We start from the raw sequence: 55,738 nt of genomic DNA, 5'->3' as shown, positions 1-55,738 counted from the left end.
CTACCCGCGCGACGCTTATTTCGGCGCCTTGCCGGCGAAAATGCCGCCGACCTTGGTGCTGCAGGGAACGCTGGACCCGAAGACGCCGTACGCGGGCGCGCAGGCGCAAGTGCAGGCTTTGACGCAGAGCAAGGCCGGCAAGGTGGCCCTGTCCACCGTGCGGAACGCCCCGCATTTCATTTTATGGACGGCGCCCGCCTGCTTTGAACAGGCCAGCACCCGCTTTATTGCCGGCAAGCCGGCGCAGGATTGCACGCTGTAGTTTTCCCACTATATAGAAGAGGACGATATGCGCATCACAGGCCTGGCATTGCTGCTCTTAACTTGTTTCAACACGGCGCAAGCGGCTCCCGTACCTGCGTGTGCCTCGCCCACGCAGGCCGTGCGCGAACAAGGCTATGTGCCCATCAACGGCATCGCGCAATGGATCACGGTCACGGGCGCCGCCTGCGGCAATCCCGTGATCCTGTTCATCCATGGCGGCCCCGGCAACGCGCTGAGTCCGTATGCGGATGCCATCTACGCCGGTTGGGAACGCCACTACACCCTGGTGCAATGGGACCAGCGCGGCGCCGGCATGACGTATGCAAAACAGCAGCCGACGGAAGACATGACCTTGACGGTGGAACAGATGCGCGACGACGGCATCGCCGTGGCGCGCTATATCGAACAGCATCTGGGCCAGCAGAAAGTCATTTTGATGGGCAGTTCCTGGGGATCGATACTGGGCGTGCACATGGCCAAGGCACGCCCCGACCTGTTCCACGCGTATATCGGCACGGCACAGGTGGTCAATGCGCGCGACAATGAGACCGGCATGTACCGGGAAGTGATGGCGCTGGCGCAAGCGGCTGGCGATACCGCCACGGTGGACAAGCTGACGGCGCTCGGTGCGCCGCCATGGACGGATCCGCGCAACTTCGGCATCTTGCGCCGCTTCGACCGCAAATATGAAGGATTGGCAACGGATCCGCCACCGAAACACTGGTGGCAGCCGGCGCCGTTCTACGCCACGCCGCAAGCGCTGGCGGATGCCGAGGCGGCCGATGACTACTCGTACATCCAGTTCATCGGCCTGCGCGGCGACGGCATGTTCGCCAAGGTCGACCTGCCCGCGCTGGGCACGCGCTTTGACTTGCCCGTGTTTTTCATCATGGGCGAAGCGGACTTGCTGACCTCGCCCGTCATCGCGCGCACCTACTTTGACAGCATCACGGCGCCGGCCAAAGGTTTTACCGTGGTGAAACGGGCCGGGCACGACCCCAACCAGGCCGTGCACGACGCCCAATGGACGGTCTTGCGCGACAAGGTGGCGCCGTTGCTGCAGCGTTGAACCATTAAACTGCGCGGCGCGCCCGCAGATGCAGGTGGCGGATGGTGGCTGCGGCCGCCATCAGGATGGCGGAAGCCGTTGCCAGCACGACAATAAACGCCTTATCGAAGGCCGAGCGGGCCAGTTCCGACACTTGCAAGCCCAGTTCGGCCGGCAATTGCTCGGCGGCCAGCAGCGCCGCATCAAGGGTGTCGTGGGCGTTCGGCAAGATGCCAGCGCTTTCCGGAATCACCAGGGTGGCGCTGTAGACGGCCGACATAATCGTGCCCAGCACCGTCACGCCGATCACGGCGCCCAGTTCATACGACACTTCCTCGATCGACGCGGCCATGCCGGCTTGCTGGGGAGCCACGTTCAGCATCACGGCGCTCGACGCGGCCGTCATGACGGCACCCAGGCCCAGGCCGAGGATCACCAGGCTGGCCACTTGCGCCGAGACGGCGGCGTCATGCAGCACCAGATACGCTGCCATGCCGATGCCGGACAACAACAGCGAACCCCACAACACCTTGGCCTTGTCGGCGCGCGGCAGCATGAAACCCGTCAGCGGCCCCGCAAACACGGACGCCAGCGGCAGCGGCAACAACAACAGACCCGCTTCCAGCGGCGATAACTCACGCACCAGCTGCATGTGCTGGCTCAGCGCCAGTTCCATGCCGATCAGGGCGGCGGACGCCACCATGGCGGCGGCCACGGCACTGGAAAACGGCAGTTCGCGGAACAGGGCGAAGTCGATCAGCGGCTTGGCTTGCCGCTTCTGGCGGCGCACGAATTTGAGCATGAAGAAGGCGCCCACGGCGAAAGCAAAGGCGGCCAGCGCATACGACGGCTGCGACTTGCCCAGTTCCTTGATCGCATACACGCCACCAAGCAGGCCCATCATGATTTGCAGCGAGCCCTTCAAGTCCCACGGTTTGTCACGGTTACCGGCCCGTTTCGGCAGGACAACGGCGGCCAGCACCAGGGTCAGCAGCACGATGGGCACGTTGATCAGGAAGACGGAACCCCACCAGTAATGTTCCATCAGGAAACCACCGAGCACGGGGCCAAACGCGGCGCCGCCGGAGGCAATCGCCGCCCACACGCCGATGGCGAACGAGCGCTCACGGTTATCCGTAAAGGTCAAGCGGATGATGGACAAGGTGGCGGGCATCATCAAGGCGGCGCCGATGGCCAGCAGCACGCGGGCAAAGATCAGCCATTCCGGCGCGGGCGAAAACGCGGCGCACAGCGAAGCGATGCCGAACACGGCCAGACCGGCAAGGAAAACGGGTTTGTGGCTCAAGCGGTCACCGAGGGTGCCGAGGCCGGGCAGCAGACCGGAGACAACCAGCGCGTACACGTTGATGATCCACAGTTTTTGCGAGGAAGTGGCCTGCAAGTCGCGCGTCAGCGCGGGCAAGGCGGTGTAGAGCACGGTCATGTCGACCACGATGAGGAACAAGGCGCTGGAGACGATGGCCAGCGTCAGCCATTTTTTCATTGGATGCATAAACAACTCTTGGATTTAGTGTAACTTTTAACAACTATCTGTTTGGATAAAGCGGGTGCTGCGCAAATATTTACGTTCCAGGCTGCCACGGGCCTGGGCTTGTCGGGGGCGGCGGGCGTCAGCCACGGTCGCCATCCTTGTCATCCACGGCGGAGGTCATCGCGTCGAGTTCGCGCAGCATGACGACGGACACTTGCTTGAAACCGCGTCCCTGGAAGAAGGTCTGCGCCGTCAGGTTGTGCGCGCCGCATTCGAGGAACAAACGGGCGATGCCGTGGTTGCGCAACTCGCTTGCCACCCACTCCACCAGCTGGCTGCCGATGCCGCTGCCGCGCACGGAAGGCAGCAAGACCAGGTCGTCCAGCGCGGCGAACGATTTCGAAGCGCGCTGGCGCGTGTCGATGGAGACCAAGGCCATGCCGACGATGGTCTCGCCCGACGTGGCAACGGCGAGCAGGGTCGAATCGCCATGCGCCCAGTCATGCGACAGGGCAGCGCGGATTTCGCCACGGATGACCTCAGGCAAGTCCGCGCGCCAGTTGCCCGGTGCATCGGCGCGCTCGCCCTGCAGCTCCGAATGGGAGATATAGTCGGCGCTGACGTTGTCGAGGTAGAGCTTGCAGAGCGTATCTTCGGCGGTGGCGTCGTGGCACCAGCTGAAGCTGATGGCGGGTGAATTGGCCTGGGCGTTTTTCATGGCGGATCTCGTGTTATTGACAATGAAAGGCATTTTATGTCGCCCCTGAATGGCATTCAAGTTAAAATCCATCTGCAAAACAGATAGGTGGATGCCATGCAATGGACTTTGGAACAAATGCGCTACTTTGAAGCGGCCGTCGCGGCAGGCTCTTTCTCGGGCGCGGCGCGCCGGCTGGGCCGCGCGCAATCGGTGGTCAGCACCTCGATCGGGCTGCTGGAAGCGGAATTCGGCGTGGAGCTGTTCGACCGCTCGCGCCGCAGCGCCGTACTGACGGAAGCGGGCAAGGTGATGCACCTGGAAGCGTGCGAACTGCTGCGCCAGGCCGAGCGATTGCAGCTGCGCGCCCAACTGCTGAGCGAGGCGCCCGAAGCCCAGTTGACCCTGGCGCTGGACGAAGCCCTGCCCTACCTGGCCATCGGCACCCTGGTCAAGGAACTGGCGGCGCGCTACCCGGCGCTGGAACTGGTGATGCTCAACGCCACGGCGTCCGAGGTGGCGCAATACGTGGAGCAGCAGCAAGCCGACGTGGCCTTCCACTTCGACCGCGGCCAGATTTCTCCCGTGCTGGAACAGCAGCACATCGGCAGTGTGGCGCAAGGCGTGTTCGTGGCCAAAGGCCACCCCATGGCCCACGGCCAGGAAGTCAGCCGCAACGAGCTGACCCGCTACCGCCAGCTGATCATGGATTCTGAGCTCAACCGCGAACACGCGTTCAGCCCCGCCGTCTGGTTTTCCGACAGTTTCTACAGCATCGCGGAAATGGTCGCGGACGAGCTGGGCTGGGCAATTCTGCCCCTGAACATCGCCAATTACGACAATTACAAGGGGTATCTGCAGGAAGTGCCCTGCCCTGCGCTGGCCTTGTCGCGGCTGCCGGTGCGGCGCTTGTCGATTCACGGCAAAAAACTCAGCGAGACGAGTTTGTGGCTGACGACCAGGTTGGCGGAGTTGTTGCTCGATGGGCCAAGGGGGTGAGACGACTGGACACCCATGATCTAGAATGGCACGCTCTGTACATTCAAGGGAAACAGCATGAATTTCGATTGGCACGGTAGCGTCATTACCCGGCAAACAAGCGTCGACGCCCACTATAAAAACACGCAAAACGTCAGGCGCTTCCTGTTGGATCAGTGCGGCCCCGGATTCAGACTGGACCGTGATCTCATGGCCTGGATACGCGATGGCGCCGCCAAAACCATGGGCGATGTGGCCGATGAATGGATGCGTCGGCATACTCAAGCCGGCGATGCATAAATAAATATTGATAAGTACTGAAAGCTTTACATGATTCAATCAGCTGTCCTCAACAACTGGCTCGCCATGGCAAAAGACGATGCCGTGGAAATTGATCCCGACGACATCAACCACGAAGCCCGAACCAATATGTGGAGCTTTTCGCCCACGGACGAGGAAACGCCGCAGATCCATGCGGCCGATATCGTCGAGTTCATTGGTGAGGTGATCGCGGCGCGCAGTAGCGCACTCGCTGGCGAAGACATGCTGTTCTATTGCTGGCACGATGCGCAATGCCGGCAGTTGCGCTACAGCCTGGTGTCGCGCTCGCATGGCCGCTTGCCGTTTCGTTGCGAGTTGCGCGAAACGCAGGATTTGGCGCTGATCGCCGAGCGCGTGGTGAACGGGGACTGGCGCAACGAACATTATATGCAGTCACCATCGGAGAATGACGATGAGCAGGAGGCAGCGCCATTCGTCCTGCCCGTGTTCGTGGTGCCTGTGCCGTAGGAATCAGCACGCCAGAAAGCGCGCAGGCCGGCAAGCCTCCAGGGCTGACACGGGCTTGTCAGTGACGATTTCCTCGCTGGCCAGCTGCCCCACGATGGCTGCCAGCACGACACCCGGATGCATGGCGCACACGTACGCGCCTTCGACCTGGGGCAAGTAGCCGACGATGGGCACGCCATCGGCCGGCATGGGACGCAGGCCGATGCCGGCGAATTCTGGCGCGATGGCCTCGGCTCCTTCCAGTTCATTGCGGATCGCGCTGGCCGTGCGCTGCACCATGGCGGCGGGCTGGTTTTCCGGCGCGTCGTCGAGGTAATCTTCCGCCGCCAGCATGGTGCCGTCCTCGCCTTGCCGCACTTCCATTGCATGGCTGGAAATAATGCCGTGCACCAGGCCCGGCGGCGCCTGGTAGCGCATGAAAATGGCGGGCGAGGCGTGGATGGGCAGGCTGGCGCCCAGCATCGCCGCCAGCGCAGCAGTTCCCGTGCCTGCCGCCAGCACGACCACGTCCGCTTCCATGAGGCCAGCGGCCGTTTTCACGCCCGTCACCCGCGCGTCCTGGACCACAAAACCCAGCACAGGCGTATGCGTGCGGATGGTCGCGCCCAGCACCCGGGCCGCTGCCAGCAAGGCGTGTGTGGCGGCAACGGCGTCGAGCGCGCCCTGTTCCGGCTCAAAGATCGCCTGTTCCGGCGGCTGCCGCAGACGCGGTTCAAGCTCGGTGATGCGCGCGCGGTCTATCAATAGGGACTCGGGCGACACCCGTCCATCCTGCGTGCCATACGACAAGGCTCCATGCCAGCGTACCGTCAAGCCGGGCACCTGCGTTTCCAGCCGGCGCCAGGCCGCGATGGCGCCGCCGCGCAGGGCCGCAATGGGGTCAATCCCGGCACAGGACGTATTAATCCAGGCAAACGACGTACCCGTCACGCCGCAAGCGATGCCGCCCGCCTCGACCACGGTGACTTTTTTACCCTTGCTGGCCAAGTGATATGCGAGCGAGGCGCCCACGATGCCGGCGCCGATGACGATGATGTGCTGGGGCTTTTCGCGATTCATATCTGTCAATTTTGTTTATTTATCACAGGGCATAGTCTACCCCAGCCGCCCGCAAATCCAGCACATAGGCATGGCCATCGACAACCTTGCCTGCCACGATGGCAATATCGGGCACGGCCGTTCCCTGCACGAAACCGCAGCGTTCCAGCACGCGGATCGAGGCCGCATTGCCGTCGATAGCGTAGGCGCACAGACTGGCCAGCCGCCACTCGTCTTGCGCCAGGGCGATCAGGTGGTGCAGCGCGGCCGTGGCCAGGCCCTTGCCCGCTTGTTGTTCTCCGATGCGGTAGCCGACTTCGGCCATTTGCGCTTGCCGGTCAATGTCCTTGAGGTTGGCGCGGCCGATCAATTGCCCGTGTTCGTCGACGATGACGCAGGGGTGCATGCGGCCCTGTGCGTGCTCGTCCAGGAATTGCGCGACGTGCGCCTGGATGCCGTCAGCGCTGTAAAAAGTATCGGGACGCCGGTCGATATGGCGCTCGAACCAGGCCCGGTTGGCGACTTCGAAGGCCAGCAAGGGCGCGGCATCGTCCGGACGCAGGGTGCGAATCGTGTGTGTACTCATGGGGACTCCTGCAAAGGCATGAGTCTAGTGACGCGCTGCCCGGCCCGTCAATCTTGATTCTACGAATCAATATACAGATACAATCGCCGCCATGAAAAACGACTTATCCGCCCTTGACGCGGCGCGCCTCCTGGGCGTCAGCCTGCCCACCCTGTATTCCTACGTGAGCCGGGGCTTGCTGGCTTCCGTCAGCAAGGGAGATTCGCGCCGCAAGCGCTATCCGCAGGAAGAGGTATTGCGCCTGGCAGCGCGCAAAAATGACGCCAAGCGCGGCGGCCAGACGGCCGTGGCCGCCATGCACTGGGGCTTGCCCGTGCTCGAGACGCGGATTTCCCACATTCTCGATGGCCGGCTGCTGTACCGGGGCTGCGATGCGACGGCGCTGGCCGAGTCCGCGACGCTGGAGACGGCCGCCGGCCTGCTGTGGGACGACAACGCGACAGACTATTTCCAGCAAGATGCTCCTGCCCTGCAACAAGGACTGGCCAGCGCGCCAGATGCGCCGCCGCTGTCGCGCGCCATGCTGGCCATGGCCATGCTGTCGTCCCTGCCTGCGCCTGCTGACATGCTGCAGTCCGGCCCAGCCTTGATGCGCCTGCTGGCCGCCTCCCTGCTGCAGACGGCGCCATCCGCCTTACCGCTGCACCAGCAACTGGCCCAGGCGTGGCAGGCGGACCCGGACCAGACTGAATTGCTGCGCGCCGCCCTCGTGCTGCTGGCCGACCATGAATTGAATGCGTCGACCTTTGCCGTGCGCTGCGTCGCCTCGACGGGCGCCAGCCTGCCGGCCGCACTGGGGGCCGGATTGGCGGCCTTGTCCGGAGACAGACACGGCGGCGGCAGCGCGGCGGCCAGGTGCATGTTGACGCAGGTGCTGGCCGCGCCAGACGCCAGGGATAGCATCGACGCCTTTTACAAGAGCATTACGCCGGAATTCGCCGGCTTTGGCCACCCGCTGTATCCGCTGGGCGACCCGCGCGCCGCGTATCTGCTGGACCGTCTGTCGGCGCTGTCGCAAGCGTATCCGCAGTTGCGCGCCATCCTGGCGGCGTGCGCGGTGGCGGGCGAACTGCTCGATGCGCGTCCGAACGCTGATCTGGCACTGGCGGCCATGGAGCTGGCGTTCGGCTGGCCCGAGGGCGCAGCATTGAGCGTGTTTGCCCTGGCCCGCTCGGCCGGCTGGATCGCGCATGCCGCCGAGCAGGCCGCCAGCGCGGCGCTGATACGGCCACGCGCACGCTACATCGGGCGCCACCAGCGCGACTAGCAATTGACGCTTGATTTATTACGCATACGTAGTAGTATACTTCGTATGCGTACCAATAATTCTCCTACTTCAGAGGTCCCCGATGCCGCAGCCTGCCCGTTGGGCGAACGTTCGCCGCGCCTGTTCAATCTGCTTAACCTGGCGCGGCAGAACCTGTTTCGTTCGGCAGACGCCGTCTTCACCAGCGAACTGGGGTTTTCCGGCACGCAAGTCGTCGCCCTGTTCGCACTGAAGGGCGAAGAAGGCTGTCAATTGAAGGATCTGGGGCGGGCGCTGCAACTGAAGAACTCGGCCGTCACGGGCTTGGTCGCGCGCATGAAAGAAAACGGCCTGATCGTGCGCGGCCAGTCGGCGCTCGATGCGCGCGCCGGCACCCTGCACATGTCGCCCAGGGGTGGCGAGGTGCTGGCCGCCGCCCTGCCCCTGCTCGACAGCCTGAATGAACAACTGAAAGCGGGTTTCAGCGAGGAAGAGCTGGCCGTCGTCGCTCGCTTCCTGCTGCACGCCTCGCGCCTGCGTTTTGCGCAGGACGTCTGACCCACCCCCACACCACCACCACAGGAGTTACCCATGCATCCCAACGACATGACCGGCTTGCAACTGATGCAAGCTTTCGCGCAAGGCCTGTTTCCACGGCCCGGCATTTCCAAGACCATGCCCATGGATGCGCACACGGTCGAGCATGGCCGCGTCGTCTTCACGGCCACGGCGAATGAAACGCACACCAATCCCATGGGTGGCGTGCATGGCGGATTCGCCGCCACCGTGCTCGACACGGTCACGGGCTGCGCCACGCACACGGTCTTGCCAGCCGGCGAAAGCTACGGCACGACGGACCTGAACATCAAGATGTGCCGTCCCCTGCCCTTCAACGTGACGGTCTACGCCGAAGGCAAAGTCATCAATGCGGGACGTAACCTGGTCATTTCCGAAGGTACTATCCGCGACGAAGCCGGTAAAGTGTACGCGCATGCGACGGCCACCTGCATGATCATCCGCCCGCGGGAGCAGGCGGCCGCATGATACGGCCCGGCAGCATCGCGGAAGCCTGGCGTGTGCTGCAGGCTTGCCATGGGAGCAACAACGCCATACACTGAGCCATTCTGCCCGAGGTCAAACGATGGTTAAAAAGATTGCTGTCCTCGGCTTACTGGTTGGCATCGCCTTCGATATGCTGCCTCATGCGTTTGAGGTCGTTGCCAAGACCAATATTTGCCGCGAATCATGCTCCAACTTGCTGAAGGTCGTGTCGATCGTCATCTACGCGACCTTGCCCATAGCTTGGAGCGCGCTCCTGGGGATAGTGATTGGAAAGCATCACGCAACGCGGATAGTGTGTATCAGCGTGCTATTCTCGCTGTTTATCATGGCAGTCTTGACCTGGTTTCTCTACAAGCAGCAACATCCCTGATTTTCAAGCGCAATGCTTTTTTGGGGCGGCCTCAGTCCGCCGGTTTCTTCTTCGCCTTCAATAAACTGCCGGCCGCATCCTTCTCGAAGCGGCCCTGAAAGGATGTGCGCTGCGGCCAGCCCCTAGGCTGTAAGCTGGGAATGCGGATGAGGATGGCTTTTTGTATCGCTGGCTGGGCGGTGTGCTTCCCGCGCACCGCAAGACGGGGTTGGCGCAGCGTCTGCTGCCCCAAAATGCCTCACAAAGCTGCATGCATATCTCCTGCTTGCCGAAGATGCAACAATGCCATACACTCAACCATGCTGGATCCTTGAGTCGACAGCATGAGATGCTACATCGCAGGCGCCCATGCTAACTCGTCGTTTTGCAATGTCTAACAGGTTGGGCCTAAAAATATGAAACTACCCGTTCAGCTTGAAAAACTGCATCAAGTCGCTGATGCTGCCGCAATTAAGTTTGAAACTTCCGCCGATATGGTCTTCGAGCCTTGTGGCCTTATCCTGGAAATGCCTCAAATAGAAGAGCAATACTGGTGCACCCCTACCAACGTCGTTCCCTTTGCAAGCACAGGCGGGGACGGTGTCCATTACAGTTATCTCAAAGATTTTGTATCCACTAACGGAACTTTGCCGATCATAATGACTCTGCCATCCGCAGACGAAAACAACGTAGTGATCGCCGAGTCCTTTGAGGAATTCTTTAATTTGGGCTACTACGTCGGTTGGTACTCGCTCGAGCAGCTGGTATATCAAGAGGAGCAGGCAATCGACTACTTTATAAAACCCGATGAGGAACACCGGGATTATGCAGAGTCTCGCCTGGAATACCTGCGGGAGGCTTTGCAGATGCGTCCTGTTCCGCCGCAGATGGCGCGGCTCGCCAAGCTGCGCGAGCAATATTTCGATCTTTTGCTCATCCCGGAATTGCCGGAATAAACCCAGTCACCCATTCAACCGGACGCCCTCAGCCCGCCGCCTTCTTCTTCGCCTTCAATAAACTACAGCCTTTTGCGGCTTGCCAAATAAGCCCGAGGACGTCACCGGCAAGGAGTGGAAATCCAAGGTCAAGGCGCGCACCGCTATCATCATGTTGCATGCTGACTGGACTCGCGATGGGGAAGCACCCGACAGCGCAAGCGGAGGCTATATTGATTTTTGGAATGGCAAGCGAATGACGGTCTCTGGCGCTGAAGGTTTCATCGCGATGGTGGGCAGAAGAATTGGCGTATCAAGTGCTCATATTCCCGGCACCTCGATTGGTTACTCGGACTTGAGCAACGCAAGCCTCATCCTGTTTTGGGAGGTCAAGTGAAACGTATCGGCTTATCAGTAGGGTTTCTTATTGCTGGACTGCTAACAAGCTGGGCTGCAACGGTCGCTGGCAGTCACCTGCCGTTCTGGTTTCATGTCAAGCTGTTGCGCCACGACTCCAGCGCTTGCTACGAAATAGGGCCGTGTTCGGTATCCTGGTGGGTCACTGCCGCGCTTGTCGCCTATCTTCTTGGCCCATCGTTCATTTTTATGGTGACGGGATGGCTTAGCGCAAAGCCCGGCGTGACCACATCTAAAAAACTGAGCAGACTCTTGTTGCTGGCAGTCTTTACGTTTGTACTGTATTTGCTGGGGTATGTCATCAGTTGAATGTGGGATAACAATCGGTCAACTGGCGCTCCGCTGCACGGTGTCGTCGGGCGCCTCAGGCCGCCGCCTTCTTCTTCGCCTTCAACAAACTCCCGGCCGCATTTTCCTCGAAGCGTCCTGCCTCTTCTATATAGCCATGCACGGTGCCGTCATGGCGCCAGCCGCCCTGGCGCTTGATGGCCTGGAAATCGGCGCCGGCCCGGTGGGCGCTGGTGGCCATGCCGCGGCGCAGGCTGTGGCTCGATAGTTCCGGCACGTAATCGAGCTCCGCCAGCCTGGCGCAGCCCTCCAGTATCGTGTTGATGCTGCTCGCGTGCAATCCCTTCGCGCCCACGTGCCCCCACTGGTTCACCGTGCGCAATAGCGGGCCCGTGCGGATGTGCGCCGCGGCCAGCCAGGCGCGCAAGGCCGTGGCCGGACAGCAGACGCCGTCGCCGAACGGGATCGCCTTGACGATGCCCTCCCCCAGTTGATCCGTTTTCGAGCGGGGCAAGGTGATGACCATGCCCTGCGGCTCCCAGCTCACGTCTTCCAGCATCAATCCCACCAGTTCGCTGCGGCGAAAACCGCCAAAAAAGCCCAGCTGCAGCAAGGCGCTGTCGCGCAAGGCCTTGACCTTGCCCAGCGCGGCCAGTCTGGACACGATCGTTTCCATATCTTCCAATGGCAAGGCCTTGGCCTTTTTCTTTGGCTTGCCGTGCAGGCGGGCGATGCCGGCCAGGGTTTTGCGCACGGTGGGCGTGGACGCGGGGTCGGCAAAACCCTGGTACACATGCCATTGCGACAGGGCCGTCAGGCGCAGGGCCAGCGTGCGCGCGTTCAGGCTGTCCGCATACGCCATCAGGTAACGGATGACGGTGGACTCATCTGCAGGCAGCGCCCCGCCCCAGGACTGGAAGTGGCGGATGGCGGAACGGTAGGTGCGGCGCGTGTTGTCCGAGGTGGCGGCGGCGAGAAATGCCTGGTGGCGCGCGGCCAGCTCGGCATCGATCAGGGCGCCGTGTAATGGCGCGCTGGCGATGGCGGTGTTTTTGGCCACGGCGGCACGGCGTTTCGAGAGGGGCAAATCAGGCATGGCGGCGGCGAAATCGCGGTTTTGTACTGGGAGACACACAGAATAGCATGCCAAACACCCCTATAACACGCGATAAGCAATCTTATCGGGACTTATCTTTTTCAAAGAAAGCAAAAATTTATATCGTAATAGTATGCGATATTACGTATCATGTAATACGTTACTAAATTTCGCTCATAGGTGGTTTTATGGCCCGCACCGGCATTCTGTACTCTGATGTTATGAAAGCAGCCCAAATCGTCGCTGCCGATGGGCGCAATCCCACGGTCGACAGCGTGCGCGAAGCGCTGGGCAGCACGGGTAGCAAGAGCACCATCGCTCCCCTGCTCAAGCGCTGGAAGGAAGAGTTCCAGGGCGCGGGCGCCGTCAAAACGGAAGCGGGCTTGCCGGCAGAGCTGATGGAAGCGATGCGCGGCGTCTATGAAAAACAGCAGCGCGACGTGGCGCAGCAGCTGGAAACGGGCATGCAGCAGAATCGCGCCGAGCTCGATGCGGTGCTGGACAAGCTGAAAAAGACGGAAATGGAACGATTGAAACTGACGGAGGCGCGCGCCGCCCTCACCCAGGAATTGCGCGCCACGCAGCACGCACTGGCGCAACTGAAGGAAGAACACCATTTTCGCGCCGTCACCCTGGCCACCTTGCACAGCGATAACGCGGGCCTGACGCAGCGCCTGGCCGACCGGGGCGAGGACATCGCCGCCCTCAACCGCCAGCTGGCGCAGGTGCGTTCGCAGTTCGACCATTATCAGGAAGCGGCCGCCACCCAGCGCAGCGAGGAACGGGCCCAGGCACAGCAGCGGGAAAGCAGGCTGGAGCAGGAAAACGCCCAGCTGCAGCAGCGCTTGCAGGGCCAGCAAGCCACCCTGGTGCAGCAAGACATGCGGCTGGCGCAGCTGCAGGTCGACCACGCGCGCCTGGCTGACGAAGCGTCCGCCGAGCGGGCAGCGCTGGCCACCGTGCGTCCCGAGCGCGACCAGTTCGAATTTCAATACCTGCAGGCGGCCGCGTCCGCCGACGCCCTGCTGGCCAAGCTCGATACGGCCCTGCTGGCGCTGAACGACGCCAAGGTGGCGCTGGCCGCGCAAGACCGCCAGCTCGACATGCTGGCGGAAAATGGGCAACTATCGCAGCAGAAAATGGAAGCATGGGCGCAGGAGCGCGACGGCTTGTTGCGCGACAATGCCGGCATGGCGGCGCGCCTGGCGCTGCACGACAGCGCGGCATCGACGCCCGCTACGATAAGCTCGAGGACGCCCTCAAGGCAGCCCTGACGCACTCTTTACCGTCGGTAGCGCACCCGTACCCACGCGCCGATGGCGTCCACGCCGCTGTCCGCCGCGTCTTCGACCCAGCCCGCGCGCGCATAAAAGCGCCGCGCCCCCGTATTGGCCAGCTGCGTCTTGAGGCTCAGGCGGGGACCGAAACGGGCCACGACGGCCGCCAGCAGGTGCGCGCCGATGCCCAGGCCGCTATACGCCGGGTGCACGTACAAATGGTGCAGGAAGTACTCCGGGGCGTCGCCCGTGTACACGGCGGCAAAGCCGGTGACGCTGCCATCGGATTCGGCAACGAGGATGGCTTCGCCCTGCGTCGCTGCCGTGAAAACGGCGCTGCCGGCGACCGGGCCGAAGGCGTCGCGCCCGGCCAGGGCCAGGATGGCGGTGCAGGACTGCGTGTCCCCGCTGGCGAAAGGTCGAATCAGGCACATGGCTGGCGCGTTATCCATTCCTTACAGGCGGCGGTTCAGCACGCTGTCGATATCATGGGTTTTCAGCTCCACCTGGAGCACGCCATCTTGCAGCCAGTAGCCGTCGGCTCCCTGTTGCAGCGCCTCCATGTCGAGCGTGCCCAGGCTTGGCGCGATGGCGCCAGCGAGCAAGGCCGCAGCGTCATCCCATGCCCTATAAAACAGTTTCAGATACCAGCCGTCGTCGTGGGCAAAGGCGAGGAAGCGACTGCGCAAGGCTTGCAGCGGCGCGAGCGCGCCATGGTGGCCGAGCATCGCGGCCACGTTCGCATCCGGGGAAGCGGGCGGTGCACCCTGCCAATCGGCCCAGGCATGGCTGCCCCAGGCATGGATATCTTCGTGCGCCAGGGCTGGCAATTGCTGCCGCATCAAGGTCTGCCAGGCGGCAGGCTTTTTGAGCGTGCCGGCACTGCCCCTGCGCAGCACGATGCCATCCGCCTTGCCGAGTGCAACAATACAATCCTTGAATTCAATGCCGGAAGCGACCAGCATGCGCTCGGCCGGGTCGTGCCAGATATACAGATAATGTCTCAAGTAGTGGTCCGTTGTGGTGTCGTCGACGTGTTCAGGGCCACGGCGGCGCGTATCAGCGCGTGCACGCTGGCCAGGATTTTGCCGCGCCAGTGCGCCAGCGAGGCGACTTTCGCATCGAGCTGGCTGGCGGCGGAGGCGGCATTCTCCGCCACATCTTCGGGCGGCGTGCGCGGTTCGTTCATGGCTGGCATCTCCTTCACTGCGCGCGCGCCTTACTGCGCTGGGTTGGCCATGCAGGGAACCAGCGCGGCAAGGAACTGGTCGCGCAAAGCCTGGTACTGCGCATCCGTCGCGAATTCCCGCTTGTCTGCCGGCTGATTGAGCAGGTAGGCGGTGGCGACCGTCCCGCTGGCGGCATGCAGCAAGGTGTATAAACTAATCACGCCGGACGATTGCGTGACATACGGGTTATTCAATCCTAGCACTTCCACGCCCTGGCGCGTGTCCGTTTCCAGCGGCACCAGCTGTGGCGGCTTGCTGTTGGCGGACATCTGCTGCATTTGCGCCAGGATCGTGTCACGGTCGGCGGCAAACCTGCCTTCAGCGCTGCGTTCGATCTTCAGGTTCACGAAGGGCAAACTGCTCTTGTGGAACAGCATCAGCCGATAGCCGTCGGCCACCGATACCTGCCCCTCTCCCGTTGCCAGCTTGACGCTGCGCGTCGTCACGTGTGCGGGCAGGCGGTCCTGCTGCCTGAACTGGAACTCGCTGCGATTGATGCATTGGGCCAAGGGCCCCAAGGGATCGGCCGTGCGGTCTTGCGCGTGGGCGGCCAGTGAGGCAAGCAGCATGGGAATGACAAGCAATTGGCGGTGGTTCATGAAAGGCATCAGTCATCGGGTTGGCGAGCAGGGAGAATAAGCGCCAGTATTACTAAAAGGCAAATGTTTAGTTGTCATCCTCTAAATATGGGTGGAACAGCGTCTTAATATGAAATTCACCCGGCCCACGTAGCATTCAGATTGGCAAGGCTCTCATTGTGCAGCGCCTGCCATTTTCCGGCTGAACCATGACTGACATCGCTTTATCCCTGCGCCACGGCGCCGCCCTACCCCACCGTGCCAGCGGACACCGGCTGAAAGCGGCGCTGGGCGCCCTCTTCTTTCCACGCCAGCGCACGCGCTGGCAAGCCTTCCTGGGCAGCATGCCAGGCCTGAATTCGCTGGCGCAGCTGCATCCTTGTTTGCGCTTCAAGATCTACCGCCCGTACGCCTCGCGCCAACTCGGTTGCACGGATCGCCTGGCCTTGCTGGAAGGGCATTACCGTTTCCTGTGGCAAGCGGGCGCGCGCACCCTGGTCGAGCGGGCCGCGCGCCAAGCGGTGGTGCTGGCCGCGTTTGACGGCAAGGATGGGGCGCTGTACCGCTTGCAGCTGACGGCCATCCACGACAGCTACCGCGAAGGCGAACTGTGCCTGCGCCTGACGCGCGACGGCCAGCCATTCTACCTGGCCAGTTTTTTATTCCTGCCGCGCGCCGATGGCGTCTCGCTGCAGCTGGGCGCGCTGCAAGGCTTGCGCTCGGAAGCGGGCAAGCTGGCCGTCAAGGAAGCCACGCGGGCGCTGCACGGTTGCCGCCCGAAAAACCTGATGGTGACGGCCTTGCGCGATTTCGGCGATTTTTTTGCCTGCAATAACCTGTTCTTGATCAGCAATGACAACCGCATCGCCCTGAATGCGCGGCGCCGCCGCCATATCGCGGCCGATTACGACCATGTGTGGCAGGAATTGCACGCCTTGCGCATGCGCGATGGCAATTATCACTTGCCCTGCGCGGCTTACCGGGCGCCGGAGCTGGCCGCCGTGCCGTCGAAGAAACGCGCCGATGCGCGTCGGCGCGGCGAATTGCTGCAATGCATGTCCGCCGACATGCGCGCGCAGCTGGCGGGTTTGCTGGACGCGCCCATGGCTGAAAAATGCGCAAGCGCAAGCCTTGGCATACTGACAAAAATGCCATAAACCTCAGGAAGCCTTCATGTTGGGGCCGTATCCTGCACCGGGCATGCCAGCCACCTTCTCCAAGGGCCGGCGCGCATTCGATCCACCCTGGACAAGGTTTCCCCATGACACCCACTTTCGCCCTCCTCCCCCTTTGCCTCGCTGGCACCGCTGCACTGGCCGCCCCCGTGCTGGACGACGCCGTTCGCCAGCGCGCGGAAGAACTGACGCGCACGGGCATGCACGCGAGCATCGTCATCGCCGTGATCGACGGCAAGGACAGCGCCGTCTACGGCTTTGGCAGCGTACACGCCGGCAAGCACATCAAACCGGGCGCCGACACCGTCTACCAGATCGGTTCCGTCACCAAGACCATGACGGCCTTGCTGCTGGCCGACGCCGTCGCCGAAAACAAGGTCAAACTCGACGAGCCGGTGGCCACTTTATTGCCAGGCTATACCGTGCCCGCCTTCGACGGCAAGAAGATCAGCCTGCTCGACCTGGCCACGCATTATTCCTCGCTGCCGCGCCTGCCCGACAACTTCGCGCCCAAGGATACGGCCAACCCGTATGCGGACTACACGGAAGCGAAACAGCGGCAATTTCTCGCCGCCTACCACCTGCCGCATGCGCCTGGCACGGCATTTGACTACTCGAACATCGGCTACGCCGTGCTGGGCACGGCCCTGGCCGCACAAGCGGGTAGCAGCTATGAAGCGCTGCTGCAAAAGCGCATCGCCGTGCCGCTCGGCATGCGTTCCACTTCGAACCAGCCCACGCACGGCATGCTGGCGCGCCTGGCGCCCGGCCATTTGCTGTCGGGCGAGCCGACACCGGCCTGGGATTTGAACGTGGTGGCGCCGGCCGGCGGCGTGTATTCGAGCGCGCGCGACATGATCGCCTACCTGCAAGCGTATATGTTCAAGCCGCTGCGCCCGTATGCGCTGGCCATCCTGCCGCAGCGCCCGCTGGCGGCCGACGGCGACACGAAAATCGGCCTGTCCTGGCTGCTGGAGCAGAAACAGGGCCACAGCTACGCCTGGCACAGCGGCCAGACGGGCGGCTACGCCAGTTATGCGGCGTTCACAACGGACGGCAAGCGGGGCGTGATGGTGCTGACGAACACGGCGCGCGACGTCGACGCCTTGGGCCTGTCCACCCTGCTGCCCGGCACACCGCTGCCGCCGCTGAAGAAGCCGCAAGCGGCCATCGCGCTGCCGCGCGCCGCGCTGGCCGAGTACGTGGGCGAGTATCCATTGGACAAGGATTTCACGTTGACGGTAACCCTGGGCAAGAATGGCCTGGAAGCGGCCGGCACGGGCATGGGATCGGCGCCCTTGTTTGCCAGCGCGAAAGATCAATTCTTCTTCCGCGCCATCGATGCGGACCTGGCGTTTACGCGCGATGCCGCGGGCAAGATCGCCAGCGCCGTGCTCAAGCAAGGCGGGCAGGACGTCGTCTTGCCGCGCAAGCCGTAAAAATCACGCTGCCGGGTCTTGCATGAATTGCTCGACCCGGGCGACAAATTCCGCCTTGCTGCGCGTGCGAAACTCGCCCAGGAAGGCGTCGCTGCCCTGGACGATTTTTCCGTGGCGGTCATATGCCACCTTGCCCATCTCCAGCACGAATTCGCCCTGCGGATCGTCTTCCGGCTCGAAATGCGAATTGAAGCAGTAACCGGTGTCGCGGCAGCTGCCCCACAACAGCAATGCGCTGCTGAACCATTCCATGGTCTCGGGGCCAGTTTCTACCTCGAACAGGGTGTTGACGGTGATGTGCCAGCCGCCCGGTACGCGCAGCGGCTGCAAGGGATAGGGAAAGCGTGGCTGTTTCATGTGGACGATGGCGCGCGGCGCGCCCGGTAAAAGGTGAGGAATTCCGCGGCCGGCAGCGCTTTCGCGAACAGCCATCCCTGGCCGAATTCGACCTTGCGCTCCAGCAGATAGTCGGCTTGCTGCTGCGTTTCGATGCCTTCGGCCACGATCAGCATGTTCAAGGTGCGGGCCATGGCGATGATGTGCGGCGTGACGCTGCTGGTGGCCGCGTCCGTGCCGATGGTGTCGACGAAGGACTTGTCGATTTTCAGGGCGTCAAGCGGCAGGTTTTGCAGGCTCGACAGGCTGGAATAACCGGTGCCGAAGTCGTCGATGGCCACGGCATGGCCGCGCGCCCTGGCCTTTTCGATGGTGGCGCGGGCCGCTTCCACGTTGATGAAGCCCCGTTCCGTCGCTTCCAGCCAGATCTGCTGCGCCTCGATGCCCGTGCCGTCCAGCGCGCGTTCCAGCACGTCGAGCACCCGGCCCGTTTCGATATCGCTGGCGCACAGGTTGATGGCGATGTGCAGTTCGCGGTCGGCCAGCAGCGCGGCGCGCATGTCGGCAATGACGCAATCGATGACCTGGTCCGTGATCGGCAGTATCAGGTCGGCCTCCTCGGCCACCGGGATGAACAGATCGGGGCGTATCATGCTGCCGTCGGGGCGGCGCCAGCGTATCAGCGCCTCGGCGCCCACGCACACGCCCGTGTCGAGCGCGATGATGGGCTGATAGTGGACAAAGAATTCACGTCGCTCGACCGCCGTTTCCAGCTCGCCGCGCAGCGACAGCCGGCGGCGCGACAGCCACACGACGATGCCGACGATGAAGGCGGCCATCAACAGGCCCAGCGGCAAGAGCAGCAGCTGTTCGCGGCGCAGCCTCTCGCTGAGCTTGCTGCGCGGCTCGATCATGACGGCCGTCAAGCCATCGCGGTACAGCATCGCATGGATGCTGTCGTCGTGCGCCAGCTCGCCCTTCGCCCCCGTGCCAGCGAGCAGCGTATTGACCAGTGCCGGGTCCGGATGGTGCAAGGTGTCGAGCACGCCGCCCTTGCCGATGGCCACGGCCATCTGGATATCGTTGTCGACGATGACGTCGGAAAAGCGCACGGGATCGATCAGCACCTTATGGGCGCGGTAGGACAGCCCCACCATGCGCTTGCCGCCGCTGACGACGGGGCGCAGGTTGAAATCGAGGCCCATGCCATTGTCCAGCGTGAAGTCAGCGGGCGTGATGGCGATGCGCTCGTCCTCGATGCCGTTCGACGTGCATTTGAGCAAGCCGTTTTCCACATAACCGATATCGTCGATGCTGCGCGTGGTAATGGTGATGCGGCGCAATTGCTGGATATGCGCTTCCGAACACGGCGCCAGGTCCAGCGCATCGGCGCTGCGCAGGGCCATGCTGGCCGAGGCGATGGAACGGTGGGCGCGCTCGAGCGCGTAGCCGGCGAGCAGGCGCAGGCGTTCCTGCTCGCCCTGCTCGGCGCGCACGGACGACAGATAGAAGGCCAGGCTCAGGGGGGCGGCCACGCCGATGACTGCCACCAGTACACTGGTAATGATGATCCGTTTTCTGCGCATGTGATTACCTGCGGTAGTTATATGATTGCCATGTATTGCTCGTTGGCATCATATTACAAGCAGAGGCCGCGCACGCGGAACTTACTGAACAGTTACACTTTTTCCTGCGGCCGCGCCAGCACGAACACCAGCGCCGCCACCACGGCCGCCAGTCCGCCCGCCAGGTAGAGCACGCTGGCAAAGCCATCGATAAAAGCGTGGCGCGCCGCTTCCTGCGCCACGGCCTGCATCGCGGGCGGCAACTGACCGAAGGCCTCGGCCGCGTTGCCAGCGACGATGCGTCCTATCATTTCAGGCGACGCTTTCAAGCCGTGCAGCCACGCCAGCTCGTTGAACGAAGCGGCCGTGCGCATGGCCAGCACGGCGCCCAGCGCGCCCACGGCCAGCACGATGCCGACAAAGCGCGTCGTCGTGCTGATGCCGGAACCCATGCCCGTGCGTTCTCTGGGGATGCAGGCGAGGATGGCCTTCTGGGTCGTGCCGTTGAGCAATCCTGCTCCCGCGCCCGTGACCACCATGCCGGCCGCCACCCAGCCATATTGCAAACTGGAGGCGGCCAGGGCCGTGGCCACGTTGCCCACGGCGACGATCAGCAAGCCCGTCACCAGAATGCCGCGATCATCGAGAACCCGCATGGCGCGCGGCGCCAGACGCGACAGCGCCACCATGGCGACGGCAAACGGCAGCATGGCGCAGCCGGCCAGCACGGCGGAAAAGCCGAAGGCGTTCTGCAAATACAGGGGCAAAAAGGTCATCATCACTTGCGCGGCGATGGCGTAGCCGAACATGCCCAGCACGGCGCCGACGAACACGCGCCGGGCGAACAGCGACAAATCGACCATGGGCGCGCGCTGGCGCCGTTCCACGACGATGAACACGGCCAGCAGCGCCGCGCCCGTGGCGAAGCGCAGCATGGTGGCGCGGCTGGACCAGCCCGCCACGCTGGCGTCGATCAAGCCCCAAATGATGGCGAACAGGCCGGCGGAGAATAATGCCGCGCCGAATGGATCAAAACTGGCGTTGGAGGCATCCTTCGACTCGTCCACGTGTTTGCTTACCAACCACATCAGGATGGCGACGACGGGCAGGTTCAGATAGAAAATCCAGCGCCAGTTGATGGCGCTCGTGATCAGGCCGCCCAGCAGGGGCGCCACCGTCATGGCCACGCCCATGGCTGCGCCCCACACGGACCAGGCGCGCGCCCGCTCCTTTTCCGCGTGAAACGTGTGGCCAATGACGGCCAGCGCGGATGTGAGCAGCAGCGCCGCGCCGAGTCCCTTGATGGCGCGCGCCACGTTGAGCACGAACGGCGTCCACGCCAGGCCGCACAACAGGGACGCCAGCGCGAACACGGAGAGGCCGAACAGCATGACCCGGCGCCGCCCCAGGCGGTCGGCGATGCTGCCGGCGGGCAGCAAAAATGAGGCGAACGCCAGCATGTAGGCGCTGACCACCCATTCCACATCGACAAAGCTGGCGTTGAGCGAGCGGGCGATCGACGGCAAGGAGACGGCCACGACGTTGGTGTCGAGCATGATCAGAGCGCACACGCCCGAGCACGTGTATAAGGTCCAGTTGGTATTTTTCATGCCTGTATTTTAAGCAGGCTTGCATTACTTCCTGTTATAAGACAGCTGCCTTATAATTTACTGATGGTGAATACAGATAAAGACATGGAACTGCGGCATTTCCGCTGTGTGCTGGCCGTGGCGCACAGCCTGCATTTTGCGCGCGCGGCCGCCGAGCTGGGCATCTCTCCGCCCGCGCTGACCAAGCAGGTGCAGGAAACGGAGCTGCTGCTGGGCACGCGGCTGTTTCAGCGCAGCAAGCGCGCCGTGTCCCTGACGGCCGCCGGAGAATTGTTCGTCATCGAAGCCACGCGCGCGCTGGGGCAACTGGCGCAGGCGCAGGAAGTGGCGCGGCGGGCGGGACGGGGCGAACTGGGACGGCTGGAAATCGGTTACGTGGCCTCGGCCGCGTATTCCGGCGTGCTGCAAGACCAGTTCGCCCGCTTTCGCGCCAGCCATCCGGGCATCCACATCGGCGCGCGCGAAACCGCGATGGATACCCTGCCCGGCTTGCTGGACCAGGGCCGGGTCGACCTGGCCTTCGTGCGCCCGCCGCTGCACTTGCCGGAAGGCATCGACAGCGTGGTCTTGCTGCGCGACCGTTTCGTGCTGGCCGTGCAGGCGGACAGCCCGTTGGCCTTGCTTGATGTGGCGGCGCCGGCCGCGCTGGCGCAGCAGGCGTTTATCGTGCCGGAACAGGAATTGGGCACATTGGAAGTGAGCCGGCGCGGCGGCTTTGCGGCGCAGGTGGTATCGCGCCCGGGCAGCCTGGTGGCCGTGCTGACGGAAGTGTCGCTGGGCGTCGGCTGCGCCATCGTGCCCCATTCCGTGATGGCCAGCGTGCAATTGCCTGGCGTGTGCTTTCGCGAACTGGCAGGGCCGCAGATCAGCTCGGAAATCGCCGTGGCCTTCCGCCGCCACGAACAGGCGCCCGCCGCGCGCGCCTTCATTGCCCAGCTGCGCGCGGCGGCACTGGCTTAATCTCGGTTCTTCAATACCGCCACGGCGTAGGTGCAGGCGGAGGCCGTTTCATTGCTGAACACGCAGTCGGCGGGCGGCCCCAACTCCAGGCAGTCGCCCTCGTCCAGTACGTGGCGGGTCTCCCCTTCGATAAACACGAGGCTGCCGCTGAGCGACCAGATGAGTTGCCGCCGCGACACATAGGCGGCGGCCGGCATGGCCACCACGGCGCCGGGCGGCAAGGTAATATGCACGAGGTCGAGCGGCATGTCGGACGCGGGCGACACGTGCCGCCGCACATAGCCGCTCTGCGGGTCGACCCACACGGGCTGTTCAAGCTTGCGCAGCAAGCGTCCCTCGCGCATTTCCGCGCGGGCGATCAGCTCGGACATACTCAGGTCGAAGGCGCCCGAGAGCCGCGCCAGCAAAGTGGCCGTAGGGCTGCAATCGCCCCGCTCCACCTTGTGCACCATGGCGCGCGATACGCCCGAGCGGGCCGCCAGGTCCGTGAGCGACCAGCCCAGGTTTTCCCGCTCGTGACGCACCCGGGCGCCGATGCGCTGGTTCAATTCGTCTGGTTTAGTGGACATGTATCAGCTTCCATTCGGATTTTATTGGACAAGGCGTGAGCGGCAATCTATGATTTGTCCATTATAGTAGACGCCTTGCGAGGAAATCAACATGCAGATACGCGATGCCCATGCGGGCGACATCGAAGCCATACTGGCCATCTACAACGATGCCGTCAGCCATACCCTGGCCATCTGGAATGAACGGACGGTCGATGCGGCCAACCGCGCCGCCTGGCTGGCCGACCGCCAGCGGGCCGGTTATCCGGTGCTCGTTGCCATCGATGCGGAGGGAAAGGTCGCTGGCTACGCCTCGTTTGGCGACTGGCGCCCGTTCGAGGGTTTTCGGCATACGGTCGAGCATTCCGTGTACGTGCGCGCCGACAGTCGCGGCGCCGGCGTCGGCAAGACCTTGATGGTGGAATTGATCGCGCGGGCGCGCGGCTTGGGCAAGCACGTGATGGTGGCGGGCATCGAGGCGGGCAATGCCGGCTCGATCGCCCTGCACAAGCAGCTGGGCTTCGAGGAAGTGGCATTGATGCGCCAGGTGGGCACCAAGTTCGGCGCCTGGCTGGACCTGGCGTTCTTGCAGCTGCAGCTCGATACGCGCAGCGATCCGGACGGCATTGCGCCGCCCGGCTAAGCAAGCATCAGGGATCGATCTCCGGTGGCGGACGGCGCAGCGCCATATGTTCCCACACGGCCACCAATACCAGCACGCAGCTGGTGATGCAGGCCAGGGTCAGGGGCGCATACAGCCTTCCATACGCCATCGGGATCAGCGCCAGGATGATCAAAATGCCCAGCAAATGCGACAGCGGCGGCGCGGCGCGCTCGCTGCTGACCCATTTGAACAGGGCATTGCCCAGCAGATACAGGATCGGGCCACCCAGCAAGGCGCTGATGCCGGCAAAACTCGCCTCGTCCGGATGCACGAGGGCCAGTTCATCGGCCACGGCGGAAACGATCACGCCGCCGACGATCAGCACGTGGATATACGTGTAGGCCTTGCGGGCGATGCGGCCCGGGTCCTTCGAGTGGGCGATGCGGTGGTGGCCCGCCTCGGCGCCCGTGTCGAAATAGATCCACCACATGGCGATGCTGCCGACCAGGGCTGACAAAAAGCCCAGCCAGTTGGCGGCAGTCCATTCCAGGCCCGCGAAGGTAGCGCCCGTCACCAGCAGGGATTCACCGAGGGCGATGATGACGAACAGGCCGCAGCGCTCGGCCATGTGGCTGCCGTCGACGTCCCAGTCGGCCGTCGTCGAGCGGCCCAGGCCCGGCAGGCCGAACTGCATCCAGGGGCCGGCCAGGTCGATCGCCAGTGCCAGCATCCACCAGAAGATGCGCTGCTCGGGCGACGCGAGGCCGCCGGCAATCCAGAAGACGCCGGACAGCACGGCCCACAGGGCGATGCGCTGGAAATTGCGGCGGCGCGACAGCGCTTCATGGCGCACGGCCCACCAGGCAAACAGGGGCCGGCCCACCTGCATGGCGACGTAGGCGCCGGCAAAAGCCAGGCCCCGCGTGCCGAACGCTTCGGGGATCGAGGCCGACATGATCAGGCCGCCCAGCATCAGCGCAAACAGGCTGATGCGCACGGGAATGCGTTCGGGGTCGAGCCAGTTGGTGATCCACGACGTGAAAATCCATACCCACCAGACGGCCATCAGCAGCAGCCCCGTCTGCAGCCAGCCCATGGCGCTCAGGTGGGCCAGCAAGCCGTGCGACAGTTGCGTGACGGCAAACACGAACACGAGATCGAAAAACAGCTCGATCATGCCCACCTTGCCGCTGTCCTGCCCGCCGCGCGTGCGCAACAGCGATTTTGTCAATTCCATAGCTACTCTTTCATTCAAGCTTGATTAAAACGGTTGATCCTGGACTTTATGGCTTTACGGGTGTCAACAAGGGCAAGCCGGCGAAGTGCGCGGCCAGGTTATCGACCACCAGTTGCCCCATCGCATGGCGCGTTTCCACGGTCAGGCTGCCCACGTGCGGCGTCAGCACGACGTTGGGCAAGGCGCGCAAGGCGTTTGGTACGCGCGGTTCGTCCGCGAATACGTCGAGACCTGCCGCGCCCAGGTGGCCATCCTGCAAGGCGGCGATCAGGGCCACTTCGTCGATGAGGGCGCCACGGGCGATATTGATCAGGGTACCTTGCGGCCCCAGCGCATCGAGTATGGTGCGGTCGACGATCTTGCGCGTGGCCGGCGTGCCCGGCGCGCAGATGATCAGGTAGTCGCTTTCCTGCGCCAGGGCCAGCAACGATTCGGCGCGCGGCACGCTGGTGCCGGCAATGGCGCGCGGCTGGAAGTAGCGCACGTGGATGCCGAAGGCGGCCAGGCGCAGCGCGATGGCTTGCCCGATCTGGCCGAAGCCGAAGATGCCGGCCGTCTTGCCGCGCAGGCTGGACGCAGGGGCGATGGCCTCGCGGCGTTCCCATGCGCCATCGCGCACGAAACGGTCGAGCGCCACGATGTGCCGCGCGCTGGCCAGCAGCAAGGCCAGCGCCACGTCGGCCACGTCATCCGTCAGCACGTTCGGCGTAGTGGTGACGGCGATGCCCCGTTCGCGCGCCACGTCGAGCGCCACGCCGTCGAGGCCCACGCCATTGACGGCGATGATTTCCAGATTCGGCAGCAAGGCCATGTCGGTCGCGTTCAAACCCAGCGCGCCCGTCGTCACGACGGCGCGGATGGCCGGCGAGCGCTGGGCCAGCCAGGCGTGGCGCTCGTCCGCCGGCACCTGCCAGGCGTGGTGGCAGGTATATTGCTGGTCCAGCTGCGCGTTGACGGCAGCCGAAGGGCTGGGAGCGAGGATGAGGAGTTCGGGGAGCATGGGCGTCCTGGGTCGTGTCACATGAATTGCAGACGCAACTTAGCATATTTGAGACCCTGCCGGGGGTGGCATACCCTATTACCGCCCCTAAAACCCTGCACGCCGTGCGGTCTTTGCCCGGCATGGATCACGCTTGCATCATGCGTAGGTCGGCTTAGCCCAACGGGCGTAAGCCGACAAGCGCCGCCACGCAACCTGTCAGATTACGCTGCGCTAATCTGACCTACACATCTGAAACGTAGGGCGGCGCGACGAAGATAGTCAGGTCGGCTCAACCGGGGCAAGGCACGCGTTTCACCTTGCCGCCCGTCCTGGCCGGATCGGCGCCGGAGCCGGGATTATCGGCCATGCCATAGCAGGTGGCGCCGCCGGCGCTGACAACGCGCGTGGCGGGGCGGCCATCGGCCATCAGGTATTCCTCCACGCGGATGACGGGGCCGCCGCGCCAGGCGGAGGCGACCAGTTTCTGGAAAGTGCTTTCGCCCTTCAGGTCGGCGGAGGTCAGCCACGGCTTGTCTTGCTTCAGCTCGCCGCGCAGAGCCTTGTCGGCGGCGCCCGCAGCCAGCCGGGCGCGCGTGCGCAAGTCTGAAGTGGAAGGCGCGGCGGGAAGCTCTTCGGCCGGTACGGTGATGGCCTCCCCTATGACGGGAGGTGGTTCGAGGATGGCGGACGGCGCGGCGGGCGCCGCACTGGCCCGCGCGCGCGGCAAGGGAGCCGGCATGGGCATGGGCAAGGCCATCGGCGGCGTCTGCGCCATTGGCCGGGACGGCAGCAAGGTCATGAACGCTACTTCCGTGTATTGCTTGAGTTGCCGCGCCGGCAGGAGCAGGAAATACAGGCCCAGCACGTGCATGGCCAGGATCAGCGCGACGGCCGCACCTTTCAGGCTCAGGCCCTCCCGCATGCGCATGGAAGCGGACTGTAGATGGCGGTGCAATGGCATGCGGTTTCCTGTGGGCGCGCGGCGCGGTGACCCATTTTAGCGAAACTTGAATATGCGCATTAATAAATCCACAAGGTATCGTCTGGCGCGCCTTTTTCCGCCAGATTCCGGCACCCTGGCGTACGCGGTGTTGTACGAATGGCGACTTTTTTTGATCGCTTTGTCACACTTTCTCACGCGCTGCGCCACGCTGGAATATAATGATAATCATTCTCATTAATATCCAGATAACTCCATGCGCGCCTTCCACCTCGTCCCTACCCCGTTCGCCCTGGCCGCTTTCCTGCTGGCCAGCGCCGCCGCCCACGCGCAAACCACGTCCACCGCACCGGCCGGCGATGCGCAAAGCATGCCGACCGTGGTCGTCAACGCGTCGGCCGATGCGTCGGCGGAAGGTTTGTCGAAGGCGTATGCGGGCGGCCAGGTGGCGCGCGGCGGGCGTCTGGGTTTGCTGGGCAATGTGGACATGATGGACTCGCCATTCGGCAGCACCAGTTACACGCAGCAATTCATCGCCGACCAGCAAGCGCGCAGCGTGGGCGACCTGCTGCAGAGCGATCCGGCCGTGCGCATGTCGCGCGGCTATGGCAATTTCCAGGAAGTGTATGTGATCCGCGGTTTCGCCCTCGATTCCGATGATGTGGCCTACAACGGCCTGTACGGCGTGCTGCCCCGTCAATATGTATCGCCGGAATTGCTTGAGCGCGTGGAAGTGTTCCGTGGCGCCAGCGCCTTCCTCAACGGCGCGGCGCCCGGCGGCAGCGGCATCGGCGGCGCCATCAACCTGATGCCCAAGCGCGCCGGCAACACGCCGCTGACGGAATTGACCGTGGGCGTGGAATCGGGCGGACACGCCTATGCGGCCATCGACGTGGCGCGCCGCTTTGGCGAAAACAAGGAATTCGGCGTGCGCGTCAACGCCGCCAAGCGCCAGGGCGAGACCGGCATCAAGCGCGAAGACCACGACGTGGGCATGTTCTCGGTGGGCCTCGACTATCGCGGCCGCAACTACCGTCTGTCGGCCGATGCCGGCTACCAGAATTTCGATCTGACGGCGCCGCGCCCCTCCGTCTCCATTGGCGGCGTGGCCGTGCTGCCATCCGCTCCCGATGCGTCGAAGAACTTTGCCCAGCCATGGAGCTATTCGAAGGAACACGATGTGTTCGGCACGGCGCGCGCCGAGGTGGACCTGGCCAAGGATGTAGTGGCCTGGGCCGCATTTGCCTCCCGTTCGACCAAGGAAGCCAATAGCCTGGCCGAGCCGTCGTTGACCTCGAGCAATGGCGACGCCACAGTGTCGCGCTTCGACAATGCCCGCAAACAGGAGATCCGCACGGGCGAACTGGGCATTCGCGGCAAGCTCGTGACCGGCGCCGTCAAGCACACCCTGGTGGCCAGCTGGTCCGGGCACTGGAATGAAGCGAAGAACGCCTATGCCATCGGCGACAAGTTTGCCACCAATATTTATGCGCCGGTCAGCGTGGCCCCGCCGCCAACGCCCTACCCGGGCGGCATCATGAGCGACCCGCGCATCACTCAGAAAACCATCCTCAACAGCTATGCCCTGGCTGACACCATGGCCTTCCTGGACGACAAGCTGCTGCTGACCGTGGGCTTGCGCCGCCAGCAGATCAAGGATGCCGGCTACGACTACAACACTTCGGTGCTGCAAGGAAAGGCCTATGACGAGAGCGCCACGACGCCCGTGGCTGGCATCGTCTTCAAGGCCAGCAAGGATGTGTCGCTGTACGCCAACTACATCGAGGCGCTGGTCAAAGGTCCGACGGCCACTGGAACGTATGTGGAAAACGGCCAGCAACTCAATGTCGACAACATGGGCGACGTGTTTACGCCGTACAAATCGAAGCAAAAGGAAATCGGCGTCAAATATGACGGCGGCAAGCTGGGCATGAGCGCCGCACTGTTCAGCACGGCCAAGCCTTTGCTGGCCGTGGTCGGCAAGCGGGCCGAACTCGATGGCGAGCAGCGCAACCGTGGCTTGGAATTGTCGGTTTTCGGCACGCCGATGCAGGGCGTGCGCCTGCTGGGCGGCTTGACCTGGCTCGATGCAAAGCTCAGCAATACCGGCATGGCCGAGAATAATGGCAAGAAACCCATTGGCGCACCGGAAACGCAGATGAGCGTGGGCGGCGAATGGGACGTGCCCGGCGCGCCAGGCCTGACCCTGAACGCCCGCACCATCTACACCTCGACGCAATACGCGGACCAGGCCAACACCAAGCAACTGCCATCGTGGACCCGCCTCGATATCGGCGCGCGCTACCTGACGCAAGTGGCAGGCCGTGACGTGACCTTGCGCGCCCGCGTGGACAACGTGACGGACCGCAATTACTGGTCGTCGGCCGTGTCGTCCTTCAATATCGGCTCGCTGGTGCTGGCCGCGCCGCGCACCGTGGTCGTCTCGGCCAGCGTGGCGTTTTAAAGGCCGCGCGCTCTGTCGCACCACGAAAGCTGCCCTCGGGCAGCTTTTTTTTCGCGTGCGCGCCTGTGCCAGAATCCGCGCTTGGGCGACAATGCCGCATGAAACGTTACCCTGCCCTGTTGCTGTTACTCTGCCTGTCCCTGCCGGCCGCGGCCCAAAAGCAAGCGGCCTGCCCGTATGCCGCCTGGAAGAGCGGTTTCAAGGGCGATGCGCGGGCGCAAGCCACGTGTTTGCTGCGCCCCGTCAAGCTGTATGCGCGCCTGGGCGACAGCGCGCCGCTGCCGGACTTTCTTGCCGCCCGCATCGGCCAGCGCACGGGCATCGCCCCGGCGCGGTTGCGCGCCTGGCTGGCGGAACAGGGGATCGCCGAGGCGGATGTGGGCGGCCCCGTCGACGCGCCATTGTCGCGCGCCGTGGGCCGGCTGGCCGCACCGATGGCCCGCTATTTCGTCATTCACGACACCAGCTACCCGAATTTCCTGCTGGAATCCATTCCCGCCCATATCAACGACGCCAGCTGGGATTTCAACGATTTTACGACGCGCAATCCGGCGCTGGGCGGCGGTCCGAAAGGCCATGTCTACGTCAACCGCCTCGGTGATTCATTGGCCGTGCGCGACTTCGGCACGGCCAGCTACGCCAGCAAGCTGGAAAAGGACAAGCCGTCGCTGACGGGCCTGTTCCTGCACGTGGAACTGGTGCAGCCGCGCAACTCCGTGCCCGGCGGCGGCAAGGGCAACGATGGACTGGCGCCCGATCCCGGTTTTACGCCCGCGCAATACGAGCGCCTGGCCCTGCTGTACATCGCCGCCAGCGTGCGCAAGGGCACGTGGCTGATCCCCGCCTTCCACGCCGTGCTCGATACGGGCTTTGCGAATGGCCATGACGACCCGCAGAACTTTTCGCTGGAGCAATGGGATACGGCCCTCAGCCATTTGAGCGCCATCATGACAGGCGCCCATACGCCGAATTGAGTATCACTGCACGCCGATTTGGGGGATACTGTACCTCCCGCTTTTTACTGCGCGGGTGCCGTGCTGTCGATGGAGAGCTGCGATGACCTATGCCTCTGACCAGAAAATGCACACGCTGGACCTGCCCGCGCGCACGCGGCGGCTCTTCAGCATGCGCGATGCCGTGCTGACGCAGTGGGAACACGAGGTGCGCGCCAAGGTACGCGGCGCCGACGCCTTGCTGACGCCCATCCTCATCAATACCTTACCCACTTTCTTCGATAACCTGGCCGAGGCGCTGACGCCAGGCTATCCGCGCGACAATGCCACCAGCAATACCAACGCTCCGGCCGTGCATGGCAACGAACGGGCGCGCATGACCAGTTATGGCCCGGAACAGGTGATCCAGGAATACCAGATATTCCGCGACTGTTTCGCCGAGGCGGCCCTCGACGCGGGCGTGCCGCTGCGGCGCCGCGACTGGAAGGTGATCAATGCCTCGATCGACACGGGCATCCGCGAAGCCATCCTGGAATTTACGGCCATGCATGAAAGCTTCCAGCGGCGCATCGCGGCCGGCCTGTCGCACGACATGCGCAATCCCCTCTCCGTCATGCTCAACAGTGCCCAGCTGCTGCAGCGGCGCGCACAGCAGGTCGACGTGCCGGCCCTGGCATCGAAGATCATCGAACACGGCAAGCGCCTCGACGACATGGTCCAGGAATTGCTCGATACGCTCAGCTACCACCGGGGGCAAAAGCTGCCGCTGGTCTTGCAGCGCTTTGACATTCTGCCGCTGGCAAGGCAGGTGGCCGACAGCGTGAATACGGGCCATCCGGGCAAGTGCCAGGTCACGGGCGCGTCCGTCACCGGCTGGTGGTGCGAAAATTCGCTGCGCCGGGCCCTGGAAAACCTGGTGGGCAATGCCCTCAAGTACGGCGACGACGGCCCCATCCATATCCACGTCAACACCCTGCGCGAACGCATGATACTCACGGTGCACAACACGGGCAGTACTATCGCGCCCGAGCAGACCGAGCGCATCTTCGAATACCTGCGCCGCGAACACCAGGGCAGCGCGCCCGGCTGGGGCATCGGCCTGCCCTTCGTGCAAAACGTGGCGGAAAGCCATGGCGGCAGCGCGCTGGTCGACAGTGCGCCGGAAACGGGCACCACGTTTACCATCGACCTGCCCGTCGATTGCCGCCCCTTCGTCACGCCGGACGCCTGATTTCACCCGCCCCGCGCCCCATAGCCCTGCAGAATCGACACCGTAGCGCACCAAAGCGGTGCGGATGACGGTTTTACGCCACAAAAATGGTCATTTTCTACATACTTTCGGGTGTGCGGCATTGGCACGCTTCCTGCTGAGCTATAGTCAGACACGGCTCAAGGGAAATCACAACATGGCAAATTTTTTCAATGAAATGACTGCAAATGAAGTGGGTACGGACAGCAAGGTACGTGAACACTATCGTGAATTCAGCAACTGGCTGGAGCAGCAATCCCCCGAGACCATCGCCCGCAAGCGGGCGGAAGCCGACCTGACGTTCCGCCGGGTCGGCATCACGTTCGCCGTCTATGGCGACGATGCCGGCACGGAACGCCTGATTCCGTTCGACACCATCCCGCGCATCATTCCCGCCACGGAATGGGCGCAGATGCAAACGGGCCTGGTGCAACGCGTGCAAGCCTTGAACATGTTTATCCATGATATTTATCATGAGCAAAACATCATCAAGGCGGGCATCATTCCCGCCGAGCAAATCTACAAGAATGCCCAGTACCGCCCGGAAATGCAGGGTATTGCCGTCGCCTCCGACATTTACGCCCACATCGCCGGCGTCGACATCGTGCGCGCGGGCCAGGGCGAATTCTATGTGCTGGAAGACAATTTGCGCGTGCCGTCCGGCGTGTCCTACATGCTGGAAGACCGCAAGATGATGATGCGGCTGTTCCCGGAACTGTTCGCCCGCAACCGCATCGCCCCTGTCGACCATTACCCTGACATGCTGCTCGACAACCTGCGCTCCGTCGCCCCGATGGGCGTGGATGACCCGACTGTTGTCGTCATGACACCCGGCATGTACAACTCCGCCTACTTCGAGCATGCCTTCCTGGCCCAGCAAATGGGCGTGGAACTGGTCGAAGGCAAGGATCTGTTCGTCAACGACAATTCCGTGTACATGCGCACCACGCGCGGGCCAAAAAGAGTCGACGTCATTTATCGCCGCGTGGACGACGATTTCCTCGATCCGCTGGCCTTCCGTTCCGATTCCTCGCTGGGCGTGCCGGGCCTGCTGTCTGTCTACCGCGCCGGCCGGGTGACTCTGGCGAACGCCATCGGCACGGGCGTGGCCGACGACAAGTCGATCTATCCTTTTGTTCCCGACATGATCAAGTTTTACCTGTCGCAGGAACCCATACTCAACAACGTACCGACGTACCAGTGCCGCAAACCGGCCGATTTGTCCTACGTGCTGGCGAACCTGGCGCAACTTGTCGTCAAGGAAGTGCATGGCGCGGGCGGCTACGGCATGCTGGTGGGGCCGGCGTCCAGCCTGGCCCAGATCGAGGACTTCCGCCAGCGCCTGCTGGCCAATCCGGGCGGCTACATCGCCCAGCCAACCCTCGCCCTGTCCGCCTGTCCCACGTACGTCGAGGCCGGCATCGCGCCGCGCCACATCGATTTGCGTCCGTTCGTGCTGTCCGGCAAGACGATTTCCATGGTGCCCGGCGGCCTGACCCGCGTGGCGCTCGGTGAAGGTTCGCTGGTGGTCAACTCCTCGCAAGGGGGCGGCACCAAGGATACCTGGGTACTGGAAGCCACATCCGCTTTTGCAGGAGAGAAAACATGCTGAGCCGCACCGCCGATCATTTGTTCTGGATGGCCCGCTACACGGAGCGGGCGGAAAACACGGCGCGCATGCTCGACGTCAACATGCAAACGGCGATGCTGCCGCAGTCCGAGCAGGACGCGGAGCAAGGCTGGCGCGCCACCCTGGGTATTTCCGAGCTGCAAAGCGCCTACGACCACAAATATGGCCGCTTCCACACGCGCGACGTGCTCGACTTCATGGTGCGCGACCCGAACAACCCCTCATCCATCCTCGCCTGCCTGACGGGCGCGCGCGAAAACGCCCGCGCCGTGCGGGGGACTTTGACGACAGAAGTGTGGGAAATCCAGAACGCCACCTGGCTCGACATGCAGAAACGTTTGAAAAGCAATCTGCTGGAAACGGATCCCAGCCAATTCTTCGAATGGGTCAAGTACCGCTCGCACCTGTCGCGCGGCGTCACTTTAGGCACCATGCTCAAGGACGAAGCCATCCACTTCATTCGCCTGGGCACCTTCCTCGAGCGGGCCGACAACACGGCGCGCATCCTCGACGTGAAGTTCCACGGTGCGCGCGATACGTCGAAAGACATCACCCAGCGCGATTTTTACTACTGGGCGGCCCTGCTGCGCTCGGTGTCCGGCTTCGAGATCTACCGCAAGGTCTACCGCGACGTGATCACCCCGGCACGGGTGGCGGAATTGCTGATGCTGCGCGGCGACATGCCGCGTTCCCTGCTGGCCTGCATGGATGACGTGGTGGAAAATCTCAAGCACATCCGCAACGATGTGTCGGCCGATACGGAGCGTTTCGCAGGGAAACTGCATGCGGAGCTGAAATTCGGCCATATCGACGACATCATGAAGGCGGGTTTGCATCTGACCCTCACGGAGTTTCTGGAAAACATCAATGACCTGGGCAACCGGGTCAGCCGCGACTTCCTCGTTCCCCTGGCGGCCTGATGCAGCTCACCATCCGCCACGAAACCGAGTACGCCTACAGCGCACCGCTGGCCTACACCATCCAGCAGCTGCACCTGACGCCGCGTATCGAGCCGCAGCAGCGGGCATTGTCCTGGCAAATCACGACGCCGGGCCAGTGCCACGCCTACACGGATGCCTACGGCAATCTGTCGCACATGCTGACGATTAACGGCAGCCATCACTCCCTGAGCCTGGTGGCGCATGGCGTGGTGGAAACCATCTACCCGCACAAGGGACGGCTGAACCTGATCGATACCTTGTCGCCGCTGCTGTTTACCATGCCGACGCCGCTGACCCTGGCCAATCCCGCCATCCTCGACCTGGCGGCCGCCAGCCTGCCGGACCAGCGCGTGACGGCGGGCACGGGCCATCTGCTGCGCCTGGCCGAGCACATCGTCGGCAAGGTGGCGTATGAAAGCGGCGCCACCATGGTCACCACGACGGCTGGCGACGCCCTGGCCCTGGGACGCGGCGTGTGCCAGGATCACGCGCATCTGTTCCTCGCCTGCTGCCACGCCTGGGGCATCCCGGCCCGCTATGTGTCCGGCTACATCGATCCGGGCACGACGGGACACGCGGCCAGCCATGCCTGGGTCGACGCGTGGGCCGAAGACACGGATTTCGCGGGCTGGGTCAGCATCGACGTCACGCATGCGCGGCTGATGACGGATGCGTATTGCCGCCTGGCCATCGGGCGCGACTACGATTCGGCCGCCCCCGTGCGCGGCGTGCGCCAGGGTGGCGGCACGGAAACGTTGAGCGTCGATGTGCAGATCGTACCTGTATAAACAGGCAGGAATGAGGCTGGCCGGGCCTTGCCAGCAGGTGGCAAGGCCCGGCTGGTGTAAAATGCTTCCCCTTTTGATGTGATTTACGACGATGACTTATTGCATAGGCATGCGCCTGAACGAAGGCCTGGTCTTCCTGTCCGACTCCCGCACCAACGCCGGCGTGGACCAGGTGGGCACCTTCCGCAAGATGAGCGTGTTCGAAAACCCGGGCGACCGCATGCTGGTCCTGATGACGGCCGGCAACCTGTCGATCTCGCAGGCGATCCGCCAGATCGTTTCCGAACACGTGGATGCGGACGGACGCAGCATCTGGAACGTGGCCAGCATGTACGACGCGGCGCGTATCGTGGGAGAAGCCGTGCGCACCGTGCACCTGCGCGAAGCGAAGGCCCTGGCCGACTGCGGCATCGATTTCAACGTCAGCATCATTCTGGGCGGCCAGATCGGCGCCGAGCGCTGCCGCCTGTTCCAGGTGTATTCGGCCGGCAATTTCATCGAATCGCACGATGAAAACACGTATTTCCAGATCGGCGAAGCGAAATATGGCAAGCCCATCATCGACCGGGTCATCAACCCGTTCACGCGCCTGGACGAGGCGGCCAAGTGCGCCCTCATTTCCATGGATTCGACCCTGCGCTCGAACATTTCCGTCGGATTGCCGCTCGACCTGCTCGTCTATGAGACGGGCAGCCTGGCCGTCACGCGCTTCGTCACCATCGATGAAAAGAACCAGTATTTCCGCATGATCCGCGACACCTGGGGCGAGCAATTGAAACATGTGTTCGAAGGCATCGTCGACCCCGTATGGAATGCGGCGCCCGAGACGACGACGAACGTGCTGTCGTCCGCCAATATGCACAGCAAGCCCGTGCGCGTCGCCATCCCCGAGCACGTGAGCCGCGGCGGCCTGACCGTGGCGCCCTTGCAATCGCTGGCGCAGCAGTTCAGCGACGACAAGCAGCATTGACCGTTGGCAGGCCCGCTGCGCGCGCCGCTGGACAAGTCGCTTTTCGCGTGCTTTTATGGCGATGGGTTGACATTTAATCCAGACTGACCTGAAAGGCAGGTGGCGCATGGACTTGATCACTTCCGCTGTGGTGGCAGCCATCGGGCATGGCGCGCCCGGCCACGCGCCTGAAGCCGTCGCCAGCCATTATCAACGGCTGAAGCAGGCCATCGCCAGGTTCGACGGCGCGGCCGCCATCCTGGCCGCCATCGCCGCGCTCGAAGCCGAGCCTGCAAATAGTCAGCTGCAACTGGCCCTGTCGGCCGCCCTGTCCAGCGCGAAAGTGCCGGACGACATGGAAACCCTGTTTGCCGCGCAAGGCTTGCTTGATGCGCTGCAGCGGCCTTTCCCCCAGGCACCCGAAGTGGAAGCCGTGCCCGCCCCGGCCGATAAAAGCGCCGTCGTCTCGAATTATGCGGTGGTCAAAGTGTATTTCGCCACCGACCGCCAGCGCGACGTGGGCAAGCCGCCGGCCCAGCGCTTCAGCGGCGAACGCAACATCAAGAGCGGTAATGGTCCGCTCAGCTATGGCAGCTGCGACATCAGCATCCCCCGCGACCACCGCATGGGCCAGCTGGAATCGCCGTCGCTGTGGCGCCTGGAATTTCGCGACGATCCGGCCAAGCACGTGGTGCTGCTGTCCGCCGAGGTGCAAGACCGCGACAACTTCTTTGCCGCATTAAAAACGCAGATCCGCGCTTCGGCCGGCAAGAGCGCCTTTGTCTTCGTGCACGGCTACAACGTGAGTTTCGAGGATGCGGCGCGGCGCACGGGACAGATGGCCTACGATCTCGGTTTCGACGGCGCACCCGTGTTCTACAGCTGGCCGTCGCGCGGCGAGGTGGCCGGCTACACCATCGATGAAAACAATATCGAGTGGAGCACGCCCCACCTCACGGCCTTCCTGGCCGACTTTCTCGCCAGCACGGAGGCGGCGCAAGTGTATCTGGTGGGACACAGCATGGGCAGCCGGGGCCTCACGCGCGCCGTGGCCGACTTGCTGGCCGCGCAGCCGCAGCTGGCGCAAAAGATCACGGAAATCATCCTGTCCGCACCCGACATCGACGCCGCCATCTTCAAGCACGATATCGCGCCAAAACTGGCCGGCGCGCGCAACCCCGTCACCCTGTATGCCTCGTCGCAAGACCTGGCCCTGGCCGCCTCGAAAGCCGTGCACGGTTACGCGCGCGCGGGCGACAGCGGCGCCGGCATGCTGATCGTGACGGGCGTGGAAACGATCGACGCCACCGGGGTCGACACGAGCTTCATGAAACACACGTATTTCGCGGAAAAGCGCTCGGCCCTGTCCGACATGTTTTATCTGATACGCAACCATGCGCGCGCCGACCAGCGCTTTCTCGACCCCGTCGATACGGTGGCCGGCCGCTATTGGACATTCAAACCATGACGCCGTTCCATCGAGTGCGGCACGCATGCTAAGATACGGCCCAGAGGGTGGCAACGGGCACGGCGATGACGCCGCCAGCCGATCCCCCGCAAGCAGGCCTATCATGTTGACAACATCTTCTACACCGCAAGCCGAATCGCTGATCCGCAACACCAACGCCCGCGTTACCAAGACGCGCGTGAAGGTGCTCGACTTTTTAATGGCGCAAAGCCGTTCGCTGACCCACCATGAAATCCAGCAGGCGCTGTCGCAGGACAGCGACATCGATTCCGTCACCCTGTACCGGGTGCTGGAATGGCTGACGGAAAATGAACTGGTGCACCGCATCGCGGGCGCTGACCAGGTGTGGCGCTTCAGCGCGGGCGCCGGCCACCAGGCGCACGAGCACGCGCATTTCCAGTGCACCAAATGCGCGAACGTCACCTGCTTCAATGAAGTCAAGCTGCCGCCGCCCGTGCTCTTGCCGGAAGGTTTCAGCGGCGGCGAGGTCGATTACCTGATCAAGGGCCTGTGCCCGCGCTGCAAATAGCGGGTGTCACCTGAGCAGCAAGGCCAGGTGATGCTCGTCATAAAATAGCTCGCCCACGCGCATCGAGCGCGGCTCCGTGCCATACGCGATAAATCCCAGCGATTCATACAGGCGCAAGGCGGCATTGTTTTCCGCATTCACGCTCAAATGCACTTGCATGACGGCAGGGTCGTGTTCGGCCTGTTCGATGCAGGCGTTCACGAGGCGCCGCGCCATGCCCTTGCCCCGCTGCGTCACATCGACGAACACGCCCCACAGCAAGGCCTTGTGCGACAGTTGCCGCATGGGTTCGCGCCGCAAGCCGGCAAAGCCGACCAGGCGTTCGCCATCGAAGGCACCGAAAGCCCTGTGCAGCGGGCCGCCGGCGATGCGCTGCGCATGTTCTTGCGGCGTGCGCGCCAGCTCATCCTCGCGCGACGAGGAAAACGAACTGGGCGAATCAAGGATGGCGCGCAGGCGCAGCGCGCAAAAGGCGGCGGTGTCGGCTGGCGTCAGCAGGCGAATGACGATCTCGGGTGCGGGCATGGTGGAATCCGGCAGTTTTTTTCCATTATACCCACGCCTCCGTCTCAGGCACGCACGCGGCGCAAGCCCATCAAGGTCCAGCCATACAGGGCCGCCATCAGCAATACCATGGCCGCGCCCAGCGCCGCCGTCCAGCTTTCCGGCAGCGACCATGCGGAGTCCAGCTTGCCGGCCGCCATGGCGGCGGCCATGGCCACGCAGATGGCGACGATGGGCCAGCCCAGGCGGCGCCTGAAGGCGCGCACGATATCCGCCTGCCCCGTGCGCATGACCTTTGCCGTGACCCAGCCATCGAAGGTATCCGTCACGCCCATGCCGACGGCAAACACCAGGCCGGTCAGCAAGGCTGGCTGCATGCCGCCCAGCGCGACGGCCGCGTAGCCCCAGGCAGCCGCCTGCAGAGCCGTGTCGAACACCAGCGCGAACAGCATGCCGACGAGGATGGCGGCCAGCGGCCCCGATGCGCCCCGCAGCGGCCGTGGCAACAGCCGCCCGCGCACCTCGGCCAGTTGCGCGCCGGCCAGCAAGCTGCGCGCATTCATGCCAGCGATGAACAGCAGCAAGGCGATGGGCAGCCATTCCAGCCAGCCAAACACGGCTTCAGACGGTGTAAATTGCTGCGATGCCACGGCGGCCAAGGCCACGATGGCCAGCACGGTAACGCCATGGCCCAGCGCAAACAGCGCGCCCATCCACGGCGCCCAGCGCGGCGCTGCCGCCTGGCTGCGCAAGGTCAGGCCATCGACGGCGGCCAGGTGGTCGGGCTCCAGCCCATGCCGCATACCGAGAAGAAAGATCAGCGCCAGGGCGGGCAGGCCCGCTTCCACGCTCATGCCGCCACCTCGACGGGGCTGTCCGCTGTGGCCAGCGCGACCACGCAACGGTCCAGGCCCCGGATCAGCATATCCTGCGGCAAGTCGCGGCCGATAAAAATGATCTTGCTGGCGCGCGTCTCGCCATCGCGCCACGGCGCACCGAGTTCCGAGCCCATCAGCATGTGCACGCCCTGGAAGACGGCGCGGCATGGTATGTCGGCAACATACAAAATGCCCTTGTAGCGCATCAGCTGGGCGCCGAACAGCTGCACCACGGCATCGAGGAAATTTTCCACCTGCAGCAGATCCAGGGGCTGGGACTGGTGGTAGACGAACGATTGCACGCCGTCGCCATGGCGGTGGCCCAGTTCCCCCAGGAAATCCGGCTCCAGTTCGACGATGGCGTTCAAGTTGAAACCGCGAATGTTCAGGATGTCGCGCAGCGGCACATTGCCAAAGCTGACTTTCTGTATGCTGGCACGGCCATTGATGGCGACCAAGCGCTGGCGCAGCGCGGCCAGCTCGTCCTTGCTGACCAGGTCCGTCTTCGACAGCAGGATGCGGTCGGCAAAGCCGACTTGCTCCTGGGCTTCCTTGTGCGCCGTCAATTGCTGCTGCGCGTGGCGCGCATCGACCACCGTCAAAATGGCGTCGAGCATGTAAAACTCGCTGATTGACGGTTCCGCAAAGAAGGTTTGCGCCACGGGGCCAGGCGCGGCCAGACCCGTCGTTTCGATGATCACGTGGTCGAAATCGATACTACCCGCTGCGCGCCTGGCGTGCAGTTCGCCCAGGATGCGGATCAGGTCGCCGCGCACGCTGCAACAGATGCAACCATTGTTCATTTCCACGATCTGCTCGTCGCTGTCCTGCACCAGCAAGCCATGGTCGATGCTTTCGGCGGCGAATTCGTTTTCGATCACGGCGATGCGCATGCCGTGATCGCCCTGCAATATGCGCTTGAGCATCGTGGTCTTCCCGCTGCCGAGAAAACCCGTGATGATGGTGACGGGGATCAGTTCTGTCATAGTGCTTTCCTGTTGATGATTAATCTTCGAGTTCTTCCATGCGCTGCCATTGGGGAAACGGGTCGGGCAGCTTGCGCCAGGCGGCCATGCCCTGGCGCGTTTCCGTGTAGTTGAGTTGACATTTCTTTAAGTCCGCCTCGATGGCGGCCTGGTCCATGTCCTGACCGATGAAGACGAGCTCCTGGTAGCGGTCGCCATACGTTTCGTTCCAGCCCGCTTTAACTTCCGCCAGCGAGGCCGCATCCGTAGGCCAGCGCTCCTTCGGCACAGAGGCCCACCACAAGCCCACGGGTTCGATATTCATCAGCTTGCCCGCGCCGGACAGGCTGGCCACCCATTCGGGACGGCTGGCCAGCCAGAAATATCCCTTGCTGCGCACCACGCCCTTGATCGGCTGGGCAATGTAGTCATGCAGACGCTGCGCGTGGAACGGCTCTTTCGCCCGGTAGACAAAACTGCTGATGCCATACGTTTCCGTCTCCGGCGTGTGGGTGCCAGCCAGTTCCTGCGCCCAGCCCGGCATGCTGGCCGCCTGTTCCAGGTCGAACAAGTTCGTGCCCAGGATGGCGTCCAGCGGCACGACGGACTGGTTGGTTTCGATGATGCGGGCGCCGGGATTGAGGGCTTTGATGACGGCCAGCACGCGCAGGCGCTCGGCCGCATCGACCATGTCGACCTTGTTGAGGACGATGACATTGGCAAACTCGATCTGTTCCGTCAGCAAGTTGGCCAGCTGGCGGTCGTCACCCTCGCCCGCGATCTCGCCGCGCTGCTCCAGGCTGTCTTCGCTGTGGAAATCCGCCAGCAGGTTGGCGCAGTCGACCACGGTGACCATGCAGTCGATGCGCGCCACGTCGTTCAGGCTGTCGCCGTGCTCATCCTCGAAGTCGAAGGTGGCGGCCACGGGCATCGGCTCGCCCACGCCCGTCGATTCGATCAGCAAATAATCGAAGCGGTCTTCCGCAGCCAGGCGCCGCACTTCCAGCAACAGATCGTCACGCAGCGTGCAACAGATGCAGCCGTTTGACATTTCCACGAGTTTTTCTTCCGTGCGCGACAGGGCCGCACCGGCCGCTTCCGCGCTGTCTTTCACCAGCGAAGCGTCGATATTGACTTCGCTCATGTCGTTGACGATGACGGCCACACGCTTGCCTTCGCGGTTGCGCAAGATGTGGTTGAGCAAGGTGGTCTTGCCGGCGCCGAGAAAGCCGGACAGGACGGTGACTGGGAGTTTGCGCTGGGTCATGGGGATTCCTTTGGCTGGCTGAGTTGCTGAGTTGGCGATGGTCGCATTAATGCAAATGAATTGCGTTTTTAAATTATAATGCAACCAACTTGCATTTGTGTGGCGATCTTTGTCTGCCACCGTGAAAAAGAGGAATCCATGCGCTCCCAGCAGGATCAGGATCCCGGCCCTCGACGTGCTAGAGTGCAAGCTCGTCGGCAATGCCATCGAAGTAAGCGCATGGCGGCTGAACTGTTGTCGACAGCCCCTGGATGATGCGATGAAGACTGCTTCTGCCCCTCGTGCAGACATACCGCCGTGCTTCTCAGCCGCGCGGCCGCGTGAGCATCACATCGGCTGGCTTCGATCGTATTAGCCCTTAGCAAGCCGCTCTTAACTATTTTATTCTCCCCTGGCCCAATGAAAAAAATACTGATAATAAGCCTGCTCGCTCTCATCTCCATATATGTTTTTAAGCAAATGATTTACACCCCCTACATATGGAAACAAACCATTAACAGCCCTGAGCATAAATTGCAAATTGGAAGTTTCATTTTCAGCAAAAGAACAGGGGTGAATGGTGGAAGTCAAAGCATTCAAACGGATCATTACATTTTCAAAGTAATAGAGATCAATGGCGATCATGTTCGGCTTTCTGTTGTCAGGCAATTGTCGAAAAATAACACAATTTCACAATCCGACTTCTCGACCACAAAAGAGCATTTTGAATATTTAAAAAAACATATCAATGAAATTACAGTTACAGGAATATCAACAAAAGACTTATTCGTTGGAAATTATGAGCCATATACCATGAATGATTATTTGCTGAAGAAGTATCCTTCATTGGAAAAATCAAGGTATTACTTCGAAGATATCCCTGAAGATATGAAAAATTTGCCGTTACCGACAGACCATATCAAACTACTGGATTATTTTAGTTCAATCTATTCCAAAAAAGAAATTATTGAAAATGGCAATCTTGTACTCTGGGTTTTAAATAATAGCGGCAATCCTGAATTAGCCAAAAACTCAGCAGAAGATATAGATTTGATACAAAATTAGATTTTTGTCGCGCTTGATCAATTGTGCTTGCATGGGGCGTGAAGATACTCCATCTTGCCACAGTTCAATTTTCACAATCACCAAGGAATCGATGTTCTTACGCAACTCCACAAGGCTTCTTGCCGTACTTGTTTTAATGATGGGCAGTGCCATTGCCGCAGACATACAAAAGCCGATCCAGCACTATCTTTACTTTAATCACCGTGAACTGCACGGGGAAAACATCCGCTCGGATAAAGCGTTAAACGATCCCCGCTTCCGTGGCGCGCAAATCGTCTACACCTGGCGCAGCCTGGAGCCACAACAGGACCGGTATGATTTTGCGGCGATCCGCCACGACATCGCCCATCTCGATTCAATCGGCAAAAAACTGTGGATACAACTGCAGGAAAAATCCTTCACGCCGCGCCATAATGTGCCGGCCTATTTACTCAGCGATCCCCTATATCAGGGCGGCATCATCAAGCAAAGCATGCTCTCGGCGCCGGAGCGCGACCCGCACAAACCGGTGACGGATGATGAATACGGCTGGTCGCCAAAGATGTGGGAACAACCGGTGCGCGACCGTTACCAGCGCTTGATCCGGGCGCTGGGCCAGGAATTCGACGGAAAAATCGAGGGCATTAATTTCAGCGAAAGCTCGATCGACATCGGTGTCGAGGACAGTAAAGGAAATACAATTTTTCCCGATGATTTCAAGCCGCAACAGTATGTCGATGCCATCAAGGAAAACATGCGGGTGCTGGCCGGCGCCTTTCCTCACACCACCACCATGGTGTATTTGAATTTTTTGCCAGGTGAATGGTTGCCGTGGAGCGACAAGGGTTATATGCGCAGCGTGTTTGCGCAAGCGCAAACGCTAAAGATGGGCGTGGGCGGCCCCGACCTGATGCCGTATCGAAAAAGCCATATGGGCCAAAGCTACGGCTTCATCAAGGACTATCCGGCCGATCTGGTCAAAGGCATGGCCGTGCAAGACGGCAATCTGCGCCAGATCAATCCCCGCACCGGGAAAAAAAATTCGGTCGAGGATGTCCTCGACTTTGCCCGCAATTACCTGGGCCTGGACTATATTTTCTGGGTGGAGGATGAACCATACTTCAGCAATGAGGTGCTGAAAAAGCTGCCGACGCATTGATACGCCGGCACGACGCCATGCGCCCTGCCACACTGTCATGGTGGCGTCATATGCAGGCGTTACAGTCGCGTCCTTTGAATCTCTCCGAGGGCGGTAATGAAAACAAATTGGGTCATGCTGGCGGCGCTGGCAAGTGCAGGTCTCGTCGGTTGCAACGGCAGTTCGAATACCCCGGCGGCGCCGGCCATTCCCGAAGGCACGACGGTCACCGTGGCCTTGCTGGAAACCACCGATATCCACTCGAACGTCTTGAGCTATAACTACTATGCGCTGGCCGAAGACACCAGCCTGGGCCTGGAACGCACGTCGACCCTGATCCAGGCGGCGCGCGCGGAAAATCCGAACAACGTCTTGCTCGACGACGGCGACGTCATCCAGGGCACTTTGTTGGCCGACCTGCAAGCCGTGGCCGCGCCCGTGCCCTGCTCCGGCACCTTGGCCGTGCACAAGGCGATGAACGCGCTGAAATATGACGCGGGCGGCATGGGCAACCATGAGTTCAACTACGGCTTACCCTACCTGAGCCAGATCACCAACACGGATTTCGGCATACCCGGCGTGGCCAAGCCGACGGGTACCTGCGGCGCGCCCGCCTTCCCTTCCGTGCTGAGCAATGTCGTCGGCGTGTCCAGCGGCAAGCCGATTTTCCAGCCCTACACCCTGCTGCCCCGCGATTTCGCCGCCACGGCGCCAGATGGCAGCAAGCTGACCGTGAAAATCAATGTGGGCGTGCTGAGCTTTGTGCCGCCGCAAATCCTCGAATGGGACCAGAAAGTGCTCGCTGGCAAGGTCAGCGTGACGGGCGTGCAGGAAGCGGCGAAACAATACGTGCCGGAATTGCGCAGCAAGGGCGCCGACCTCGTCGTGGCCCTGTCGCACGGCGGCCTCGATACCAGTCCCTACAGCCCGAAGATGGAAAACGGCAGCTATCATTTGACCACCACGGGCATCGACGCGCTGATGATCGGCCACTCGCACTTGATCTTCCCGAAAGGCAAGGAAAAAGGCGCGGCCGCACTGGACGCCTCGTTCGCCGCCTTCCCCGCCAGCGCCAAGATCGATGCCGAGAACGGCTTTGTCAACGGCGTGCCCACCGTCATGGCGCAAAGCTGGGGCCGCCGCCTGGGCATCATCAAGCTGACGATGGCCTATCAGGGTGGCAAGTGGGTAGTGCAGCCGGCCAAGACGACGGTGGAATCGCGCGGCTTCAAGTATACGGATGGCAAGACCCTCGTGAACGCCGACCCGGCCATCGCGCCGCTGGTGGCCACCGAGCACGCGGCCACCATCGCCTACGCCAAGCAGCCGCTGGGCATCAGCACGGATTTCGAGATGTCCGCCTATTTTGCGCTGGTGGGGGACGTGAGCGCCATCCAGCTGGTCAACCAGGCGCAGCTTGATTACGTGAAAAATTTCATCGCCACCAGCACGGACGCGACCTTGTCCAGCTACAAGAACATCCCTGTCATCTCGTGCAGCGCGCCGTTCAAGGCGGGCCGCAACGGGCCATCCGACTTCACGGACGTGGCCTCGGGCGCTTCCCCTGCCGCCCCGGTCGGTTTGCAAGTGCGCAACCCGGGCGATTTGTATTTATATAGCAATAACAACCTGCAAGCCGTGAAAATCAAGGGATCTGACTTGAAGGCCTGGCTGGAAACGTCGGCCAGGCAATTCAACCAGATCGACCCGGCCAGCAGCGCCGAGCAAGACCTGGTGCCGTCGTATGGCACGATCTATAACTATGACGTGTTTTATGCGGAAAACAATGCGCTGACGTACCAGATCGACGTGACGAAAAAGCTGGGCAGCCGCATCGTCAACCTCACGTACAAGGGCGCGCCAGTGGCCGACGGCGATGACTTCATCGTTGCCACCAACGACTACCGCGCCGGTGGCGGCGGCGCCGTGCCTGGCATCGATGGCAGCAAAACCATTATCAAGTCGCCCGATGCGAACCAGGCCGTGGTCAGCAACTACCTGGCGTCGCTGAGCACCAAAGGCGGCAAGGTGACCCTGGCGGCGAATGGCAGCGCGCGTAGCTGGAGCTTCGTCAAGACGGCCACGGCCGGCCCCGTGATCCTGCGCTCGGCGCCGGGCCATTTGGCGCTGGCGCAAGCGAGCGGCATCGCCAACGTGGCGTCCGAAGGCGGCCTCGACGCCAGCGGCTTTGCCAAGTACCGCATCGACCTGAGCAAATAAGGTCCATGGGCCGGGGCTGCGGCAGTTCCGGCCTGTCTTGATGAAAGCTGATCAATATGAAACATGCACTCTCCCTCCCAGCCATCGTGCTGGCTGCCACCCTGGCCGCCTGCCAGTCATCGCCGCCACCCACGGCGGCCGAAATCGAAGCCGTCGCCATGCATGCGCGCCAGGTGGGCGACCACCAGGCCGAGCGCAAGGTGCGCGGCTGGGCCAGCAAGGACATGCCCGTCGCCGAGCGCGAACTGGCGCTGATTTACCAGCCCCGTCCCGAACGCCGCGCCGAGGCGCTAGCCCTGTTCGAGCAGGCGGCCCGCGCCGGCGACACGGAAGCGGCCTTCGAACTGGGCCAGATGCTGCGCGCCCCCACGCCGGCCCAGGCCTGGCTGTGGTACCGGCAAGCGGCGCAGCAAGGCCACGCGAAGGCGGCGCTGATGCTGGGCCTGCTGGCGGCGAATGGCGAAGGCGTGCCGCAAGATCCCGTGATCGCCGCGCACTGGCTGGACAAGTCGAGCGAACTGGGCAATCCACACGCCATGTTTTTGCTCTACAACGCCTACCGCGAAGGCCGCGGCGTGCCGCGCGACCTGGCTAAGGGGCACGAGCTGCTGGAAGAAGCTGCCCACCACGAATACCCGCCCGCCCTCCAGGAACTGGCCATGACGGTGCAGGCCGACGACGCCCTGCGCGCCGGCCACCTGATGAAGGAAGCGACGGAGCACCGGCACAATAACTGGAACAAATTTTAAAAACTGGGCAAAAGGCCAGTGGCGCGATCAAGACCTGCCTTTATATACTTGCAACTTGCAAGCGTGCGGGAGCGGCAGGCATTGAGCGCTTATGATGCAAGTACGCCGCCTGAGCTTGCTCGGGCGGCGTGGCAAACCATCCCGCACAAAAAAGTTTACACTGGTTTGCATTTTAGAAATTTTACTCTGGACCAGCCCGGTGAGTGTTCATTCAACCCAGCCAGTGCTTGAGTAGCGCCGGTGCGTCCATTGCTCTGCCTAGCCATGAAAGAAAGAGTCCAATGAAAAAGCTGACCACCGCCTTTGGCGCGCCTGTTGTCGACAACCAGAACATCCAGACGGCCGGTCCACGCGGCCCCGCCCTGCTGCAAGATGTGTGGTTCCTGGAAAAGCTGGCCCACTTCGACCGCGAAGTCATCCCCGAGCGCCGCATGCATGCCAAGGGTTCCGGCGCGCACGGCACGTTTACCGTCACGCATGACATCACGCGCTACACGCGGGCAAAAATCTTTGGCGAAGTGGGCAAGAAAACGCCGATGTTCGCGCGCTTTTCCACGGTGGCCGGCGAACGGGGCGCGGCGGATGCGGAACGCGATATCCGCGGCTTCGCCCTGAAGTTTTACACGGAAGAAGGCAACTGGGACCTGGTCGGCAACAATACGCCCGTCTTCTTCATGCGCGACCCCTTGAAATTTCCCGATCTGAATCACGCCATCAAGCGCGACCCGCGCACGGGCTTGCGCAGCGCCAACAGCAACTGGGATTTCTGGACTTCGCTGCCCGAAGCGCTGCACCAGGTGACGGTGGTGATGAGCGACCGTGGCTTGCCGCGCAGCTTCCGCCACATGCACGGCTTCGGCAGCCACACTTTCAGCTTCCTGAATGCGCAAAACGAGCGTTTCTGGGTCAAGTTCACCTTGAAAACCCAGCAAGGCATCCAAAACCTGACGGACCAGGAAGCCGAGGAACTGGTCGGCAAGGACCGCGAAAGCTCGCACCGCGACCTGTACGAAAGCATCGAAAACAAGGATTTCCCCCGCTGGACCCTGTACGTGCAGATCATGCCGGAAAAAGAGGCAGGCACGTATCACCTCAACCCCTTCGACCTGTCGAAAGTTTGGCCGCACGGCGACTATCCGCTGATCGAAGTGGGCGTGCTGGAACTGAACCGCAATGCCGACAACCACTTCGCCGAAGTGGAACAGGCAGCCTTCAACCCGGCCAACGTGGTGCCCGGCATCAGCTTTTCGCCGGACAAGATGTTGCAAGGCCGGCTGTTTTCGTATGGCGACGCGCAGCGCTACCGCCTCGGCGTCAACCACAGCCATATCCCCGTCAACGCGCCGAAGTGCCCGTTCCACAGCTATCACCGCGACGGCCAGATGCGGGTCGACGGCAACATGGGCGGCACCCTGGGCTATGAACCGAACAGCGAGCAGGAATGGGCCGAGCAACCGGACTTCCGCGAGCCGCCGCTCAGCATCGAGGGCGCGGCCGACCACTGGAACCACCGGGTCGACGAGGATTACTATTCGCAGCCGCGCGCCCTGTTCCGCCTGATGAGCGCGGCGCAGCAGCAAGCCTTGTTCGACAACACGGCGCGCGCCATCTCGGGCGCCTCGGAACAAGTCAAGCAACGCCACATCGGCAACTGCACCCTGTGCGACCCCGCCTATGGCGCGGGCGTGGCCGAAGCGATCGGCCGCCTGAGCAAATAAGGCAGGCTGAAAGTGAATCCGGAAGGCCTGGCAACGGGCCTTCCGCCGCAGCGATCCACGGCAATGCTGTCAGGCCGCAGGGTCCACCAGTCTACCAGCGCTGGATATCGATCTGGCCCGTGATGCTCGTTTCCACCGGATAACCCTCGACCTGCGAAGGCACGCGCCGCTTGACGGACGAGTCGCGCAGGTACACGACGAGCGCCTCCTTGCCCACGGCCGTTTGCCCCACGCTGACGCCTTCCACGCCATCGATGGCCATCAGCGCCCGCTCGTTGCGGCGCTTTGCCGCTTCCAGGCGGCCCTGGGGCGCGGCAGGGGCGTACTGTCCCGTGCCCTGTCCAGGGGTCTCATCCGGCAAATACGGCATGGCGGCGTCCTCGAAGACGCCATATGGCGATTGTGCGAATTTACTGTTTGACATGACAGACCCTCCTGATGCTTTCCATGATACACCCGCCCATCCGGCGTTGCCGCACGCTTCGCCAGCCCGAACCAGGCGTGGCGGCGTCCCTTGCCCAAGATCATCATCGTGCAAAAAGTGGCGTTATGCAAGGCGCCTCGCCTGGTCGTAAAAGCGTGCTCAGGTGTACAAATTGATGTCGAGCGCCACCACCACGCGCCGCATCTGGTTGGCAAAGGTGATGTTATTGCCTCCCGCAAACAGCAGGCCGACGGGATTGCGCTGCTGGTTCCAGGTCCAGATGGACGAGCCGGAGTCGCCGCCCGCGCTGAACGCCCCGCTCACGCCCGTGATGGCGATCTGGTCCTGGAACAGCGCGATCCTGCCGCCGCCGTAATTGACGTTGATGGTGGCGCCCAGGCCCGTGATGCGGCCCTGCGTCAACTGCGTTGTGCGGCCGGACTTGCCGACCATCATGCCCAGCGCGGGCGCCACCAGCGCATTGCTGATGCGAAAGTAGGCGGGCACGCCGCCACTCAGGTAGACCAGTTCGGGACGCACCCTGTCTGGCCAGGCCCAGCCGGTGGCGCAATCGACAAAATTGACGCCGCCGCTGAAATTGATGGGCACGAAGCGTTCAAGCACGGCCACCTGGTCTTGCGGGCAGCGGCCGCCGTCGATGGGGCCAGGCTGCACGATGCAGTCGTTGAACACGCCGCCATTGGAATTGGCCAGCACGTGGTTATTGCTAAGTATCATCAAGCGGCTGTTGCGCGGCGCGCTGCGCCCCACGGCCAGGCAGCCGATGGTGCCGGCCGTGATGCGGAAATGCCCGACGGACACGCCGCCTGGCGCCGGACGCAGGCGGAAACGGTGCGGTTGCGCATCGATCACGCCCGTGACGACGATGTTGACGGGCACGCTGTCGCTGGCCACGGCGCGCACGCCCATGGCTCCCACGATGGCGGCCTTGGCGCGGTCGACGGAAGTGGGCTCGGCCACGTACAGGGTCAGGGCCGGCATGCCTGGCTCGCCGGACGAGCTGTCGCTGGCGCCCTCGCCCAGGCCGATGGACACACCCTGGATATTGCCGCCGTCACTGAAGGCGTCGGCCGCGCGCACGCCGGCCGCCTGGGAAATGGACTGGCGCATGCCGTCTTCGATGCTGCGCTTGATTTCCAGCAATTCCATGCTGACGCCGCTCAAGGCGTCGGGCACGTCCGAGACGGACGCGCTCTCGATCGTATTGTCGTCTTCGCCGGGGGCGGAAAATTGCCCGACGGCCTCTTCATCATCCGCGCTTTGCCCCCTGCCGCTGCCGCCAGGCGGGGCGCTGAAACCATTCTCGTTACCTATCATGATGTTCTCCTCGTTGGTCATTTCGAAGCACCAGTGTGGGCGGGCTGCGCCGGCCGGTATTGATCTGGATTGAACCGCGCCGACGCATGGCCGCCCTTCCTGCCAGGGCGAGCGAGGATCAAAATAGTTCCGTCGTCAGGGTTGAGCGAGATCAGGCGTGCGGCCAGAGGCTGCGCCGTATACTTGACTGACAGGCTGGAACCGGGCCTGCTCCACGGCTGCTCCACGGCAGCAACGGTATGGATGGGGAAACAATGACGAGCCCTGGTATGACACGCCAAGACATGACACGCCACGACGACGCGCCCGCGGGCGAGCAAGCAGGCCAGCATGCCGGTTTTATGCACGGCATGGCGGCCTGGGCGGAAAAACACCGCATCAGCCCCTGGCGCGGCAGTTTCGCCGACTTCATCGAGCAGATCCTGCCCGGCCGTGCCGCCCTGCTGACGCGCAGCGCGCACCAGTACCTGTGGGACATGATGCGCTGGAACGGCCAGACGGACGACGCCGGACGTTTCCGCTGCCGCCTGTTCGACGACGAGCTGTTCGGCATCGACGAGGCGATCGACCGGGTCGCCGCCTACTTCAAGGCGGCCGCCGCCGGCTCCGAGGTGGGCCGGCGCATGCTGCTGTTGCTGGGGCCGCCATCGGGCGGCAAGTCGACCATGGTAATCCTGCTCAAGCGGGGGCTGGAAGAATACAGCCACAGCAGCGAAGGCGCGCTGTACGGCATCGCCGGCTGTCCCGTGCACGAGTCGCCGCTGCATCTGGTGCCGCACAGCATGCGCGCCGACTTTCGCGCCAGCTATGATGCCGAGCTGCACGGCGAACTGTGTCCACACTGCCGCGCCCGCCTGGAGGAACAGTATGCGGGCGACTTCCTGCGCATGCCCGTCGAGCGCATCCACCTGTCCGAGGCGGGCCGGTGCGGCATCGGCACGTATGCGCCGCACGATCCCACCACGGCCGACCTGGCCGACCTGGTCGGCTCCGTCGACCTGTCGAAAGTGGCGCAGTACGGCGACGAAGGCGACCCGCGCGCCTGGTCGTGGTCGGGCGCCGTGTATGCGGCCAGCCGCGGCATGCTGGAAATGATCGAGATCCTCAAGGTCAAACGGGAATTTCTCTACCTGCTGTTGACCCTGACACAGGAAAAGAATGTCAAGGTCTCGCGCTTTCCCCTGATTTACCTCGACGAAACCATCCTCGCGCACACGAACCTGGCCGAATTTCGCAAGTTTCTGCAAGAAAGCGAAAACGAGGCGCTGCTCGACCGCATGGTCATCGTGCAAGTGCCGTACACGCTCAATTACCGCGAAGAAGCGCGCATTTACCGCAAGCTGATCCTGGCGGCCGCGCCCGCCTTCCGCGACGTGCACCTCGATCCGCACGTGCTGCATGCGGCGGCCGTGTTTGCCATCCTCAGCCGTCTGCCCGAAGGCGACGACAAGGAAGCCGAACTGGTCAAGAAACTGCGCGTGTACGCCAACGAAGACGTCGACGACTTGCAGCCGGCCGACATCCGCCGCATGCGCGAACGCGACAAATCGCCCGACGAGGGCCTGTCGGGCGTATCTCCCCGTTTCGTCATCAATGCCCTGTCGCACGCCATCATTTCCGCCCAGCGCAACAGCCTGTCGACCATGGACGTGCTGCTGGCCCTGAAGGACGGCATCGAAAACGATGCGCGCATCGAGCCCCGGCGCAAGCGCAAATGGGTCGATTACCTGGTGCTCACGCGCAAGGATTTCTATAACCGCTGGGTCAAGGCCGACGTGCACAAGGCCCTGTTCGTGTCGTTCGAGCAGGAAGCGCAAGACTTGCTGAACAAATATCTCGATGAAGTCGAAGCCATGCTCGACAACCGCCAGATCCGCGATCCCATCACCAGCGAAGAGCGCCGGCCAGACGAGCGCTTCCTGCGCGCCGTGGAAGAAAAAATCCACATCAGCGACTCGGGCAAGCAATCTTTCCGGCAAGAAGTGGTGCGCAAGGCCATGAGCGCCTTCAAGCGGGGCGAAGCCTTTGGCCTGGGCAGCCATGCGCAATTGCACGACGCCATCCAGCAATATCTGTTCGAGCAGCGGCGCGACGTGCTGCGCCTGGTCGGCTCGGCCAAGCGCCCCGATGACGACGTGCGGGCCAGAATCTCCGCCGTCGAGCAGCGCCTGGTCGACGAATACGGCTATGACGCCCACAGCGCGCGCGAAGCGCTCAACTACGTGACCACCTTGCTGGCGCAGGAATAGCCATGGCCGCCACGACCTCGCCTGCTTCCGCCGCGCCGGCCCTGGCGCGGCCTTGGTACGGGCTGTTCTCGCGCGGCGCGCGCGACTGGCTGCGCCACAACCAGAAAGTGCGCGACGCCGTGCAGGCGCACTTGCCCGAGCTGATCGCCACACCTGACCTGATCGGCGGGCCGCAGCAGCGCACGGTGCAAGTGCCCATGCACCTGCTCGAGCATGCGCGTTTCCGCCTGGCGCCAGCGCGCAACAGCGTGGGCGCGGGCCAGGGCGACGGCCAACCCGGCGATATCCTGCGCGCACCCCATCCCGCCGCCACGGGCGGAGCGGGAACGCAAGGCGAAGGCGGTGATGGCGAGGGAGCGGTGCGCCTGCTGCTCGAGTTTCCCCTCGGCGACATACTCGACTGGCTGTGGGAAACCTTCGAATTGCCGCACCTCAAACCCCGCCACCTGGGCGCCATCGACGACGTGCGGCTCGTGCGTAGCGGCCTGGACCGCCATGGCGCCCGTTCGCGCCTGGACCGGCGGCGCACCGTCAAGGAAGCGATCAAGCGGCGCGCCTTGCAAGCCCAGCCGGTGCCCTTCACCAATGAAGACTTGCGCTACCGCCAAGTGCTGCAACAGCCCCGGCCCAGCGCGAATGCCGTCGTGTTTTTCGTGCTGGACGTGTCGGCCAGCATGGGGCAGGCCGAACGCAGGCTGGCCAAATCCTTCTTTTTCTTTGCCTTGCAAGGATTGCGCCGCAGGTATGCGCGCGTGGAAACGCGCTTTATCGCCCATACGACGCGGGCCTGGGAATTTTCCGAGGCCGAGTTCTTCCAGGTCAACGGCATGGGCGGCACTATGGCTTCCACTGCCTTCCGCCTGAGCCGCGAACTGCTGCAGGAACACTACGCGCCGGGCCGCTACAACGCCTACCTGTTCTATGCCTCCGATGGCGAGAATTTCAGCGAAGACCGCGGTCCGGCCAGCCTGGCCCTCGGTGAACTGGCCGCCTTGCTCAACTATATGGGCTATGTGGAAACCGTGCCCGGCGTGCCGCGCAGCCTGGAAACGGAAATGCACAGCCTGTTTGCCGAGCAGGAACGGCGCGGCTTGCCCTTGCACAGCAGCATCCTCAGCAGGAATGACGATATCTGGGCGGCCATCCGCACCTTTTTCCAGCACGAGGCGGCCGATGCGGAGGAAACACCATGACGCAGGCTGACACTGCCGGCCTGGACGGCTACGCGGCGCGCATCGAAGTGCTGGCGCGGGAACTGGGGCTGGAGTTTGCACCCGTCGAGTTCGAACTGGTGCCGGACAGCTTCATGGCCGAGATCGCCATCTATGGTTTGCCCGTGCGCATGCGCCACTGGTCGTTCGGCGTGCGCTACATCCACCAGCTCGTGCATCAAAAGATGGGCAACTCGCATATGTTCGAAGTCATGTTTCCCGGCGACCCTTGCCATGCCTACATGGCCGAACATAATTCCGTGGCCGAAAACACCCTCGTCACGGCCCACGTGCTGGGCCACGCCGATTTCGCCAGCCGCAACTCCCTGTTCCTGCGTTTCGGCGCCATGGCGGGCCAGCGCATCCTGGAACAGAGCGCGGCGCGGGCGCAACGTCTGGAAATGGCGCTGCAACGCCACGGGCAAGAGCAGGTGGAAGCCGTGCTCGACGCGGCACTGGCGCTGGAGCAGCACGTGGACATCCATGCCGAGCTGCACCGCCCGCCCTACTCCGTTCCATCCGCACGATCCGTGCCGCCGGGCGTGGCCGGCACGCAAGACGCGGTCGGCACAGACTATCCTTTTACGCAACGCTACCGGCGCCTGCCCGGTGAAGCGGCCGCGCTGGCGGCGCACGAGGCCGCACGGGTACGCGTGACGCAACGCCCTCTCCTGCCGCCGCAGCCCGAATACGATTTACTGTGGTTCATCGCGCAATATGGGCCGGAGCTGGCTGACTGGGAGCGCGACATTTTCCTGGCCGTGCGCGAAGAGTCGTTCTACTTCTATCCCGTGTACGCCTGCCAGATCATGAACGAAGGCTGGGCTTCGTACTGGCACGCGCGGCTGCTGCGCGAAGCCGACTTCCTGCCGCCGGCCCTGTATCTGTCCGCCATCAAGTCGCACTCTGACGTGGTGCGCCCTTACGCGGGCGAGCACCAGCAAGCGCTGGCCGTCAACCCCTATCACCTGGGCTTTTGTATGTGGGAACACATCATCGAGCGCGAAGGACTGGCCCGGGCCCGCCAGATTTGCCGCGACGACGATGACTGCAGCTTCATCCGCAACTATCTGGACGACGAACTGGCTGACCGCCTGGGCCTGTTCGTGCATGAAAGTCGCCGCGACGGCGAAACGCGCATGGCCAGCCGCGACTTGCGGGCCATCCGCGAAGCCATCCTGGCGCCCAAATACAACTATGGCGCGCCGTGCATCGCCGTCACCTTGCTCAACGACGACGGCAGCCTGGTGCTGCGCCACGATCACCAGCGCGACGGGCGCGGCCTCGACCTGGAGCGGGCGGAGCAGGTACTGGCGTACATCGCCCGCATCTGGCGCCGCCCCGTCACCCTGCATACGGCGGATTTTCGGGGCACGCCGCGGATTCTGCGCAGCAAGAGCGAGGGCATACCGGAACCGCCCGCGCCGGCAGCATCATCAACAACGTCAGCAACGCCGACAGCGCCACCCGTGCAATATTGAACGCTCAAGCACGGCCAGCGTGTCCGGCCAGCGTGTCCCTCGGCCTGGGCTGCCTGTTTCTCACGCTAGCCAACTGGCCTGCCGGCATGTGCTTCACGGCTGGCCAACTGACCGGCGGGTATGTGCCTCACGCCTGGCCGGCCCGGCCATCAAGCCCGGCCCGCCTGCGCCACATACCAGGCGATGGTGTGCCGCAAGCCTTGCGCCAGGTCGTGTGTGGGGGCATAACCGAGCAAGCGGGCCGCCTTGGCGATGTCCGCCTGCGAATGGCGCACGTCGCCGGCGCGGAACTCGCCATAGTGTGGCGCCAGCGGCACGTGCTGCGGACGGGCGGCAAGCAGCATCTGCTGCATGGTGGCGTGCAGCTGCGTCAGGCTGGTGCGGGCGTTGACGGCCACGTTGTAGACCTGGTTGACGGCCGCCGGGTCGGCGCGCGTGGCGGCCAGGATATTCGCTTGCACGGCGTTGTGCACGAAGCAGAAGTCGCGGCTGGTGGCGCCATCGCCATGGATGTGCACGGCCTGATTGTCCAGCATGGCGGCGATCCAGCGGGGAATGACGGCCGCATAGGCGCCCAGCGGATCCTGGCGCGGACCGAAGACATTGAAATAGCGCAGTCCCACCGTCTGCATGGCGTAGCAGCGCGCATACACCTGTGCATACAGTTCGTTGACATATTTGCTCAAGGCATACGGTGACAGGGGCGCGCCGATGTGCTGTTCCACTTTCGGCAAGGCCGGATGGTCGCCATACGTGGCGCTCGAGGCCGCATATACGAAGCGCCGCACGCCCGCGTCCCGTGCGGCGGCCAGCATGTTGAGGAAACCGCTGACATTG

Annotated in this window: 57 protein-coding genes (2 of these 57 only partly in view); 34 read left to right on the top strand and 23 right to left on the bottom strand. The window is 63.0% G+C overall.

The features are described 5' to 3' along the window. Together KO539_RS11005 and KO539_RS11000 are read left to right on the top strand one after the other, a co-directional pair. A protein-coding gene (locus KO539_RS11005; protein ID WP_219309208.1) for an alpha/beta fold hydrolase crosses the window boundary here: on the top strand, positions 1–262 show its end. Its footprint begins 1,184 nt before the window's first position; 262 of the gene's 1,446 nt are visible here — the last part of the coding sequence; the start codon falls outside the window, past its left edge; its stop codon occupies positions 260–262. A 27-nt stretch (positions 263–289) separates the two neighbouring features. After that, a complete protein-coding gene (locus KO539_RS11000) occupies positions 290–1,333 on the top strand; it encodes an alpha/beta fold hydrolase (protein WP_219309207.1) in 1,044 nt (347 codons plus the stop codon). A gap of 4 nt (positions 1,334–1,337) precedes the next feature. On the opposite strand, the gene KO539_RS10995 is transcribed toward KO539_RS11000, so the two are convergent. Both KO539_RS10995 and KO539_RS10990 read right to left on the bottom strand, forming a co-directional pair. Beyond that, positions 1,338–2,816: an MFS transporter gene (locus KO539_RS10995; RefSeq protein WP_374106399.1), complete on the bottom strand. Its 1,479-nt coding sequence runs from the start codon at positions 2,814–2,816 to the stop codon at positions 1,338–1,340. Positions 2,817–2,943: 127 nt separating this feature from the next. Continuing rightward, complete coding sequence (locus tag KO539_RS10990; protein WP_219309204.1) at positions 2,944–3,522, bottom strand: GNAT family N-acetyltransferase; 579 nt, start codon at positions 3,520–3,522, stop codon at positions 2,944–2,946. A gap of 96 nt (positions 3,523–3,618) precedes the next feature. On the opposite strand from KO539_RS10990, the gene KO539_RS10985 reads away from it, so the two are divergent. From KO539_RS10985 to KO539_RS10975, 3 genes are read left to right on the top strand one after another with little or no spacing between them, the layout of a single operon-like run. Continuing rightward, positions 3,619–4,500, top strand: coding sequence for a LysR family transcriptional regulator (locus KO539_RS10985; RefSeq protein ID WP_219309202.1), 882 nt, complete (start codon positions 3,619–3,621; stop codon positions 4,498–4,500). A 57-nt stretch (positions 4,501–4,557) separates the two neighbouring features. Then, positions 4,558–4,779: a DUF6434 domain-containing protein gene (locus KO539_RS10980; protein ID WP_219309201.1), complete on the top strand. Its 222-nt coding sequence runs from the start codon at positions 4,558–4,560 to the stop codon at positions 4,777–4,779. 30 nt (positions 4,780–4,809) lie between these two features. Further along, positions 4,810–5,268, top strand: a complete 459-nt coding sequence (locus KO539_RS10975; RefSeq protein WP_176390152.1) for a hypothetical protein — start codon at positions 4,810–4,812, stop codon at positions 5,266–5,268. A gap of 3 nt (positions 5,269–5,271) precedes the next feature. On the opposite strand, the gene KO539_RS10970 is transcribed toward KO539_RS10975, so the two are convergent. After that, complete coding sequence (locus KO539_RS10970; RefSeq protein WP_176390153.1) at positions 5,272–6,327, bottom strand: FAD-binding oxidoreductase; 1,056 nt, start codon at positions 6,325–6,327, stop codon at positions 5,272–5,274. Positions 6,328–6,349: 22 nt separating this feature from the next. Continuing rightward, positions 6,350–6,892, bottom strand: coding sequence for a GNAT family N-acetyltransferase (locus KO539_RS10965; protein ID WP_219309200.1), 543 nt, complete (start codon positions 6,890–6,892; stop codon positions 6,350–6,352). Between the two features lie 91 nt (positions 6,893–6,983). Between KO539_RS10965 and KO539_RS10960 the strand changes: the two genes are divergently transcribed. The 7 genes from KO539_RS10960 to KO539_RS10930 all read left to right on the top strand — a co-directional run bounded on the left by KO539_RS10960 (position 6,984) and on the right by KO539_RS10930 (position 11,210). After that, positions 6,984–8,159: a citrate synthase family protein gene (locus KO539_RS10960; protein WP_219309199.1), complete on the top strand. Its 1,176-nt coding sequence runs from the start codon at positions 6,984–6,986 to the stop codon at positions 8,157–8,159. 99 nt (positions 8,160–8,258) lie between these two features. Beyond that, on the top strand, positions 8,259–8,696 hold the full coding sequence (locus KO539_RS10955) for a MarR family winged helix-turn-helix transcriptional regulator (RefSeq protein WP_219309198.1): 438 nt from the start codon (positions 8,259–8,261) through the stop codon (positions 8,694–8,696). A gap of 33 nt (positions 8,697–8,729) precedes the next feature. Beyond that, entirely contained in the window at positions 8,730–9,182 is a 453-nt protein-coding gene (locus KO539_RS10950) for a PaaI family thioesterase (protein WP_219309196.1), read from the top strand. 97 nt (positions 9,183–9,279) lie between these two features. Continuing rightward, positions 9,280–9,570 carry a hypothetical protein gene (locus KO539_RS10945; RefSeq protein ID WP_219309194.1) on the top strand — a complete coding sequence of 97 codons (291 nt, stop codon included), beginning with the start codon at positions 9,280–9,282 and terminating at the stop codon, positions 9,568–9,570. Between the two features lie 395 nt (positions 9,571–9,965). Next, positions 9,966–10,505, top strand: coding sequence for an SMI1/KNR4 family protein (locus KO539_RS10940; RefSeq protein ID WP_219309192.1), 540 nt, complete (start codon positions 9,966–9,968; stop codon positions 10,503–10,505). Between the two features lie 79 nt (positions 10,506–10,584). After that, positions 10,585–10,881 carry a T6SS effector amidase Tae4 family protein gene (locus KO539_RS10935; protein ID WP_219309190.1) on the top strand — a complete coding sequence of 99 codons (297 nt, stop codon included), beginning with the start codon at positions 10,585–10,587 and terminating at the stop codon, positions 10,879–10,881. Next, entirely contained in the window at positions 10,878–11,210 is a 333-nt protein-coding gene (locus KO539_RS10930; protein ID WP_219309188.1) for a hypothetical protein, read from the top strand. Before KO539_RS10935 ends, KO539_RS10930 begins: the two co-directional genes overlap by 4 nt. A gap of 55 nt (positions 11,211–11,265) precedes the next feature. Here the strand turns inward: KO539_RS10930 and KO539_RS10925 are convergent, their stop codons facing one another. After that, a complete protein-coding gene (locus KO539_RS10925) occupies positions 11,266–12,285 on the bottom strand; it encodes a tyrosine-type recombinase/integrase (RefSeq protein WP_219309186.1) in 1,020 nt (339 codons plus the stop codon). 221 nt (positions 12,286–12,506) lie between these two features. Between KO539_RS10925 and KO539_RS10920 the strand changes: the two genes are divergently transcribed. Continuing rightward, entirely contained in the window at positions 12,507–13,559 is a 1,053-nt protein-coding gene (locus KO539_RS10920; protein WP_219309184.1) for a DNA-binding protein, read from the top strand. Positions 13,560–13,567: 8 nt separating this feature from the next. Here KO539_RS10920 and KO539_RS10915 read toward each other — a convergent pair whose 3' ends face one another. From KO539_RS10915 to KO539_RS10900, 4 genes are read right to left on the bottom strand one after another with little or no spacing between them, the layout of a single operon-like run. Beyond that, positions 13,568–14,014, bottom strand: coding sequence for a GNAT family N-acetyltransferase (locus tag KO539_RS10915; RefSeq protein WP_219309182.1), 447 nt, complete (start codon positions 14,012–14,014; stop codon positions 13,568–13,570). A gap of 3 nt (positions 14,015–14,017) precedes the next feature. Next, positions 14,018–14,569: a hypothetical protein gene (locus KO539_RS10910; RefSeq protein ID WP_219309180.1), complete on the bottom strand. Its 552-nt coding sequence runs from the start codon at positions 14,567–14,569 to the stop codon at positions 14,018–14,020. Then, positions 14,566–14,751: a hypothetical protein gene (locus tag KO539_RS10905; RefSeq protein WP_219309178.1), complete on the bottom strand. Its 186-nt coding sequence runs from the start codon at positions 14,749–14,751 to the stop codon at positions 14,566–14,568. Before KO539_RS10905 ends, KO539_RS10910 begins: the two co-directional genes overlap by 4 nt. 30 nt (positions 14,752–14,781) lie before the next feature. Then, positions 14,782–15,390 carry a hypothetical protein gene (locus tag KO539_RS10900; RefSeq protein ID WP_219309177.1) on the bottom strand — a complete coding sequence of 203 codons (609 nt, stop codon included), beginning with the start codon at positions 15,388–15,390 and terminating at the stop codon, positions 14,782–14,784. A 188-nt stretch (positions 15,391–15,578) separates the two neighbouring features. Between KO539_RS10900 and KO539_RS10895 the strand changes: the two genes are divergently transcribed. Together KO539_RS10895 and KO539_RS10890 are read left to right on the top strand one after the other, a co-directional pair. Next, positions 15,579–16,526, top strand: a complete 948-nt coding sequence (locus KO539_RS10895; RefSeq protein WP_219309175.1) for a DUF535 family protein — start codon at positions 15,579–15,581, stop codon at positions 16,524–16,526. 104 nt (positions 16,527–16,630) lie between these two features. Then, the gene (locus KO539_RS10890; RefSeq protein ID WP_219309173.1) at positions 16,631–17,983 is read left to right on the top strand and encodes a serine hydrolase; all 1,353 of its coding nucleotides are present in this window, start codon (positions 16,631–16,633) and stop codon (positions 17,981–17,983) included. Between the two features lie 3 nt (positions 17,984–17,986). Here the strand turns inward: KO539_RS10890 and KO539_RS10885 are convergent, their stop codons facing one another. The 3 genes from KO539_RS10885 to KO539_RS10875 form a co-directional block, all read right to left on the bottom strand. After that, positions 17,987–18,340, bottom strand: a complete 354-nt coding sequence (locus tag KO539_RS10885) for a hypothetical protein (RefSeq protein WP_219309171.1) — start codon at positions 18,338–18,340, stop codon at positions 17,987–17,989. Then, positions 18,337–19,905: an EAL domain-containing protein gene (locus KO539_RS10880; protein ID WP_219309169.1), complete on the bottom strand. Its 1,569-nt coding sequence runs from the start codon at positions 19,903–19,905 to the stop codon at positions 18,337–18,339. Before KO539_RS10880 ends, KO539_RS10885 begins: the two co-directional genes overlap by 4 nt. Before the next feature lie 92 nt (positions 19,906–19,997). Continuing rightward, entirely contained in the window at positions 19,998–21,494 is a 1,497-nt protein-coding gene (locus KO539_RS10875) for an MFS transporter (protein WP_219309167.1), read from the bottom strand. An 84-nt stretch (positions 21,495–21,578) separates the two neighbouring features. Here KO539_RS10875 and KO539_RS10870 point away from each other — a divergent pair, with 84 nt between their 5' ends. Next, on the top strand, positions 21,579–22,454 hold the full coding sequence (locus KO539_RS10870; protein WP_219309165.1) for a LysR family transcriptional regulator: 876 nt from the start codon (positions 21,579–21,581) through the stop codon (positions 22,452–22,454). Here KO539_RS10870 and KO539_RS10865 read toward each other — a convergent pair. Then, positions 22,451–23,023 (bottom strand): XRE family transcriptional regulator, encoded by a 573-nt coding sequence (locus KO539_RS10865; protein WP_219309163.1) that lies wholly within the window; start codon positions 23,021–23,023, stop codon positions 22,451–22,453. The genes KO539_RS10870 and KO539_RS10865 overlap by 4 nt on opposite strands. Positions 23,024–23,114: 91 nt before the next feature. Between KO539_RS10865 and KO539_RS10860 the strand changes: the two genes are divergently transcribed. Further along, positions 23,115–23,645 (top strand): GNAT family N-acetyltransferase, encoded by a 531-nt coding sequence (locus KO539_RS10860; protein ID WP_219309161.1) that lies wholly within the window; start codon positions 23,115–23,117, stop codon positions 23,643–23,645. A gap of 7 nt (positions 23,646–23,652) precedes the next feature. On the opposite strand, the gene KO539_RS10855 is transcribed toward KO539_RS10860, so the two are convergent. From KO539_RS10855 to KO539_RS10845, 3 genes are all read right to left on the bottom strand, one after another. Beyond that, positions 23,653–24,837, bottom strand: coding sequence for a low temperature requirement protein A (locus KO539_RS10855; RefSeq protein WP_374106398.1), 1,185 nt, complete (start codon positions 24,835–24,837; stop codon positions 23,653–23,655). 52 nt (positions 24,838–24,889) lie between these two features. Beyond that, positions 24,890–25,843: a 2-hydroxyacid dehydrogenase gene (locus KO539_RS10850; protein ID WP_219309158.1), complete on the bottom strand. Its 954-nt coding sequence runs from the start codon at positions 25,841–25,843 to the stop codon at positions 24,890–24,892. A gap of 271 nt (positions 25,844–26,114) precedes the next feature. Continuing rightward, on the bottom strand, positions 26,115–26,786 hold the full coding sequence (locus KO539_RS10845; RefSeq protein WP_219309156.1) for a hypothetical protein: 672 nt from the start codon (positions 26,784–26,786) through the stop codon (positions 26,115–26,117). A 235-nt stretch (positions 26,787–27,021) separates the two neighbouring features. Between KO539_RS10845 and KO539_RS10840 the strand changes: the two genes are divergently transcribed. The 9 genes from KO539_RS10840 (at position 27,022) to KO539_RS10800 (ending at position 37,736) form a co-directional block, all read left to right on the top strand. Then, positions 27,022–29,229: a TonB-dependent siderophore receptor gene (locus KO539_RS10840; RefSeq protein WP_219309154.1), complete on the top strand. Its 2,208-nt coding sequence runs from the start codon at positions 27,022–27,024 to the stop codon at positions 29,227–29,229. 98 nt (positions 29,230–29,327) lie between these two features. Continuing rightward, a complete protein-coding gene (locus KO539_RS10835; RefSeq protein WP_219309153.1) occupies positions 29,328–30,203 on the top strand; it encodes a hypothetical protein in 876 nt (291 codons plus the stop codon). 82 nt (positions 30,204–30,285) lie between these two features. Next, on the top strand, positions 30,286–31,413 hold the full coding sequence (locus tag KO539_RS10830) for a sensor histidine kinase KdpD (RefSeq protein ID WP_219309151.1): 1,128 nt from the start codon (positions 30,286–30,288) through the stop codon (positions 31,411–31,413). Positions 31,414–31,588: 175 nt separating this feature from the next. Next, entirely contained in the window at positions 31,589–33,043 is a 1,455-nt protein-coding gene (locus KO539_RS10825) for a circularly permuted type 2 ATP-grasp protein (protein WP_219309149.1), read from the top strand. Then, positions 33,037–33,981 (top strand): alpha-E domain-containing protein, encoded by a 945-nt coding sequence (locus KO539_RS10820; RefSeq protein ID WP_219309147.1) that lies wholly within the window; start codon positions 33,037–33,039, stop codon positions 33,979–33,981. Before KO539_RS10825 ends, KO539_RS10820 begins: the two co-directional genes overlap by 7 nt. Continuing rightward, positions 33,981–34,790, top strand: coding sequence for a transglutaminase family protein (locus KO539_RS10815; RefSeq protein WP_219309145.1), 810 nt, complete (start codon positions 33,981–33,983; stop codon positions 34,788–34,790). Before KO539_RS10820 ends, KO539_RS10815 begins: the two co-directional genes overlap by 1 nt. 91 nt (positions 34,791–34,881) lie before the next feature. Beyond that, complete coding sequence (locus KO539_RS10810; protein ID WP_092604876.1) at positions 34,882–35,760, top strand: peptidase; 879 nt, start codon at positions 34,882–34,884, stop codon at positions 35,758–35,760. Positions 35,761–35,866: 106 nt separating this feature from the next. After that, a complete protein-coding gene (locus KO539_RS10805) occupies positions 35,867–37,207 on the top strand; it encodes an alpha/beta hydrolase (protein ID WP_219309143.1) in 1,341 nt (446 codons plus the stop codon). A 103-nt stretch (positions 37,208–37,310) separates the two neighbouring features. After that, a complete protein-coding gene (locus tag KO539_RS10800; protein WP_099401920.1) occupies positions 37,311–37,736 on the top strand; it encodes a Fur family transcriptional regulator in 426 nt (141 codons plus the stop codon). 6 nt (positions 37,737–37,742) lie between these two features. Here KO539_RS10800 and KO539_RS10795 read toward each other — a convergent pair whose 3' ends face one another. Genes KO539_RS10795 through zigA form a run of 4 tightly spaced genes read right to left on the bottom strand, consistent with a single transcriptional unit; the run spans position 37,743 to position 41,350 of the window. Next, a complete protein-coding gene (locus KO539_RS10795; protein ID WP_219309141.1) occupies positions 37,743–38,261 on the bottom strand; it encodes a GNAT family N-acetyltransferase in 519 nt (172 codons plus the stop codon). 44 nt (positions 38,262–38,305) lie between these two features. Continuing rightward, positions 38,306–39,094 (bottom strand): hypothetical protein, encoded by a 789-nt coding sequence (locus tag KO539_RS10790; RefSeq protein WP_219309139.1) that lies wholly within the window; start codon positions 39,092–39,094, stop codon positions 38,306–38,308. Continuing rightward, on the bottom strand, positions 39,091–40,104 hold the full coding sequence (locus KO539_RS10785; RefSeq protein WP_219309137.1) for a GTP-binding protein: 1,014 nt from the start codon (positions 40,102–40,104) through the stop codon (positions 39,091–39,093). Before KO539_RS10785 ends, KO539_RS10790 begins: the two co-directional genes overlap by 4 nt. A 19-nt stretch (positions 40,105–40,123) precedes the next feature. Continuing rightward, positions 40,124–41,350, bottom strand: a complete 1,227-nt coding sequence (zigA, locus tag KO539_RS10780) for a zinc metallochaperone GTPase ZigA (RefSeq protein ID WP_219309136.1) — start codon at positions 41,348–41,350, stop codon at positions 40,124–40,126. A 459-nt stretch (positions 41,351–41,809) separates the two neighbouring features. On the opposite strand from zigA, the gene KO539_RS10775 reads away from it, so the two are divergent. From KO539_RS10775 to KO539_RS10755, 5 genes are all read left to right on the top strand, one after another. Then, positions 41,810–42,394: a hypothetical protein gene (locus tag KO539_RS10775; protein ID WP_219309135.1), complete on the top strand. Its 585-nt coding sequence runs from the start codon at positions 41,810–41,812 to the stop codon at positions 42,392–42,394. 91 nt (positions 42,395–42,485) lie between these two features. Beyond that, positions 42,486–43,532: a hypothetical protein gene (locus KO539_RS10770; protein WP_219309134.1), complete on the top strand. Its 1,047-nt coding sequence runs from the start codon at positions 42,486–42,488 to the stop codon at positions 43,530–43,532. Positions 43,533–43,628: 96 nt separating this feature from the next. After that, positions 43,629–45,731 carry a bifunctional 2',3'-cyclic-nucleotide 2'-phosphodiesterase/3'-nucleotidase gene (locus KO539_RS10765; RefSeq protein ID WP_219309133.1) on the top strand — a complete coding sequence of 701 codons (2,103 nt, stop codon included), beginning with the start codon at positions 43,629–43,631 and terminating at the stop codon, positions 45,729–45,731. Positions 45,732–45,787: 56 nt separating this feature from the next. Next, complete coding sequence (locus KO539_RS10760) at positions 45,788–46,480, top strand: tetratricopeptide repeat protein (protein ID WP_219309132.1); 693 nt, start codon at positions 45,788–45,790, stop codon at positions 46,478–46,480. Between the two features lie 281 nt (positions 46,481–46,761). After that, on the top strand, positions 46,762–48,198 hold the full coding sequence (locus KO539_RS10755; RefSeq protein WP_219309131.1) for a catalase: 1,437 nt from the start codon (positions 46,762–46,764) through the stop codon (positions 48,196–48,198). Positions 48,199–48,289: 91 nt separating this feature from the next. On the opposite strand, the gene KO539_RS10750 is transcribed toward KO539_RS10755, so the two are convergent. Then, on the bottom strand, positions 48,290–48,622 hold the full coding sequence (locus tag KO539_RS10750; RefSeq protein WP_219309130.1) for a hypothetical protein: 333 nt from the start codon (positions 48,620–48,622) through the stop codon (positions 48,290–48,292). Between the two features lie 159 nt (positions 48,623–48,781). Further along, positions 48,782–49,960, bottom strand: coding sequence for a S1 family peptidase (locus tag KO539_RS10745; RefSeq protein WP_219309128.1), 1,179 nt, complete (start codon positions 49,958–49,960; stop codon positions 48,782–48,784). Between the two features lie 269 nt (positions 49,961–50,229). On the opposite strand from KO539_RS10745, the gene KO539_RS10740 reads away from it, so the two are divergent. From KO539_RS10740 to KO539_RS10730, 3 genes are read left to right on the top strand one after another with little or no spacing between them, the layout of a single operon-like run. Beyond that, positions 50,230–52,209, top strand: coding sequence for a serine protein kinase (locus KO539_RS10740; protein WP_257626232.1), 1,980 nt, complete (start codon positions 50,230–50,232; stop codon positions 52,207–52,209). Between the two features lie 2 nt (positions 52,210–52,211). Beyond that, a complete protein-coding gene (locus KO539_RS10735) occupies positions 52,212–53,402 on the top strand; it encodes a DUF444 family protein (protein ID WP_219309126.1) in 1,191 nt (396 codons plus the stop codon). Continuing rightward, a complete protein-coding gene (locus KO539_RS10730) occupies positions 53,399–54,901 on the top strand; it encodes a SpoVR family protein (RefSeq protein WP_219309124.1) in 1,503 nt (500 codons plus the stop codon). Before KO539_RS10735 ends, KO539_RS10730 begins: the two co-directional genes overlap by 4 nt. A 149-nt stretch (positions 54,902–55,050) precedes the next feature. Here KO539_RS10730 and KO539_RS10725 read toward each other — a convergent pair whose 3' ends face one another. Beyond that, positions 55,051–55,738, bottom strand: partial view of an SDR family oxidoreductase gene (locus KO539_RS10725; protein WP_219309122.1) — the 3' portion only. 566 nt of this gene lie beyond the right edge of the window; only the last 688 of its 1,254 coding nucleotides appear in the window; its start codon lies beyond the right edge, outside the window; it ends in the stop codon at positions 55,051–55,053.

Origin of the sequence: Janthinobacterium sp. NKUCC06_STL (assembly GCF_019345455.1) — a bacterium.
GTDB lineage: Bacteria > Pseudomonadota > Gammaproteobacteria > Burkholderiales > Burkholderiaceae_D > Janthinobacterium > Janthinobacterium rivuli.
This window is presented reverse-complemented; position numbering and strand designations above follow the sequence as displayed.

What these genes read in the sequence shown, in the direction of transcription:
- KO539_RS11000 (WP_219309207.1), top strand. Translation starts at nt 290, where the DNA reads ATGCGCATCACAGGCCTGGCATTGCTGCTCTTAACTTGTTTCAACACG.
- KO539_RS10995 (WP_374106399.1), bottom strand. Translation starts at nt 2,816, where the DNA reads ATGAAAAAATGGCTGACGCTGGCCATCGTCTCCAGCGCCTTGTTCCTC.
- KO539_RS10990 (WP_219309204.1), bottom strand. Translation starts at nt 3,522, where the DNA reads ATGAAAAACGCCCAGGCCAATTCACCCGCCATCAGCTTCAGCTGGTGC.
- KO539_RS10985 (WP_219309202.1), top strand. Translation starts at nt 3,619, where the DNA reads ATGCAATGGACTTTGGAACAAATGCGCTACTTTGAAGCGGCCGTCGCG.
- KO539_RS10980 (WP_219309201.1), top strand. Translation starts at nt 4,558, where the DNA reads ATGAATTTCGATTGGCACGGTAGCGTCATTACCCGGCAAACAAGCGTC.
- KO539_RS10975 (WP_176390152.1), top strand. Translation starts at nt 4,810, where the DNA reads ATGATTCAATCAGCTGTCCTCAACAACTGGCTCGCCATGGCAAAAGAC.
- KO539_RS10970 (WP_176390153.1), bottom strand. Translation starts at nt 6,327, where the DNA reads ATGAATCGCGAAAAGCCCCAGCACATCATCGTCATCGGCGCCGGCATC.
- KO539_RS10965 (WP_219309200.1), bottom strand. Translation starts at nt 6,892, where the DNA reads ATGAGTACACACACGATTCGCACCCTGCGTCCGGACGATGCCGCGCCC.
- KO539_RS10960 (WP_219309199.1), top strand. Translation starts at nt 6,984, where the DNA reads ATGAAAAACGACTTATCCGCCCTTGACGCGGCGCGCCTCCTGGGCGTC.
- KO539_RS10950 (WP_219309196.1), top strand. Translation starts at nt 8,730, where the DNA reads ATGCATCCCAACGACATGACCGGCTTGCAACTGATGCAAGCTTTCGCG.
- KO539_RS10945 (WP_219309194.1), top strand. Translation starts at nt 9,280, where the DNA reads ATGGTTAAAAAGATTGCTGTCCTCGGCTTACTGGTTGGCATCGCCTTC.
- KO539_RS10940 (WP_219309192.1), top strand. Translation starts at nt 9,966, where the DNA reads ATGAAACTACCCGTTCAGCTTGAAAAACTGCATCAAGTCGCTGATGCT.
- KO539_RS10925 (WP_219309186.1), bottom strand. Translation starts at nt 12,285, where the DNA reads ATGCCTGATTTGCCCCTCTCGAAACGCCGTGCCGCCGTGGCCAAAAAC.
- KO539_RS10920 (WP_219309184.1), top strand. Translation starts at nt 12,507, where the DNA reads ATGAAAGCAGCCCAAATCGTCGCTGCCGATGGGCGCAATCCCACGGTC.
- KO539_RS10915 (WP_219309182.1), bottom strand. Translation starts at nt 14,014, where the DNA reads ATGGATAACGCGCCAGCCATGTGCCTGATTCGACCTTTCGCCAGCGGG.
- KO539_RS10905 (WP_219309178.1), bottom strand. Translation starts at nt 14,751, where the DNA reads ATGAACGAACCGCGCACGCCGCCCGAAGATGTGGCGGAGAATGCCGCC.
- KO539_RS10900 (WP_219309177.1), bottom strand. Translation starts at nt 15,390, where the DNA reads ATGAACCACCGCCAATTGCTTGTCATTCCCATGCTGCTTGCCTCACTG.
- KO539_RS10895 (WP_219309175.1), top strand. Translation starts at nt 15,579, where the DNA reads ATGACTGACATCGCTTTATCCCTGCGCCACGGCGCCGCCCTACCCCAC.
- KO539_RS10890 (WP_219309173.1), top strand. Translation starts at nt 16,631, where the DNA reads ATGACACCCACTTTCGCCCTCCTCCCCCTTTGCCTCGCTGGCACCGCT.
- KO539_RS10885 (WP_219309171.1), bottom strand. Translation starts at nt 18,340, where the DNA reads ATGAAACAGCCACGCTTTCCCTATCCCTTGCAGCCGCTGCGCGTACCG.
- KO539_RS10880 (WP_219309169.1), bottom strand. Translation starts at nt 19,905, where the DNA reads ATGCGCAGAAAACGGATCATCATTACCAGTGTACTGGTGGCAGTCATC.
- KO539_RS10875 (WP_219309167.1), bottom strand. Translation starts at nt 21,494, where the DNA reads ATGAAAAATACCAACTGGACCTTATACACGTGCTCGGGCGTGTGCGCT.
- KO539_RS10870 (WP_219309165.1), top strand. Translation starts at nt 21,579, where the DNA reads ATGGAACTGCGGCATTTCCGCTGTGTGCTGGCCGTGGCGCACAGCCTG.
- KO539_RS10865 (WP_219309163.1), bottom strand. Translation starts at nt 23,023, where the DNA reads ATGTCCACTAAACCAGACGAATTGAACCAGCGCATCGGCGCCCGGGTG.
- KO539_RS10860 (WP_219309161.1), top strand. Translation starts at nt 23,115, where the DNA reads ATGCAGATACGCGATGCCCATGCGGGCGACATCGAAGCCATACTGGCC.
- KO539_RS10850 (WP_219309158.1), bottom strand. Translation starts at nt 25,843, where the DNA reads ATGCTCCCCGAACTCCTCATCCTCGCTCCCAGCCCTTCGGCTGCCGTC.
- KO539_RS10845 (WP_219309156.1), bottom strand. Translation starts at nt 26,786, where the DNA reads ATGCCATTGCACCGCCATCTACAGTCCGCTTCCATGCGCATGCGGGAG.
- KO539_RS10840 (WP_219309154.1), top strand. Translation starts at nt 27,022, where the DNA reads ATGCGCGCCTTCCACCTCGTCCCTACCCCGTTCGCCCTGGCCGCTTTC.
- KO539_RS10835 (WP_219309153.1), top strand. Translation starts at nt 29,328, where the DNA reads ATGAAACGTTACCCTGCCCTGTTGCTGTTACTCTGCCTGTCCCTGCCG.
- KO539_RS10830 (WP_219309151.1), top strand. Translation starts at nt 30,286, where the DNA reads ATGACCTATGCCTCTGACCAGAAAATGCACACGCTGGACCTGCCCGCG.
- KO539_RS10825 (WP_219309149.1), top strand. Translation starts at nt 31,589, where the DNA reads ATGGCAAATTTTTTCAATGAAATGACTGCAAATGAAGTGGGTACGGAC.
- KO539_RS10820 (WP_219309147.1), top strand. Translation starts at nt 33,037, where the DNA reads ATGCTGAGCCGCACCGCCGATCATTTGTTCTGGATGGCCCGCTACACG.
- KO539_RS10815 (WP_219309145.1), top strand. Translation starts at nt 33,981, where the DNA reads ATGCAGCTCACCATCCGCCACGAAACCGAGTACGCCTACAGCGCACCG.
- KO539_RS10810 (WP_092604876.1), top strand. Translation starts at nt 34,882, where the DNA reads ATGACTTATTGCATAGGCATGCGCCTGAACGAAGGCCTGGTCTTCCTG.
- KO539_RS10805 (WP_219309143.1), top strand. Translation starts at nt 35,867, where the DNA reads ATGGACTTGATCACTTCCGCTGTGGTGGCAGCCATCGGGCATGGCGCG.
- KO539_RS10800 (WP_099401920.1), top strand. Translation starts at nt 37,311, where the DNA reads ATGTTGACAACATCTTCTACACCGCAAGCCGAATCGCTGATCCGCAAC.
- KO539_RS10795 (WP_219309141.1), bottom strand. Translation starts at nt 38,261, where the DNA reads ATGCCCGCACCCGAGATCGTCATTCGCCTGCTGACGCCAGCCGACACC.
- KO539_RS10790 (WP_219309139.1), bottom strand. Translation starts at nt 39,094, where the DNA reads ATGAGCGTGGAAGCGGGCCTGCCCGCCCTGGCGCTGATCTTTCTTCTC.
- KO539_RS10785 (WP_219309137.1), bottom strand. Translation starts at nt 40,104, where the DNA reads ATGACAGAACTGATCCCCGTCACCATCATCACGGGTTTTCTCGGCAGC.
- zigA (WP_219309136.1), bottom strand. Translation starts at nt 41,350, where the DNA reads ATGACCCAGCGCAAACTCCCAGTCACCGTCCTGTCCGGCTTTCTCGGC.
- KO539_RS10775 (WP_219309135.1), top strand. Translation starts at nt 41,810, where the DNA reads ATGATTTACACCCCCTACATATGGAAACAAACCATTAACAGCCCTGAG.
- KO539_RS10770 (WP_219309134.1), top strand. Translation starts at nt 42,486, where the DNA reads ATGTTCTTACGCAACTCCACAAGGCTTCTTGCCGTACTTGTTTTAATG.
- KO539_RS10765 (WP_219309133.1), top strand. Translation starts at nt 43,629, where the DNA reads ATGAAAACAAATTGGGTCATGCTGGCGGCGCTGGCAAGTGCAGGTCTC.
- KO539_RS10760 (WP_219309132.1), top strand. Translation starts at nt 45,788, where the DNA reads ATGAAACATGCACTCTCCCTCCCAGCCATCGTGCTGGCTGCCACCCTG.
- KO539_RS10755 (WP_219309131.1), top strand. Translation starts at nt 46,762, where the DNA reads ATGAAAAAGCTGACCACCGCCTTTGGCGCGCCTGTTGTCGACAACCAG.
- KO539_RS10750 (WP_219309130.1), bottom strand. Translation starts at nt 48,622, where the DNA reads ATGTCAAACAGTAAATTCGCACAATCGCCATATGGCGTCTTCGAGGAC.
- KO539_RS10745 (WP_219309128.1), bottom strand. Translation starts at nt 49,960, where the DNA reads ATGATAGGTAACGAGAATGGTTTCAGCGCCCCGCCTGGCGGCAGCGGC.
- KO539_RS10740 (WP_257626232.1), top strand. Translation starts at nt 50,230, where the DNA reads ATGACACGCCAAGACATGACACGCCACGACGACGCGCCCGCGGGCGAG.
- KO539_RS10735 (WP_219309126.1), top strand. Translation starts at nt 52,212, where the DNA reads ATGGCCGCCACGACCTCGCCTGCTTCCGCCGCGCCGGCCCTGGCGCGG.
- KO539_RS10730 (WP_219309124.1), top strand. Translation starts at nt 53,399, where the DNA reads ATGACGCAGGCTGACACTGCCGGCCTGGACGGCTACGCGGCGCGCATC.